Raw genomic sequence first — 57162 nt, forward strand, 5'->3', positions numbered from 1 at the left:
GCAGTACGGCGAGCAGCTCGCCGCCGCCGGCGTCTCGCCCAACGACGGGCTCGGCGCACTGCTCTCGGCCGTCGCCGACCTGCCCGACGGCGACGCGGTCAAGGCGGCCGTCGAGGCCGGCCTCGCCGACGGCCCGGAGCTGGCGATGGTCGACTCCGACCGCGGCATCACCAACCTGCACGTCCCGTCCGACGTGATCATCGACGCCTCGATGCCGGCGATGATCCGGGGCGGCGGCCACATGTGGGGCCCGGACGGCGAGGAGCACGACACCCTCGCGGTGATCCCCGACTCGTCGTACGCCGGCGTCTACCAGGCCGTCATCGACGACTGCCGGGAGCACGGCGCGCTCGACCCCGCGACCATGGGCACGGTCCCGAACGTGGGCCTGATGGCCAAGGCCGCCGAGGAGTACGGCTCCCACGACAAGACCTTCGAGGTGCCCGCTGCCGGCGCGGTCCGGGTCGTGTCCTCGGCCGGCGACGTGCTGCTGGAGCACGACGTCCAGCCGGGCGACCTGTGGCGGGCCTGCCAGACCAAGGACGCCTCGATCCGCGACTGGGTCAAGCTCGCGGTCACCCGCGCCCGCGCCACCGGCGCCCCCGCCGTCTTCTGGCTCGACGAGACCCGAGCCCACGACGCGCACCTGGTCGAGAAGGTGCACCAGTACCTGCGCGACCACGACACCGACGGGCTCGCGATCGAGATCATGGCGCCCGCCGACGCCACGGCGTACTCCCTGGAGCGGATCCGCCGGGGCGAGGACACGATCTCGGTCACCGGCAACGTCCTGCGCGACTACAACACCGACCTGTTCCCGATCCTGGAGGTCGGGACCTCGGCCAAGATGCTCTCGATCGTGCCCCTGATGAACGGCGGCGGCCTGTTCGAGACCGGGGCCGGCGGGTCGGCCCCCAAGCACGTCCAGCAGCTGGTGAAGGAGAACTACCTGCGCTGGGACAGCCTGGGCGAGTTCTTCGCGCTGGCGGCCTCCTTCGAGCACCTCGCCGGACGCGAGGACAACGCCCGGGCGCAGGTGCTCGCCGACACCCTCGACCGGGCGACCGAGACGTTCCTCGAGAACGACAAGTCGCCGACCCGGAAGATCGGCGGGATCGACAACCGCGGCTCCCACTTCTACCTCGCCCTCTACTGGGCCCAGGAGCTCGCCGGTCAGACCGACGACGCCGAGCTGGCGTCGGCGTTCCAGGGTCTCGCCGAGACGCTCTCGTCGCAGGAGGACGCGATCGTCGACGAGCTCGCCGCGGTGCAGGGGGAGCCGGCCGACATCGGCGGCTACTACCGGCCGGACGCCGACAAGGCGGCGGCCGTGATGCGCCCGTCGAAGACCCTCAACGAGGCGCTCGCGGCGCTGTAGCCGGGTGCGGGGCCGAGCGCGACCGCGCCAGGCCCGGCACCAGCGCCACACTGACCACGATCGAGGCGACGGCCATCACCGCCATCGCCCGGCCGGCCGCGTCCGGGCCGACGCCGAGCAGGTCCGCGGTGGTCCCGGCGAGCAGGGCGCCCACGGCCTGACCGACCCTGAGGCCGGCGCCGCGCAGGCCCATCATCTGGCCGAGCGTGTCGTCGGGGGTGTGGGCGACCATCCGCTCCTGCAGGGGGAGGCTGTCGGCGTAGCCGACGGCGGCGACCAGCCCGAGCGCCATCGCCACCCCGATCGAGGGCTCGAACCAGAACAGCAGGAACGGCGCGGCCAGCAGGAAGCGGAGCGGGTTGACCAGCCGGTCGCGCACGTCGTGGGGGACGAACCGGCCGACCACGACGTCGCCGGCCAGCATGCCCGCGGCGGTCGCGGCGAACAGGTAGCCCGCCTGCTGCCCGGCGAACGGGATGTAGAGCGCCTCGCAGCCCACGATCAGGCCGTTCGGCACCCACGACGACAGGTAGAGGGGCCGCAGCACCCGGGAGCCGAGCAGCCGTCGGTTCACCTCCCGGGTCCGGCGCACCACCGGGCCGCTGGCGCGGGCCGCGCGGTCGCCGAGCCGGGTGCGCAGCAGCAGGGCGGCGAGCAGCGAGCAGCCCGCCGCGACGAGGAACAGCTGCCCGGGGGACAGGGCCAGGAGCAGCAGGCCGCCCACGCCGTACGCGACCACCTGCATGGAGCCCACGGCGATGTTGAGCGTGGACCTTCCGAGCACGAAGGCCTCGCGGGGCAGGATGTCCGCCATCAGCGCCATGCCGGCGCCGGCGGCGGTCGAGAGCACCAGCCACATCACGGCCAGCAGCCCGAAGCGGGCCGGCCAGGGCAGGCCCGGCACCGCCTGGAGCAGGTCGGCGACGGCGACCACGCAGGCGGCCAGCACCAGCGCCTGCCGCGGCCGCATCGTGTCGGAGGCGGCCAGCACGAAGCCGGAGGCCAGCAGGGCCGCGAGCGGTCCGCCGAACATGCTGAGCCCGGTCAGCACCGCAGAACCGGTCTCCGCGTGCACGATCGTGCCGAGCGCGAGCCCGGACGTCGCCCCCGCGGCCATGGTGAGGCACTGGGTGACGAACAGGGTCCGGAACTCGGCGACCCCGAACAGCTCGCGGTACGTCTTCACCGGGTCATCGTGGGGGGCCGGGTGCGCCGTGCCCTAATGTTTCGTGAGGAGGCGAAACATGGGCTTGTGGCGGATCTCGGCGGACCTGCTCGCGCGGGCGCGGTTCGCGGTGTCGCCGTACGCCGACGTGGTGGCCGCGATGGCGGGCCTGGCCGCTCCGCGCACCCCCACCGAGCGCGCGCTGGCCGCGCTGCACGGTGCCGCGTTCGCCGCGATGCTCGATCGCCACCCGGCCCGGGCGGCCGTGCTGGCCCATGGCTTCCGCGCGGGCTGGACGGCCGACTTCCTGTGCCTCCCGCCGCGCGGCGGCTCGACGACCTTCCCTGACCAGCTCGCGGAGCTCGAGGAGCTGGGCGACCGGCGGCTCCGGGCGGACCTGCTCGAGACCACCGGTGGGCCGCTGCCGACGGCCCTGCGCCGTCCGGGCCTCGTCGGTCACGCCACCGGCCTGCTCGACTGGGTGTGGACCCACGTCGTGGCCAGCGACTGGCCGCGCCGGGAGCGGGTGCTGCGCGCCGACATCGTGGCGCGCACCTCACGCCTGGCCAGCCACGGCTGGGAGGCGGTGCTGAGCGACCTGGGCCGGGACCGGGCGTGGCTCGGCGACGGCCGGCTGCGGATCAACGTGCAGGACAACCCGACCCGCGACCTCGAGGCGGCGAGCGAGCTGTGGTTCGTCCCGGTGCACGGGCCGGCGAGCTCGGTCGGCTGGCGGCTCCCGAGCCGGTACGCCGTCTTCTACCCCGTCGCGGGGGTGCTGGCGGGCCTGGAGACCGGCCAGCCCGGGGCCGCCGGCCGCCTGATCGGGTCCAACCGCGCGCGGTTGCTGGCCGCGCTGGAGACCCCCTCCAGCACCACCGGGCTCGCGGCGCTCACCGGGCTGCCGCTCGGCTCGGTCGGCGGCCACCTGCGGGTGCTGCGCGAGAGCGGGCTGGCCGAGCGGCGCCGCTCCGGACGGGAGGTGCTCTACTGGCGGACCGCGCTGGGCGACGCGCTGGCCGCCGCCGGCCGGCTCCCGCGATGAGACCCACCTGACAGTCATGGGCCGGTCCGCGGCGGAATGCGCGGCGGACGGGCCGGGTTGCAGCCGGTCGTGACCCTCACCCAGACCCGCGCCGAGCAGACCCCTGCCCCGACCCGGCACGTCGCCGTCGCGCTGGCCGCCCTCGCCACGGGTGGCTTCGCCATCGGCACCACGGAGTTCGTGTCGATGGGCCTGCTGCCGCAGCTCGCGCGGGGCGTCGAGGTGTCGATCCCGATGGCCGGCCACGCGATCTCGGCGTACGCGCTCGGCGTGGTGGTGGGTGCCCCGACCATCGCCTTCCTGGCCGCCCGGCTGCCGCGCCGCGCGCTGCTGGTCGCCCTGATGACCGCGTTCGCGCTCGGGAACGCGGCGTCCGCCCTCGCGTCGTCGTACGACGCGCTGCTGGTCGCCCGGTTCGCGGCCGGCCTGCCGCACGGCGCGTACTTCGGCGTCGCGTCGCTCGTGGCGGCGAGCCTGGTCACCGCCGACCGCAAGGGGCGGGCGGTCGCCTCGGTCATGCTCGGACTGTCGGTCGCCAACGTGGTCGGTGTGCCCGCCGCGACCTGGCTGGGACAGAACCTCGGCTGGCGGGCGGCGTACTGGCTGGTGGCGCTGCTCGGCCTGCTCACGGTCGCGCTCGTCGCCGCGTTCGTGCCGTCGTCCCGTGGCGACAGCGACGCGACGTGGAAGCGTGAGCTCGCGGCGCTCCGGCGCCCGCAGGTGGTGCTGACCCTGGCCGCCGGGGCGGTCGGCTTCGGCGGCATGTTCGCCGTCTACACCTACATCGTGCCGACCGTGACCGAGGTGGGTGGGCTGCCGGAGTCGGTGGCGCCGTTCTTCCTGCTGGCCTTCGGGCTGGGCATGGTGGTCGGCACCTGGGTCGCCGGACGGATGGCCGACTGGTCGGTGATGCGGTCGATGTTCATCGGCGGCGCGGGCCAGGGGGTGCTGCTCCTCGTCTTCAGCCTGCTCGCGCCGGCGGGCTGGTGGACGCTGCCGGTGGTCTTCGGGATCACCGTCACCGGATCGGTCCTCGTCGTCGCGCTCCAGCTGCGGCTGATGGCCGTCGCCGCCGAGGCCCAGACCATGGGCGCCGCGATGAACCATGCCTCGCTCAACGTCGCCAACGCCCTCGGTGCCTGGCTGGGCGGCCTGGTCATCGCCGCCGGCTGGGGCTACCGCGCCCCGGCGCTGGTCGGCGCGCTGCTCGCGGCCCTCGGGCTGCTCGTGCTCGGCTGGTCGGCCGCCCTGCGCCAGCGCCAGGGCTGACCGAGCGTCGTCGCGGAGGGCCGGGCTGACAGAATCGCCCGCATGCCAGCCCTGACCGAGCCGCAGACCCAGCCCGTCGGTGCCGCGACGGGCGGCGCCCGCCCGCGGGTGCTGTCGGGCATCCAGCCGACCGCCGACTCCTTCCACTTCGGCAACTACCTCGGCGCGCTGCGGCAGTGGGTGGACCTGCAGGAGGAGCACCAGCCGTTCTTCTTCATCGCCGACCTGCACGCGATCACCGTCGAGCAGGACCCCCGGCTCCTCCACGACCGCACCCTGCGGGCCGCGGCCCAGCTGCTGGCCATGGGCATCGACCCGACCCGGTCGGCGATCTTCGTGCAGAGCCAGATCCCGGCCCACGCGCAGCTGGCCTGGGTGCTGCAGGGGCTCACGGGCTTCGGTGAGGCCCGCCGGATGACCCAGTTCAAGGACAAGTCCTCCCGGGGCGGCGAGGGCGCCGCCAGCGTCGGCCTCTTCACCTACCCGGTCCTCCAGGCCGCCGACATCCTGCTCTACCGACCCCACTACGTGCCCGTCGGCGAGGACCAGCGCCAGCACCTCGAGCTCACCCGCGACCTCGCCCAGCGGTTCAACCACCGCTACAAGAAGACCTTCCGGCTCCCCGAGCCCTACATCCTCAAGGCCACCGCGAAGATCACCGACCTCCAGGAGCCGACCGCGAAGATGTCGAAGTCGGCGTCCTCGCCCGCGGGCATCATCGAGATGCTCGACGAGCCCGGCGTCAGCGCCAAGAAGATCCGCTCGGCCGTCACCGACTCCGGCTCGGAGATCCGGTTCGACCCCGAGGGCAAGCCGGGCGTGAGCAACCTGCTCACCATCTACTCCGCGCTGACAGGGCGGCCCGTGGTCGAGCTCGAGGAGGCGTACGCCGGCCAGGGCTACGGCGCGCTCAAGTCCGACCTCGCCGACGTGGTGGTCGACGTCGTGACCCCGTTCCGCGACCGCACCCTCGAGCTGCTCGACGACCGCACCCACCTCACCGACGTGCTCCGCCGCGGCTGCGAGCAGGCCGGGGCGATCGCCGAGGCCACCCTGCGCGACGTCTACCGGCGGGTGGGTTTCGTGCCGGCGTCCGCACAGTAGGCTCGTCCGGTGCCCACGATCGGAGTAGCTCTGGCGATTCCCGAGCCCTGGGCCACCCAGCTCCAGGACTACCGGACCGCGCTCGGTGACGAGACGGCGACCCGGATCCCGACCCACATCACGCTGGTCCCGCCCACCGAGGTGGGTGACGACGACCTCGCGGCGATCGACCGGCACCTCGCGACGACGGCGCGGGGCTTCCCGCCGTTCACCGTCCACCTGCGCGGCACCGGCACGTTCCGGCCGGTCTCGCCGGTCGTCTTCGTGACCCTCGCCGAGGGCATCTCGGGTTGCGAGCAGCTCGCCCACGCCGTACGCCGCGGACCGCTCGACGTGCCCCTCCAGTTCCCCTACCACCCCCACGTGACGATCGCCCACCACCTGCCCGACGAGACCCTCGACCGTGCCTTCGCCGAGCTGGCCTCCTTCGAGTGCGTCTTCCCCGCCGACGAGTTCCACCTCTACCGTCACGAGGACGCCGCGGGCTGGCGCCCCACGCGGGAGTACCCGCTCGGGGGAGCCGCCTGATGGCCGGGCCCCAGGAGCGGCTCGAGGCGCTGCGGCAGCGGCGGCCGTTCGTCGACCACGTGTTCCGGATGGTGGAGCACTACGGGACGGTCAAGGGCAACCTGCAGGCCGGCGCCGTCACCTACTTCGCCTTCCTGTCGTTCTTCCCGGTCCTCGCGCTCGGTTTCCTCGTCGTCGGGCGGCTGGCGGTGGTCTTCCCGAACGCCGACGACGCGCTCTCCGACGCGCTGGAGTCGATGCTGCCGGGCATCTTCGGGACCGACGAGGGCGAGCTCTCCGCTGAGACCTTCCAGCAGGACGGCACCGGGCTGCTCGCGATCGTCAGCGTGCTGGGCCTCCTCTACGCCGGCCTCGGCTGGCTGTCGGCGATGCGCGAGGCGCTGATCGTGATGTTCGAGATGCCGGCTCCCGAGCAGCCCAACTTCGTCCTCGGCAAGCTGCGCGACCTGCTGAGCCTGGTGATCATCGGAGTCACCCTGATCCTCAGCGTCGCGGTCGCCGGGTTCGTGAGTGGCTTCGCCGCCGACATCCTCGGGTGGCTCGGCCTGGGCGAGGAGCTCGCGTGGGCTCTGCAGCTGCTGTCGGTCGCCCTCGGGTTCGGCGCCAACCTCCTGCTGTTCTTCATCCTGTTCAAGCTGCTCGCACGCCCGAGCACCCCCACCGGCAGCCTGTGGGCCGGGGCGCTGCTCGGCGGGATCGGCTTCGAGCTGCTCAAGCGGCTGTCGTTCCTGCTGCTCGAGGCGACGCAGAACTCGCCGGCGTTCCAGGTCTTCGGCATCGCGCTGATCCTCCTGGTCTGGATCTACTACTTCTCCCGCATCGTCATGTACGCCGCGGCCTGGGCCCACACCGCGGCCGCGGCCCGCGCGCAGCGCGAGCACGACGCGCTGCACGCCGACCGCTCGGAGCTGCAGATGCGGGAGCTGGCCGAGGTGCCGCTGCGCGAGACACCCGCGCCGAAGCGTTCCCGCGTCTCACCCGGCGCCGCCTTCGCCGCCGGCAGCGCCTCCACCCTCGGCCTGGTCGCGCTCGCCCGCCGCCGCAAGGGTTGAGTTGGGGAGGAATCGCGTCGAGCTGGGCGTGCCGTCACCAGATGAGCCGCGCCACGCCCAACTCAACGCGCGCGAGGCCCAACTCAACGCGTATGAAGCCCAACTCGACCTTCAGTGGCCGTGGCGCATGGCGGCGTGCAGGTCCCAGTTGAGGCGGGAGATCACGTCGAGCGGGATCTCCTTGGGGCAGGCGGCGGTGCACTGACCGATGTTGGTGCAGCCGCCGAAGCCCTCGGCGTCGTGCTGGGCGAGCATGTTCACCACGCGGGTGTCGCGCTCGGCCTGGCCCTGGGGGAGCTCGCCGAGGTGGGTGATCTTGGCGCCGAGGAACAGCGACGCCGACCCGTTGGGGCAGGCGGCCACGCAGGCGCCGCAGCCGATGCAGGTGGCCACGTCGAACGCGCGGTCGGCCTTGTCCTTGGGCACCGGGGTGGCGTGCGCGTCGGGGGCGGCGCCGGTGTTCACCGAGATGTAGCCGCCCTGCTGGATGATCCGGTCGAACGCCGTCCGGTCGACGACCAGGTCCTTGATGACCGGGAACGCGTCGGCGCGCCACGGCTCGATGGTGATGGTGTCGCCGTCGACGAAGGACCGCATGTGCAGCTGGCAGGTGGTCGTGACCTCGGGACCGTGTGCCTCGCCGTTGATCATCAGCGAGCACATGCCGCAGATCCCCTCGCGGCAGTCGGAGTCGAACGCGACGGGCTCCTCGCCCTTCTCGTTGAGCTCCTCGTTGAGGACGTCGAGCATCTCCAGGAACGACATGTCGGGCGAGACGTCGTCGACCTCGTAGGTGTGGATGCCGCCGGCGTCGGAGGCGTTGGTCTGCCGCCAGATCTTGAGAGTCAGCTTCACTTGTACGACCTCTGCTTCATCTCGACGAACTCGTAGGTCAGGTCCTCCTTGTGCAGGACAGGGTTCTCGCCCTCGCCGCCCCACTCCCAGGCCGCGACGTAGGAGTACTGGTCGTCGACGCGCAGCGCCTCGCCGTCCTCGGTCTGGGACTCGCCCCGGAAGTGGCCACCGCAGGACTCGCGACGGTTGAGGGCGTCGATGCACATCAGCTCGCCCAGCTCCAGGAAGTCGGCCACGCGGCCGGCCTTCTCCAGCGACTGGTTCATCGAGTCGGCGGTGCCGAGCACCTTCACGTTCCGCCAGAAGTCGTCACGCAGGGTGCGGATCAGGTCGATCGCCTTCCTGAGGCCGTCCTCGGTGCGCTCCATGCCGCAGAACTCCCACATGATGTTGCCGAGCTCGCGGTGGTAGGAGTCGACGCTGCGGCTGCCGTTGTTGCCCATGAAGTGGTCGATCCGGGCCTGCACCGACTGCTGCGCCTCGACCACCGCGGGGTGGTCCTCCGGCACCCGGTCGAACGGCCCGTCGGCGAGGTAGTCGCGGATCGTGTTCGACAGGACGAAGTAACCGTCGGCGAGGCCCTGCATCAGCGCCGAGGCGCCGAGCCGGTTGGCGCCGTGGTCGGAGAAGTTGGCCTCCCCGGTCACGAACAGCCCCGGGATCGTCGACTGCAGGTCGTAGTCGACCCACAGCCCGCCCATCACGTAGTGGACCGCGGGGTAGATCCGCATCGGGACCTCGTAGGGGTCCTCGCCCGTGATCTGGGCGTACATGTCGAAGAGGTTGCCGTACTTGGACTCGATGGCGTCGCGGCCGAGCCGGTCCATGGCCTCGGCGAAGTCGAGGTAGACCCCCCGGCGTACGCCGTCGACCTCCGGGCCGACCCCGCGACCGTCGTCGCACATGTTCTTGGCCTGCCGGGAGGCGATGTCGCGCGGCACCAGGTTGCCGAACGACGGGTAGATGCGCTCCAGGTAGTAGTCGCGGTCCTCCTCGGGGATCTCGCGCGGGTCCTTGTCGCAGTCCGCCTTGTTCTTCGGCACCCAGATCCGGCCGTCGTTGCGCAGCGACTCGCTCATCAGGGTCAGCTTGGACTGGTGGGCCCCCGAGACCGGGATGCACGTCGGGTGGATCTGGGTGTAGCAGGGGTTGGCCATGTAGGCGCCCTTGCGGTGCGCCCGCCAGGTGGCGGTGACGTTGCACCCCATCGCGTTGGTGGAGAGGAAGAAGACGTTGCCGTAGCCGCCCGAGGCGAGGACGACCACGTCGGCGAAGTAGGTCTCCAGCTCGCCGGTGACCATGTCGCGGACGATGATCCCGCGCGCCCGGCCGTCCACCACGATCAGCTCGACCATCTCGTGCCGGGTGTAGCAGCGGACGGTGCCTGCGGCCACCTGGCGCTCGAGCGCCTGGTAGGCGCCGATCAGCAGCTGCTGGCCGGTCTGGCCCCGCGCGTAGAAGGTGCGGGACACCTGGACCCCGCCGAACGAGCGGTTGTCGAGCAGGCCGCCGTACTCGCGCGCGAACGGGACGCCCTGGGCGACGCACTGGTCGATGATGTTGGCGGAGACCTCGGCCAGCCGGTAGACGTTGGACTCGCGCGAGCGGTAGTCGCCGCCCTTGATGGTGTCGTAGAAGAGCCGGTAGGTGGAGTCGCCGTCGCCCTTGTAGTTCTTGGCCGCGTTGATGCCGCCCTGGGCGGCGATCGAGTGCGCGCGACGGGGGGAGTCCTGGTAGCAGAAGGACTTCACGACGTACCCGGCCTCGCCGAGCGTGGCCGCGGCGGAGGCCCCCGCCAGGCCGGTGCCGACCACGATGATCGAGAGCCGGCGGCGGTTGGCCGGGTTGGCGATCCGGGCCTCGAACTTGCGGGTCTGCCAGCGGTCCTCCAGCGGTCCGCCGGGCGCCTTGGTGTCGGCGACCGGGTCGCCGAGCGTGTAGTAGCCCGCGGCGTCGTCGTACTCCTCGTGGGCGGAGGTGGTGTGGGAGGCGTCGAAGGTGTTGGTGGTGTCGGGCATGTCGGTCATGTCAGGGCACCTCTTCTAGTCGATGACGCCGGCGAGGACGAAGACCGGGACCAGCGAGAACCCGATCGTGATGATCAGCGCGAGCGACAGTCCCAGCACCTTGGCGTTGCGGCGGGCCCGCGCGTTGTTGGTCAGGCCCAGGGTCTGCGCGGCGCTCCAGATCCCGTGGTGGAGGTGGGCGCCCAGCATCGCCATCGCCACCAGGTAGATCAGCGTCATCCACCACAGGTCGAAGGTGTCGACCAGGAGGTCGTAGGGGTCGTCGGTCGGGCCACCCTGCGGGTTGACCTTTCCGATCGTGAAGTTCAGCAGGTGCCAGACGAGGAACACCAGGATCGTGACTCCGCCCCAGCGCATCATCCGGCTGGCGAAGGTGGCGCCCGTGCTCTTCTTCACGACGTACTTCACGGTGCGGGCCCGGCCGGCCCGGCGCCACAGGACGACCGCAGCGTAGACGTGCACGGCGAGGGCGACGATCAGGCCGACCCGGGTGATCCAGAGCAGCCCGCCGTGCGGCAGCAGCGGCTCGCCGATCTCCCGCAGGTGCTCGGCGTACTCGTTGAAGGCGTCGTGACCGGCGAAGGCCTTGAGGTTGCCGTACATGTGGAGCAGCACGAACCCGATGAAGACGATCCCGCTGACCGCCATCAGCATCTTCAGGGCGATCGTCGAGCGCGTCGAGCGTGCTCCCGTCACCAGGGGCCTGCTCGGAATCTGGGTGGCCACGAATGGCTAGGCTACCCGGCCGCAGCCCGCCGGGCGGCCCGGGGGAGTGTGAGAAATGACGCCCTGCAGGCCGGGTCAGCGACGGCGGCGGATCTCCTCGACGACCGCCGGGACCACCTCGTGCATGTCACCCACCACGGCGTACGTCGCACGTGTCATCATCGGCGCCTCCGGGTCGGTGTTGACCGCGAGGATCGCCTTGGACGACGCGCAGCCGGCCCAGTGCTGGATCGCGCCGCTGATGCCGCACGCGACGTAGAGGTCGGGCGAGATCCGGCTGCCGGTCTGGCCGACCTGCTCGTGGTGGGGCCGCCAGCCGAGGCTGGTGACCACCCGGGTCACCCCGACCGCGCCGCCCAGCAGCTCGGCGAGCTCGGTCACCGGCCCGAACCCGTCGGGTCCGCCGGCCCCGCGCCCGGCACCCACGACGACGTTGGCGGAGGTGAGCGACGCGGACTCGTCGGGGACCGGGTCGGTGGTGCGGACGACCCGCGCCACGAGGTCGGCAGGGGGGACCTCGGGCGTCGTCTCGACCCAGGCGGCGGCGTCGCCGCCGGACTCCTCGGCCTGCCAGGCGTGGCCGGCGACCGTGAACAGCGCCGGGCGGGTGGTCAGCCGCATCTCCTCGAACGCCGCTCCGCCGGCCACCTGCCGACGCACGGTGAGCGGCGAGAGCCCGTCGAACGAGACCACGTTGGCGGCCATCGGCACGCCGAGCCGGGCGGCGAGGTGGGCGGTCACCTCCATGCCCCGAGGAGTCCCTCCGGCGAGGAACGCGACCGAGCCGGTCGCGGTCAGCACCGCCTGGACGGCTGCGGCCCACGCCGCGCCGCCGAAGGCGGACACCCCGTCACCGGTGGCCTGCTGCACCTCGGACACCCCGTGCCGGCCGAGCGTCGCGGCCACGACGTCGCGGTCGGGGACCTCGCCCACGACCACGGCCCGGACCGCTACGCCGCCGCCGGCCCGCGACAGCGATCGGGCGAGCGCCAGGGACTCCAACGACACCTCGTCGACCTCACCGGTCGCCGGGTCGACCTCGCACAGCACCAGGATCACCGGAGCACCCCCAGCCGCTGGAAGAGGTCGACCACGGCAGGCGCGGCCTCGGGGCCCTCGCCGATCACCTCGCTCGAGGTCGGCGGCTCCTCGGGCAGGTGCCACGCCACGCGACCTCCGCCGGAGGCGGTCGCGGCGGGCGGGCGGACGTCGACCTCGACCTTCTTGGCCGCCATCCGCCCCTTGAGCGTCGGGTAGCGCGGCTCGGTGCCGCCCTCGAGCACCGACGCCACCGCCGGCAGCGGCACCTCGTAGGTCTCGTCGCCGTAGGCCCCGGTCACGCTGGCCACGAGCACGCCGTCGACCACCTCGGCGGTGCCGGCACCGGTGACGATCGGCCGGCCGACGGCGTACGCCAACCGGACCGGCACCTGGAAGTCGCCGGTGTCGGCGGCGTCGTTGCCGAGCAGGACCAGGTCGTAGGGGTCGCCGGCGGCGTCGGCCTCGGAAACGAGGGCGGCGAGCTCGGTGGCCACGTCGGCGGGGCCGAGCGCGACGGGATCGGTCTCGACGAGGACCCCGGCATGGGCGCCGAGGGCGAGGGCGCCGCGGATCTGCTCGACCGCCTCGGCGACGCCCACGCTGGCGACGGTCACCGAGCCACCGGTGGCCTCCGCGACCTGGATGGCCAGCTCGACGGCACAGGCGTCGTGGTCGCCGATGGTGTAGCCGGCGTACCGGCCGTCGAGGCCCTGCCGGTCCTCGGTGAGCGTCGCCTCGCCCGAGGAGTCGACGACCCGCTTGACCGCCACCAGGACCCGGGTCACGAACGGACCCGCTCGTTGCCGGGGTCGAAGGCGGCCGTCGCGTCGGCGCTGACCACGCTGACCGGGTAGAGCTCCTCCATGTAGGAGACGGTCAGCCGGGTGCCGACGCTGGCCTGGTCCGGCGGCAGGTACGCCATCAGCAGGTGCTTGCCGAGGCTGGGCGCCGAGCCCGCCGAGGTGACGTAGGGGTGGTGGCCGTGCCCGTCGGTGAGGGTCCCGCCGTCGGCGGCGAGGATCGGCTCGTCGCCGAGCATGTAGCGCTTGACCCCCGAGGCAGAGGTGTGGTCGTCGACGGCGAGAGTGCACATCACGCGCGCGGGGTCCTGGTCGCGCTGCTTGAGGTAGGCCTCCCGTCCGGTGAAGTCGGCGGACTTCACCTTGGGTCGCTGCATCCCGGCCTCGACGATCGTGCGCTCGCCGTCGAGCTCGAACCCGAACGCCCGGTAGCTCTTCTCCAGCCGCCCTGTCGTCGCGTAGACCCCGATCCCGACCGGCACCGCGCCGTGCGGGCCGCCCGCCTCGTGGAGCATCCGCCACAGGGCGGCGCCCTGCTCCATCGGGACGTAGATCTCCCAGCCGAGCTCGCCGACGTAGGAGATCCGGGACGCGAGCACGTCGAGGGTGCCGACCGTGAGGTCGCGGCACCGCGCGAACGGGAAGCCCTCGTGGCTGATGTCGTCCGTGGTCAGCTCGCCCAGGATGTCGCGGGCCCGCGGCCCCCACAGCCCGATGGTGGTGTACGCCGACGTCAGGTCGACCACCGCGGCGGCGTGCCCGCGGGCGTGGTCGGCGAACCACTTGAGGTCGGCCATGCCGTGTGCGCCGCCGGTGACGACCCGGAACCGGTCGTGCGCCAGCCGCATCACCGTGAGGTCGGACCGGAAGCCGCCGCGGGCGTCGAGGACCGGCGTGTAGACGACCCGGCCGGGCTCGACGTCGACCTGGGCCACGACCGTCCGCTGCACCACGTCGAGGGCCTGGGGCCCGGCGACGTCGAAGATCGCGAACGCCGACAGGTCGACGACGCCGGCACGCTCGCGCATGGCCAGGTGCTCGGCGTTGATGATCGGGCTCCACCAGCGGCTGTCCCACTCGTGCTCGCGCGGCATCACCGCGTCGCCGTAGTCGCCGAGGAGCGACTCGTTCCCGGCGTACCACTGCGGGCGCTCCCAGCCGACGGCCTCGAAGAACACCGCTCCCTGCTCGACCTCCTGGGCGTGCATCGGTGCCAGCCGCTTGCCGCGGTCGGACTCCCACTGCTCGCCGGGGTGGACGATCCCGTAGGTCTTGATGAACGACTCCGACGTCCGCGCCCGGACGTGCTCCCGGGTGCGCTGGTGGGCGTGGAACCGGGCGACGTCGCTGTGGTGGAGGTCGATCTCGGGGAACCCGTGGGTCATCCACTCTGCCAGAGCGCGCCCGACGCCGGGGCCCTCCTTGATCCAGACCGCGGCCGCCGACCAGAGGCCGCGCACCTCGGGCGTCTCGCCGAGGACGGGCGCGCCGTCGGGGGTCAGGGAGAGCAGGCCGTTGATGGCGTAGCGGATCTCGGCGCCGTCGGCGCCGAGCGCGTCGGGCATCAGCTCCAGGGCCGTCTCCAGCTGCGGGTCGAAGTCGTCGGCGGTGAACGGCATCTCGGTCGGGCTGAGCTTCGCCTGGTCGATCGAGGGGATCTCGTCGGGCTCGTGCAGGATCGCCCGGTGGGCGTAGGAGCCGACCTCCATGTCGGCGCCGTGCTGCCGCTCGTAGCAGAGCGAGTCCATGTCACGCACGATGGGGAACTGGATCTCGCCGGTGATCTCGCCATGTTGTCCGGCGAGCTGGGGGATGGGTCCGACGCTGATCATCTGGTGGACCGCCGGCGTCAGCGGGATCGCTGCGCCCGCCATCGCGGCGATCCTGGGGCTCCACACGCCGCAGGCCACGACCACCGTCTCGCAGGCGATGTCGCCGCGATCGGTGCGGACGCCGCGGATCGCGCCGTCCACCACGTCGATGCCGGTCACCTCGACGTTGGGTGCCACCGTGAGCGCCCCCGCGTCGATCGCGCTCTCGCGCATCAGCGTGCCGGCCCGGAGCGAGTCGACCACGCCGACCGACGGCGTCCAGAAGGCTCCGATCACGTCGTCGACGTCGACGAAGGGGATCCGCTCCTGCACCTGCTCGGGGGTCACCAGCTCGGCCTCGATGCCCCAGGCGCGGGCGCTGGACATCCGCCGCCGCAGCTCCTCCATCCGTTCCGGCGTCCGGGCCAGCTCGTAGCCACCGGACTGGGTGAAGACGCCGAGCTCCTGGTACTGGCGCACCGAGTCGAGGGTCAGGTCGGTGATCTCGCGGGAGTGGTCGACCGGGAAGATGAAGTTGGAGGCGTGGCCGGTCGAGCCCCCGGGGTTGGGCAGCGGGCCCTTGTCGATCTGCACGATGTCGCGCCAGCCGAGCCGGGCGAGGTGGTGCACCAGGCTGTTGCCGACGATCCCGGCACCGATGACGACGACCCGGGCTGACTCCGGCAGTGACATGGTGGCCTCCGAACCCCCTGGAGCGTGACCGCGTCGTTGCGCTGTGCGCATCACGACGCGTCATGCGAGACATGCCAACTCTCGGTCGCGAGGTGCGTCCGTGTCAATGGACGCGGCCGGGGTGCGACACGGCACCTGCTCAGTCCGGCTCCTCGCCCGACCACCCGAGGGCCAGCGAGACCTCGCGCGCGGCCTGGAGCAGCGGCCGGACCGTGGCCGCCCGGGTCTCCTCGTCCATGCGCCAGGTGGACCCGCTGACGCTGATCGAGGCGACCACGTCGCCGTGCGCGTCGTGGACGGGTGCCGCGAGCGCGGTCAGTCCCTCCTCGAGCTCGTCGACGGTGATGGCGTACCCCCGCTCCCGGGTCTCGGCGAGGTGGCGGTGCAGCGTGCGTCGGCGGGTCACCGTGCGTGGGGTGTGCGCCTCCATGTCGGGGATCAGCGCGTCGATCTCGCGGGGCTCGAGGTGGGCCACCAGCGCCTTGCCGCTGCTGGTGGCGTGGAGCGGTCGGCGCTGGCCCACCCAGTTGTGCGGCTGCAGGGACGACGCCCCGGCGATCTGGTCGAGGTAGAGCGCGGCGGAGTCGACGAGGACCGCGACGTTGACGGTCTCGCCGGTCTCGGCCGCCAGCTCCTTGCACAGGGGCCGGGCGACCTGCACCAGGTCGATGCGGGCGGCCGTCGACCCGGCCATCCGGACCAGCCCGAGGCCGAGCCGGTACTTGCCGCGGACGTCGGTCTGCTCGACCACGCCCCGCGCCTCCATCGTGCCGATCAGGCGGAACGCCGTGCTCTTGTGGACGCCGAGCTCGGACGCCACCTCGGTCACGCCCGCCTCGCCGGCGCGGGCCAGGAACTCCAGTATCGTGATCGCCCGGTCGACGGACTGCACGACCCCGACGTCACGGCCCTGCTCGACGGTGCTCATGCGGACACCCTAACCCCTGTTGCGCATCGCGGGCTGCAGTGCGCATGGCGCAACAGGGGACGGGTTACGACAGGCCCCGGATCCGGCCCTCCTCGTCGATGCTCATCCCGGCGCTCGCCGGCACCCGCGGCAGGCCCGGCATGGTCATCACGTCGCCCGCGATCAGCACGACGAACCCGGCGCCCGCGCTCAGCCGCACCTCCCGGACGTCGACGACGTGGCCCTCGGGTGCGCCCAACGCCTTGGGGTCGGTGGAGAAGGAGTACTGGGTCTTGGCGAAGCAGACCGGGAGGTGCCCGTAGCCGTCGGCCGCGACGCGGTCGAGCTGACGGCGCGCCCGGGCGCTCCACGACACGCCCTCGGCCCGGTAGATGCGGCGGGCGACCGCCTCGGCCTTCTCGACCATGCCCAGGTCGTCGGGGTAGCAGAAGCCGAAGTCGACCTCGTCCTTGTCGAGCAGCGTCTGCAGGCCGGCCGCCAGCTCCGCTGCACCCGGGCCGCCGTCGACGGCGTGCGTCGACGTGAACGCCGCGCACTCCTCGGCCCCGGCGAGCTGCCGGACGGCCTCCACCTCGGCGTCGGTGTCGTGCGGGAACCGGTTGATCGCGACCAGGGCGGGGACGCCGAACACGTCGCGCAGGTTCTGCAGGTGCCGGCGCAGGTTCTCCCCACCCGCCCGGACGGCGCCGACGTCCTCGCCCTTCAGGTCGGCGACGGCCACCCCACCGTGGTACTTCAGTGCCTTCACGGTCGCGACCACCACCACGGCGCTCGGCTCCAGCCCGGACAGCCGACACTTGAGGTCGAAGAACTTCTCGGCCCCGAGGTCGGCCCCGAAGCCGGCCTCGGTCACCACGACCTCGCTCAGGGCCAGCGCGGTGCGGGTCGCCAGCACCGAGTTGCAGCCGTGGGCGATGTTGGCGAACGGCCCGCCGTGGACGAACACCGGTGAGTGCTCGAGGGTCTGGACCAGGTTGGGCTGCAGCGCGCCGGCCAGCAGGATCGCCAGTGCCTCCGGGGCGTCGAGGTCGGCCGCGGTGACCGGCGCTCCGTCGCGGGTGTGGGCCACCACGATCCGCCCGATCCGCTCCTTGAGGTCGGTCAGCGAGGTGGCCAGGCAGAAGATCGCCATCAGCTCGCTGGCCACCACGATGTCCCAGCCGTCCTCACGGGGGATCCCGTTGCCGGTGCCGCCCAGCCCGATGACGACCTCGCGCAGCGCCCGGTCGTTCATGTCGACGACCCGCTTCCAGGTGACGGTGCGCGGGTCGATGTCGAGCGCGTTCCCCTGGTGCACGTGGTTGTCGAGGAGGGCGGCGAGCAGGTTGTTGGCCGCCGCGATCGCCGCGAAGTCGCCGGTGAAGTGCAGGTTGATGTCGGTCATCGGCACCACCTGGGCGTAGCCGCCGCCGGCCGCGCCGCCCTTCATCCCGAACACCGGACCCATGCTCGGCTCGCGGAGCGCTGCCGTCGCCCGGACGCCGATGTGGCGCAGCCCGTCGGTGAGCCCGACCACCGTGGTGGTCTTGCCCTCACCGGCCGGCGTCGGCGAGATGCCGGTGACCAGCACCAGCTTGCCCGGTGGGGCGCCGTCCAGCGTGCTGAGCCAGGCCCGGTCCAGCTTGGCCATGTGGCGGCCGTACGGGACCAGCGCCTCGTCGGGCACCCCGAGCTTCTCCTCGGCGACCCGGGCGATCGGCCACAGGTCCGCTGCTTCGGCGATCTCGACGTCGCTGGGGAGCCCTGTGGGGGTCCCCGCGGGTCGTCCGCCCGTGTTGATCGGCATCGGTGCTCCGTCCCCCCTCGCGCCCCGGCTCAGACGGCCGCGTCGAGGCCGCGGGCCCGGAGCAGCTCGCGCTGGTTGGGGTTGACCGAGGGCCGGAACGGCATCTCGACCACCTCGGCCCGGACCGGCCGGCCGGGTACGTCGGCGTAGTGGTCGGGCAGGTGCACCCACAGCTCGGTGCCGAGCCCGGTCGCGGCGATCGGCACGTGGCCCATGGCGATGTTGAAGCCGAGCTCCGGGGAGAACCACGGGGAGGTCACGTAGCCCACCGGCTCGCCGTCCTCGGAGTCGGAGATCAGCCAGAAGTCGGGCGCGTAGTCGTCGATCGGCTTCCCCTCCAGGCGCATCCCCACCAGCTGGTGGGTGTACGGCGGGGAGCCGGCCTCGATCGCGGCGCGGGCCTCCTCCAGCTTCGCCTTGCCGATGTAGTCGGCCTCCTTGGAGCGCGGGACCTGGTAGCCGAGGTTGATCTGGAACGGCAGCGTCTCGGCGTCCATGTCCTGTCCCCACGACAGGATCCCGGCGGCGATCCGCCGGTGGTGGGCCGGGGCGATCACGGCGAGCTGGTGCTTCTCGCCGGCGGCGAGCACGGCGTTCCACATCCGCTCGGCGTGGAGGGTCGCGTCCTTGAGGTAGATCTCGTAGCCCTTCTCGCCGGAGAAGCCGGTCTGGGAGACGATCACCTCGCAGCCGTCGATGGTGCCGGCGTGCAGCCCGTACGACGGCAGCTCCTCGATCACCGGGCCGAACAGGTCGACCATCAGCGCGACCGACTTGGGCCCCTGGATCTGCACCGGGGAGACGTCGATCTCGTTGATGTCGACGTCGAAGCGGCGCCCGACGTTGACGCCCTGCAGCCAGAACATCAGGTCGGAGTCGGACAGGCTGAACCAGTACTCGTCCTCGGCGACCCGCAGCAGCACCGGGTCGTTGAGCACCCCGCCGCTCTCGTTGCACAGGATCACGTAGCGGGCCCGCATCGGCGGGATCTTGGTGGCGTCGCGGGTGATGACGTAGTTGACGAAGTCGGCGGCGTCGGGGCCCTTGACCTGGATCTGCCGCTCGACGGCGACGTTCCAGAGCGTGACGTGGTTGACGATGGAGTCGTACTCCACCATCGCGCCGCCGTCCTCCGGGCGGACGTAGCCGCGGGGGTGGTACATCCGGTTGTAGACCGAGGCGCGCCAGCAGCCGGCGGCCATCGAGAGGTGCCAGTACGGCGACTTGCGGACGCGGGTGTCGATCAGCATCTGGACCGGCGTCGGTCCGGACTGCCGCAGGTTGATCGGGACGAGACGGTCCGACTGGTCGACGGACGGGACGTTGTGGCTCATGTGTGGAACTCCTGGGTGGACGAGGGCCCGCTGGCGGGTCCCGGATCTAGCTGGTGGTCGCCGGTCCCGTGGGGGACGAGCTCGGGTCGGCACCTCCCTCCCGCAGCTGCGCGAGCAGTCGTGCCCGCCAGGCCTCGGTCGCGGCGAACTGGTTGAAGGTGAAGAAGTGGAGCCCGGCGACCACCGCCTCGTCGCGGGCGAGCGTGGGGGCGAGCCGCCGCAGGAACCGCTCGGGGTCGAAGCCGCCGGGGGAGACCAGGCGGGCGACGGTGCGGGGCTGCTTGAGCAGGAACCGGGTGGAGTCGCCGACGCCGATCCGGGTGGCGACCGCCAGCATCCGGGCGCTGTCGACCTGGCCGGGGACGCCGATCCAGACGGGGAGCGTGACGCCGCGCTTCCGGACCCGGGCGAGCCAGGTCTCGACGACCTGGGGGTCGAAGGCGAGGTTGCTCACCATCTCGGTGGCGTAGCGCCGCTTGTCCCACATCGCCTGCACCGTCAGGTCGTCGGGGATCGTGGGGTGCGACTCCGGGTAGCCGGTGATGCCGACCTGCGGGAAAGGGGAGCCCATCGCGTCGAGCGCCTCGAGCAGCGCCACCGCGTCGGGGTAGGCCCCGGCCTCGGTCGCGTCGCCGCTGGGCACGAACACCCGGTGGATGCCGGCCTCCTGGAGCCGGTCGACGATCTCGGTCAGGTGGGCGGCGTCGGCCACCATCCGGGCGGCGAGGTGCGGGACGACCTCGTAGCCGAGCCCCGCCAGCTCCACCGCGCAGTCGAGGGTCGCCTGCAGTCCGCGGCCGGGCGACGCGGTCACGGTGAGCAGCCGACCGGTGGGGACGTGCGCCACCACCGCCTCGGTCGCGGAGGCGGTCGGCAGCAGCTCGTAGCGCGGCTGCTCGAGCAGGTCGGCGAGCGCCCCGGCCGCCGCCTGGCGCGCGGGAGCGGGCCGTCGGCCCCAGCGGAGCCGCGGCGGGACGCGATGTGACTCTGTGTTGCGCATGGCGCATTCCGTTTCATGATGCGCACCCTGATGTCGCGAGGGTAGACACAGCGGACGAGATTTCGGTAGAGCCTCGCCGCCACAACTTTCCGCGTCGGTCCCGGCGGCCCGGAGGGTCACCCCAGCGGCAACGAGACCCGCAGCGTCGTCCCCCCCTCCGAGGTGTCGATCCCGATCTCCCCGTGGTGCCGGTCGGCGACCACGCGCCGGGCGATGTCGAGACCGAGGCCGGTGCCGCGACCGACGTCCTTGGTGGTGAAGAACGTGTCGTACGCGCGGGCGGCGACCTCCGGCGACATCCCGTGCCCGGTGTCGCGGACCTCGACGACGAGCGCGTCGCCCCGCGTGCAGGCGGCCACGGTGAGGGTCCCGCCGCCGGGCATCGCGTCGATGGCGTTGTCGACCAGGTTGGTCCAGACCTGGTTGAGCTCGCCGGCGTACCCGTCGACCCGGGGGAGCCCCTCGGCGTACTCACGGACCACGACGACGCCCCCCTGACGCAGCTTGTGGCCCAGCATCACCAGGGTGCTCTCGAGACCCTCGCGGACGTCGACCGGCTGGAGCGTCGCCCGGTCCACCTGGGTGTAGGAGCGGACGGCGGACACCAGCTGCGACACCCGGTCCGTCGCCTCCCGCACCTCCGTGAGCAGTCGTTCGGCCGTGAGGGCGCTCGCCACCCACGCCAGCGCCGACGCGAGCACGGTGGGCGGCACCAGGTCCGCGACCTGGCGGCACCAGCCGGCGTCGACCCCGACCGCGGCCAGCGCCCCGGCGAGCCGCCAGGGGTCGGGCAGGTCACGCTGCTCGAGCCAGGCGGCCACCTCCTCCTCGCGGTCCGCGGCGTCGAGCGGGTCCTCGGGGCCGGAGGGCGGCATCACCGAGCGGCGCAGCTCGTCGAGGGCGGTGAACTGCACGGCCGTGAGCTCGCCCCGGGCCAGCTCGCCCAGCGCGGTGAGCTGGGTCGCGCTGGTCTCGTCGAGGGCGTCCACCGCCCGGCCCGCGGCGGCGACCGGGTTGTTGAGCTCGTGGGCGAGCCCGGCCGCGAGGGTGCCGAGGCTGACCAGGGCGTCGCGCTGCCGCGCGGTCGACTCGATCGAGCGCGCGGTGTGGAAGAGCCCGCTGATCAGGTGCACCGCCAGGGGGAACCACTCCTGCACCTGGCGGCGCAGCTCGTGGGCCGGCACCTTCAGCATCCGTCCGGGGTCGGCGCCGCGACCGGTGGCCAAGTAGGTGCCGTGCTCGTCCCAGGCGGTGAAGCCGCCGGCCCAGCGGCCGGGGACGTCCATCCGGCCCACGACGGTCTCGTCCCGACCGGCGTGCCGGGCCAGCTCCACCGCGCCGTCGACCAGGACCCACCAGTACGCCGCGAGGTCGCCCTCGCGGAACAGGTCCTCGCCCGGGACGATCGCGACCTCCTCCCCGCCGTCCAGCAGCGCCTGGACCTGGGCGTCGGTGAGGCCGTCGAACAGCGGGAAGCCGCGGACGTCGTCGAGGCCGATCATCGCGGCCTCACGTCGTCGCCAGGTAGCGGTGGACGAGGTGGACCGCCATCGCGCCCTCCCCGACGGCGGAGGCGACCCGCTTCATCGAGTCCTGCCGGACGTCGCCCGCGACGAACACGCCCGGCACGCTCGACTCCAGGCCGTACGGGGGCCGCTCCAGCGACCACCGGGCGCCCGCGTGCCGCAGCAGCTCGGGCCCGGTCACCACGAACCCGTGCTCGTTCCTCGCGACGTCGTCGCCGAGCCAGCCGGTGCGCGGCGCGGCGCCGATGAACACGTAGAGCCAGCCCGCGGTCACGGTCTCCTGCCCGGCACCGTCGGTCTGCAGGGTGAGGCACTCGAGGTGGTCGCTGCCCTGTGCGCCCACCACCCGGGTGCCGCACCGTACCTCGACGTTGGCGGCCGCCTCGATCCGCTCGACCAGGTAGCGCGACATGCCGGCCTCGAGCGAGCCGGCGCGGACCAGCATCACGACCCGCTTCGCATGACGGGAGAAGTTGAGCACCGCCTGGCCGGCGGAGTTGGCGGCCCCCACGACGTACACCTCCTCGCCCTCGAGCTGGGCGGCGTCGCCCGCGCTGGCGCCGTAGAAGACGCCGCGGCCGGCGAGGTCGTCGACGCCGGGGGCCGGGAGCCTCCGGTACGAGACGCCGGACGCGACGACCACCGCCCGCGCCTCGAACTCCGTGCCGCCGGCGAGGCGGACCGCGTGCACCGGTCCGCGGGACTCCAGCCCGACCACCTCGCGGGCCAGCACCATCTCGGCGCCGAAGCGCCCCACCTGGGCGATCGCCCGCTGCGCGAGGTCGGAGCCGCTGAGCCCGCGCGGGAACCCGAGGTAGTTCTCGATCGCCGCGCTCTGGCCGGCCTGGCCGCCGGGCGCCTCGCGCTCGACCACGACGGTGCGCAGCCCCTCGGAGGCGGCGTACACCGCGGCCGCGAGGCCGGCGGGGCCCGCACCGACGATGCAGACGTCGTAGAGCGGCTGCTCGGCGCGCGTGCGCAGCCCGAGGGTCTCGGCGACCTCGAGCGTGGTGGGGGAGCGCAGCGTCGCGGCGCCGGGTGCCAGCACCAGCGGCAGGTCGTCGGGACCGGCGTCCGCGACCTCCGCCAGCCGGCCGCCCTCCTCGAGCTCCACGTCGAGCCACAGGTACGGCACGTGGTTGCGGGCCAGGAACGTCTTGACCTCGTGGGTGCGGTCGGACCAGCGGTGGCCGACGACGCGCACCGTCGGCGCGTGCTGCGGGTGCTCGCGCTGCCAGTCGTCGAGCAGGTCCTCGACCACCGGGTATAGCCGCTCCTCGGGTGGGTCCCACGGCTTGAGCAGGTAGTGGTCGAGGCCGATGTCGTTGATCGCCGTGATCGCGGCGTCGGTGTCGGCGTACGCCGTCAGCAGCAGGAGCTTGGCGTCCGGGGCCGAGGTGCGTGCCCGGCCCAGCATCTCGACGCCCGTCATCTGCGGCATCCGCTGGTCGGTCACGATCAGCGCGACCGGCTGGTCCCGGAGGGCGAGCCGGGACAGCACGTCCAGCGCCTCGGGCCCCGAGGTGGTCCGGACGATCCGGTAGTCGGCGTTGAACCGCTCCCGCAGGTCGCGCGCGATCGCCTCCGCCACCAGCGGCTCGTCGTCGGTGACGACGATCGTCGGTCTCGGCATGCCCGGGCCCCCTCGTACCCCGCCGCCCGAGCCGGCACCACGTCTCAGGGGACGGTACCCCCGCAGGGGTGGGGGCGGGAACCGGGCGACGGGCACGGGCCTGCCCGGTGCGTGGACTCTCCGGTGTGGGGCCTTTCACAACGGGCGATCTCGGGACAGACTGACGACCCGTTGTCACGGGGACGAGCGAGAGGCGCACATGAGCACAGGGGTGACGGGCCCGGGCCGGGCCGCCATCAGCGAGAGGACGCTCCGCGAGGACCGATGGTGGCTCTCCCCACTGGTCACCTTCGTCGTGTTCAGCGCCTTCGTGGTGTACGCGACGTGGCGGGCGTTCTCGGGGGAGCACTACTACGCCTCGCCGTACCTCTCGCCCTTCTACTCCCCGTGCCTCGCCGACTGCGTCGAGGGCGCCTCGGACTTCGGTCAGCCGTTCGCGGGGTGGCCGCTGTCGGCGGCCCTGATCATCCTGATCTTCCCGCTCGGGTTCCGGATGACCTGCTACTACTACCGCAAGGCCTACTACAGGGCGTTCTGGCTGAGCCCGCCCGCGTGCGGGGTGGCCGAGCCGCACGGCGGCTACTCCGGTGAGACCCGGCTGCCGCTGATCCTCAACAACCTGCACCGCTGGTTCTGGTACGCCGCGGTGCTGGTCGCGCTGGTGCTCAGCTACGACACCCTGCTCGCGTTCCGCAACGCGGACCACGAGTGGGGGCACATGGGACTCGGCACCGTGCTGATGCTGGTCAACGTCGTCTACATCTGGCTCTACACGCTCTCCTGCCACTCCTGCCGCCACATCGTCGGTGGCCGGATGCGCCACTTCAGCAAGCACCCCGTCCGCTACCGGGCCTGGACCCTGGTGTCGCGGCTCAACACGCGGCACGCGCAGTACGCCTGGGTGTCGCTGTTCTCGGTGGCGCTGGTCGACCTCTACGTCTACCTGCTCGCCACGGGCACGATCACCGACGTGAGGTTCTTCTGATGCGCCACGAGATGACCGGCAACGAGATGGACTACTACTCCGAGGGCGGGATCGAGCGGCACCGCTACGACGTGGTCGTCGTCGGCGCCGGCGGCGCCGGGCTCCGCGCGGCGATCGCGGCCCACGAGGCGGGCGCCGAGACCGCGATCGTCTGCAAGTCGCTGCTCGGCAAGGCGCACACCGTGATGGCCGAGGGCGGCATCGCGGCGGCGATGGGCAACCGATGGCCCGAGGACAACTGGGAGGTCCACTTCCGCGACACCATGCGCGGCGGGAAGATGCTCAACCACTGGCGGATGGCCCAGCTGCACGCCCAGGAGGCGCCCGAGCGGGTGATGGAGCTCGAGGACTGGGGTGCGCTGTTCGACCGGACCGAGGACGGCCTGATCAGCCAGCGCGACTTCGGTGGCCACCGCTACGCGCGGCTCGCCCACGTCGGCGACCGCACCGGCCTGGAGATGATCCGGACGCTCCAGCAACGAGCGGTCCAGGTCGGCATCGACGTGTTCATGGAGTGCACCGTCACCGAGCTGCTGAAGGACGGCCAGCGGGTGAGCGGGGTCTTCGGCTACTGGCGCGAGACCGGCCGGTTCGTCGCGATCGAGGCGCCGTCCGTGGTGCTCGCCACCGGCGGGATCGGCAAGTCGTTCAAGGTGACGTCGAACTCCTGGGAGTACACCGGCGACGGCCACGCGCTGGCGCTGCGGGCGGGCGCGTCCCTGATCAACATGGAGTTCGTGCAGTTCCACCCGACCGGCATGGTCTGGCCCCCCTCGGTCAAGGGACTGCTGGTCACCGAGTCGGTGCGCGGGGACGGCGGGATCCTGCGCAACTCCGAGGGCAAGCGGTTCATGTTCGACTACATCCCGGAGTTCTTCAAGGCGGAGACGGCCGACACCGAGGAGGAGGCCGACCGCTGGTACGACGACAAGAAGAACAACCGCCGACCACCCGAGCTGCTCCCGCGTGACGAGGTCGCCCGGGCCATCAACTCCGAGATCAAGGCCGGCCGAGGGTCACCGCACGGCGGCGTGTTCCTCGACATCGCGTCGAGGCGCGACGCCGACTACATCCGCAAGCGGCTGCCGTCGATGTACCACCAGTTCAAGGAGCTGGCCGACGTCGACATCACCGCCGAGCCGATGGAGATCGGACCCACCTGCCACTACGTGATGGGCGGTGTCGAGGTCGACCCCGACACCCAGCAGAGCGCCGTCACCGGGCTGTACGCCGCGGGGGAGGTGTCCGGCGGGATGCACGGCTCCAACCGGCTGGGCGGCAACAGCCTGTCCGACCTGCTGGTGTTCGGCCGCCGGGCGGGCGAGGCCGCGGCGGCGTACGCCGCGGGGCTGGCCGAGCGCCCGGTCGTCAGCGACGAGGACGTCCGGGCGGGGGAGTGGAGCGCGGTGGCGCCGTTCAACGTGGAGGGCGGCGACAACCCCTACACGATCCAGCAGGACCTCCAGGAGGCGATGAACGACCTGGTCGGCATCATCCGGACCGCCGAGGAGCTGGAGCAGGCGCTGAAGACGATCCAGGGCCTCAAGGAGCGGGCGGCGACGATGGGCGTCACCGGCCACCGGCAGTACAACCCCGGCTGGCACCTCGCGCTCGACCTGCGCAACATGCTGGTCGTCTCCGAGGCGATCGCGAAGGCCGCGCTGGCGCGCCGCGAGTCCCGCGGCGGCCACACCCGCGACGACTTCCCGATGACCGACCACGAGTACTGGGGCACCCGCAACCTCGTGGTGCGCCTCGACGAGGCCGGCACGGGCGTCACGCTCACCGAGCAGTCGCTGCCGCAGATGCCCGACGAGCTCAAGACGTACTTCGAGGAGTGAGCGTGGGATACGACCTGAAGCTGCGTGTCTGGCGCGGCAACGAGAGCGGCGGCGAGCTCCGCGACTACACCGTCGAGGTGTCCGAGGGCGAGGTCGTCCTCGACGCGCTGCACCGGCTGCAGGCGACCCAGTCGGGCGACCTGGCGATCCGGTGGAACTGCAAGGCCGGCAAGTGCGGCTCGTGCAGTGCCGAGATCAACGGCCGGCCCCGGCTGCTCTGCATGACGCGCTTGTCGGACTTCGCCGAGGACGAGGTCATCACCGTGACCCCCGTGCGTGCCTTCCCGGTGATCCGCGACCTGGTGACCGACGTGTCCTACAACTACAAGAAGGCGCGCCAGCTCCCCGGCGTCGAGCTCGGCCCCCGGGACGCCGACGGCAAGCGGCGGATGATGCAGGTCGACGTCGAGCGCGGCCAGGAGTTCCGCAAGTGCATCGAGTGCTTCCTGTGCCAGAACGTGTGCCACGTGGTCCGCGACCACGAGGACAACAAGGAGGCGTTCGCGGGACCGCGGTTCTTCCTGCGCTACGCCGAGCTCGACATGCACCCGCTGGACACCCACGACCGCCGCAAGCTGGCCCAGGAGGCGGCCGGGATCGGGATGTGCAACATCACCAAGTGCTGCACCGAGGTCTGCCCCGAGGGCATCCGGATCACCGACAACGCGATCATCCCGATGAAGGAGCGCGTGGTCGACCGGAAGTACGACCCCCTCGTCTGGCTCGGCAGCAAGATCGGGATCCGCAACAAGGACGACGACGGCCGGACCGAGGTCTAGCGGACCATGACCGCGTTCCGGGACGACTTCGACGGACCGGGGCTGGACACCGCGGTGTGGCTGCCGCACTACCTGCCCGCGTGGAGCTCCCGGGACGCGACGGCCGCGAGCTACCGGCTGGTGGACTCGTGCCTGGTGCTCGACGTGCCCGTCGACCACCCGGTGTGGTGCCCGGGCGACCACGTCCCGCCGCTGCGCTGCTCCGCGGTGCAGTCGGGAAGCTTCTCGGGCCCGGTGGGCAGCACCCGGGGCCAGCAGCGGTTCCGCGAGGGGCAGGCGGTGCGTGAGGAGCAGCCGCGCTTCGAGGGCTGGCTGCCCTCCTCGGGCCACGTCGAGATCCGGTGCCGGATGACGCTGTCGCCGCGGTCGATGGCCGCGCTGTGGCTCTCCGGGTTCGAGGACGACGACGAGCAGCTGCGGTGCGGCGAGCTGTGCGTCGTCGAGATCTTCGGCAGCTCGGTCCGCGACGGCTCGTGCGAGGTCGGGATGGGCATCAAGGCGTTCCGGGACCCGGCGCTGACCCAGGACTTCGCGGCGCCGCGGCTGCCCGTGGACCCCGCCGACGTCCACACCTACGCCGTCGACTGGGACCCCGGGCTCGCGGTGTTCTCCGTGAACGGCGAGGAGGTGCGCCGCTGCCCGAGCCCCCCGACCTACCCGCTGCAGGCGATGGTCGCCGTCTACGACTTCCCGGAGTGGTCGGTCGGCGACGACGACCACCTGGTGCCCGAGCTGGTGGTGGACCACGTCGCGGGCTGGTGAGCGGGCCCGATTGCGGCCACCCGGTGGCCGGATCGGCGTCTAGCGTGGGCCCATGGACATGAAGCTGGAGCTGGTGACCGTGCCCGTGACCGACGTCGACCGGGCCAGGGACTTCTACGTGCAGGCGGGTTTCGTCTGCGACCACGACCACGCCGTCAGCGACGAGATCCGGTTCGTGCAGCTGACCCCGCCCGGGTCGGCCTGCTCGATCGCACTCGGTCGGGGCCTGACGGGCATGGCGCCCGGCTCGCTCGACAACCTGCAGGTGGTCGTCGCCGACGCCGACGAGGCCCTCGCCGACCTGCGCGGTCGCGGGATCGAGTGCGAGGGGGTCGAGGAGATGCAGTGGGGCCGGTTCGTGTTCTTCGCCGACCCCGACGGCAACCGCTGGGCCCTCCAGCAGCTGCCCGACTGGTCAGCGGGCACCTGAGCCGCCGGGGCGGGGTCACTCGCTGGCGGCCATGGTGGCGCCGAGGCCGATCATCATCACGCCGCCCGCGGTGCTCATGGTGTCCAGCCGCCCCGGACGACGGGCGAACCAGAGGCGGGCGCGGCCGGCGACCAGCGCCCAGATGCTGTCGGAGGCCACGGCCAGCACGCCGAACACGACGCCGAGCAGCGCGATCTGGGGCCCGGCCGGTGAGCCCGCGGCCGTGAACTGCGGCAGGAAGGCCACGAAGAACACGATCGTCTTCGGGTTGGTCACCCCGACGACGAAGCCGGTGCGCAGCGCCGCGGCCGCCCGCTCAGGGGGCCGCTCGCCGGACAGCAGCGCCCGCCGGGCGTCGCCGCGGTGACGGATCGCCTGGACGCCGAGCCACACGACGTACGCCGCCCCGACGACCTTGAGCGCGGTGTAGGCGGTCGCGCTGACCGCGACCACGGCGCCCAGCCCGACGGCGACCAGCAGCACCTGCACGACCAGGCCGAGCGCGTTGCCGGCGACCGACACCAGCGCGTCGCGCAGGCTGACCGTCAGCGCCCGGCCGAGCATGAACAGCAGGCTCGGGCCCGGGACCTGGATGAACAGCAGCGAGGCGACGACGAACGCGACCCACTGGCTGGAGCTGGGCATGCTGCAGTATGCGCCGGTCGACGGGTCCGCAGCGAGCCGTTTCGGCGTCCGGTCAGGGCGGCGGTGTCACGGTGCCGTGCAGGCACACGTCGTGCCGCCGTACGGAGCCGTCGGGGTCGCGCAGCGGCAGGTAGCCGCGCCGGATCCCCTCCCGCTCGAAGCCGGCGGCGAGGGCGACCCGGCAGGACGCGGGGTTCTCGGTGCTGTGGTCGAGCTGCACCCGGGCCAGGCCGCGGCCGTCGGGGGCGAGCAGCCACCGGGTGAGCGCGACGAGCGCGCGCCGCGCCAGCCCCCGGCCGCGGGCGTCGGGATGCACGCCGTAGCCCAGGTCGGCCGCGGCGAGCCGCTCCCCGGTCGACCACCGCCAGCCGATGTCGCCGAGGAACACCTCCGGGGTCTCCGGGGCGACGACGACCAGCGTGCCCGGCGCGCTCTCGGACCAGGCGGCGGCCGACCCGGCCAGCCGCTCCGCGAGCGCGTCGACGTCGGCCGGGACCTCCACGAACGCCGGCGAGGCGTACCGCCGGTGGTCCGGGTCGTGGAGCAGCTCCAGCCAGCGCACGGCGTCACCGGCGACGGCCGGCCGCAGGAGGACGCCGTTCCCGCCGTCGATCCCCTCCGCCGTCGCCACGGGACGAAACTAGCCCGTGGGCACGTCGGAAAGGTCACACCCGGTGGCCCCGCGGTGCCCGCGCTCCTATCGTTCGCAGCATGACCCGACCGCAGTCCGTCGAGGGCGGGCTGGACGAGCCCGAGGAGCTCGAGCCCGACCAGGGGACCCTGGCGCTGGCCGACCCCCGTGACGACCACGCCCGCGCAGACTGGGAGCGTGCCGCCGCCGCTGTGCTGCGCAAGGCCGGCCGGCTGGGCGACGCCGACCCCGACGACGCGGTCTGGGACGCGCTGACCCGGACCACCCTCGACGGCCTGGCGGTGCCGCCGCTCGGCACCCCCGACCTGCTCGACGACCTCTCGACGGCCGGCCGACCGGCGCGCTCCGGCGGCTGGGACGTCCGGACCACGCCGACCGACCGCGAGCAGGCCCTGGTCGACCTCGACAACGGCGCCACGTCGCTGCTCGTCGACCCCGCTGCGGACCTCCCGGCCCTGCTCGACGGGGTGCTGCTCGACCTCGCGCCGGTCGTCCTCGACGGCGCGACCGCGGAGCAGGCCCGTGCGTTCCTGGCGGTCCTCGGCGACACCGCGCCGGCCGACGGCACCAACCTGGGCGCCGACGCCACCGGCGACCACGTCGTCGAGGTCGCCGGCCTGGCCCGCGAGGCCGGCGTCCTGGCGGCGGTCGTCGACGCGACCACCGTCCACGAGCGGGGCGCCTCCGACGTCCAGGAGCTGGGCTGGGCCCTCGCGGCCGTGGCGGCGTACCTCCGGACGCTCACCGCGGCCGGGGTCCCGGCCGGCGAGGCTGCCCGGCTCATGGAGATCAGGCTGGTCGCGACCGACGAGCAGCTCGTCACCGTCGCCAAGCTCCGGGCCGTGCGGCGGCTGTGGGCCCGGATGCTGGAGCTGTGCGACGTGGAGCCGGTCGAGGCCCGCATCCATGCGGTGACCAGCCGGCCGATGATGAGCCGCTACGACCCCTGGGTCAACATGCTGCGGACGACGGTGGCCGCGTTCGCGGCCGGGGTCGGCGGGGCCGACGCGGTGACCGTGGTGCCGTTCGACAGCCCCCTCGGCGACCCCGACGAGTTCGGCCGCCGGATCGCCCGCAACACCTCCAGCCTGCTGCTCTCCGAGTCCCACCTCGGCCGGGTCGCCGACCCTGCGGGTGGGGCGTGGGCCGTCGAGAAGCTCACCGACGACCTGGCCCTGGCGGCGTGGGAGGAGCTGGGCCGGATCGAGGCCGAGGGCCTCGGCGCCTTCGACGAGCGGGTGGCCACGACGGTCGCCCGCCGCGACGACGACGTCGCCCACCGGCGTCGCCCGCTGACCGGGCTGACCGAGTTCCCCCACCTCGGCGAGACGCTGCCCGAGCGCACCGGTGACGGCGACGGCGTACGCCGGTGGGGGGCGGCGTTCGAGGAGCTGCGCGACCGGCCGGCCACCACTCCCGCCTTCCTGGCGACCATGGGCAGCGTCTCCGCCCACACCGCCCGGGCGACCTGGGCGACCAACCTGCTGGCCGCCGGCGGGGTCGCGGTCGAGCCGGCCGGGGCCACCGACGACGTGGCGTCCGTGGTGGCGGCCTACGGCGACTCCGGACGATCCCCGGTCGCCGTGCTCTGCGGCACCGACGCGGCGTACGAGGAGTGGGGCAGCGACCTGGTCGCCGCCCTGCGCGATGCCGGGGCCCGCCGGGTCGTCGTGGCGGGGAAGGCCGACGTCGGTGCCGACGACCGGGCCTACGCCGGGATCGACGCGCTCGACTTCCTGACCCGGACCCGGGAGGTGCTCGCATGAGCGTGCCCGAGACCTTCGCCGGTCTGCCGCTGGCCGGTGGTGCCGCCCCGAGGGGCGACGCGGTGGGGGAGCCCTGGCACAGCCCCGAGGGCATCGAGGTCAAGCAGCGCTACGACGAGGCCGACCTCGAGGGTCTCGACGCGCTCGACACCTGGCCGGGACTGAGCCCCTTCCTGCGCGGGCCCTACCCGACGATGTACACCACCCAGCCGTGGACGATCCGGCAGTACGCCGGCTTCTCGACCGCCGAGGAGTCCAACGCGTTCTACCGGCGCAACCTCGCGGCCGGGCAGAAGGGACTCAGCGTCGCGTTCGACCTGGCGACCCACCGCGGCTACGACTCCGACCACCCGCGGGTGCGGGGCGACGTGGGCATGGCCGGCGTGGCGATCGACTCGATCTACGACGCCCGCACCCTCTTCGACGGCATCCCCCTGGACCAGATGTCGGTCTCGATGACGATGAACGGCGCGGTGCTGCCGGTGATGGCGCTCTACATCGCGGCGGCCGAGGAGCAGGGGGTGGATCCGGAACGGCTGACCGGGACCATCCAGAACGACATCCTCAAGGAGTTCATGGTCCGCAACACCTACATCTACCCGCCGGCGCCGAGCATGCGGATCATCTCCGACATCTTCGCCTTCACCGCCGAGCGGATGCCGCGGTTCAACTCGATCTCGATCTCCGGCTACCACATGCAGGAGGCCGGGGCGACCGCCGACCTCGAGCTCGCCTACACCCTCGCCGACGGCGTGGAGTACCTGCGCGCCGGGATCGACGCCGGGCTCGACGTCGACCGGTTCGCGCCGCGGCTGTCGTTCTTCTGGGCGATCGGCATGAACTTCTTCATGGAGGTCGCCAAGATGCGCGCCGCCCGGGCGTTGTGGGCGCGGCTGGTGCGCCAGTTCGAGCCGCAGAACGCCAGGTCGCTGAGCCTGCGCACCCACTGCCAGACCAGCGGCTGGTCGCTCACCGCCCAGGACGTCTTCAACAACGTCGCTCGCACCTGCCTCGAGGCGATGGCGGCCACCCAGGGCCACACCCAGAGCCTGCACACCAACGCGCTCGACGAGGCGATCGCGCTGCCGAGCGACTTCTCGGCGCGGATCGCCCGCAACACCCAGCTGCTGCTCCAGGAGGAGAGCGGCACCACCTGGACCATCGACCCCTGGGCGGGCTCCTACTACGTGGAGCGGCTCACCCACGACCTCGCCGAGCGCGCCTGGGGCCACATCCAGGAGGCCGAGCGAGCGGGCGGCATGGCCGCCGCGATCGAGCAGGGCATCCCGAAGATGCGGATCGAGGAGGCCGCCGCGCGCACCCAGGCCCGGATCGACTCCGGTGCCCAGCAGGTGATCGGTGTCAACGTCTTCCGGCCCCCGCAGGAGGACCGGTTGGACGTGCTGCGCGTGGACAACGACGACGTCTACCGCCAGCAGGTCGCCAAGCTGGAGCGGCTGCGCGCCGAGCGCGACGACCGCGAGGTCGAGCGGGCCCTGGAGGCGCTCACCCGCGCCGGCGAGGGCGACCCCGGCCCGGGCCTCGAGGGCAACCTCCTCGCCCTCGCGGTCGACGCCGCCCGGGCCAAGGCGACGGTCGGCGAGATCTCCGGCGCCCTGGAGAAGGTGTACGGCCGCCACCAGGCGGTGATCCGTACCATCAGCGGCGTGTACCGCGACGAGTCCGGCGACACCGGCGACGGTCCCGTCCAGCGGGTCGTGGCGGCCGCCGAGGAGTTCGAGCAGCACGAGGGCCGCCGGCCCCGGATCCTGGTCGCCAAGATGGGCCAGGACGGCCACGACCGCGGGCAGAAGGTGGTCGTCACGGCGTTCGCGGACATGGGCTTCGACGTCGACGTGGGACCGCTGTTCTCCACGCCGGACGAGGTCGCCCAGCAGGCGGTCGACGCCGACGTGCACATCGTGGGGGTGTCCTCTCTCGCGGCGGGCCACCTCGCACTCCTGCCCCAGCTGCGACAGGCGCTGGCCGACCAGGGCCGCGACGACATCATGGTCGTGGTCGGCGGCGTGATCCCGCCCGACGACGTCCCCCGGCTGCTGGAGATGGGGGCGGCCGCGGTGTTCCTGCCGGGCACGGTCATCGCCGAGTCGGCCCTCGACCTGCTGCACAAGCTGTCGGAGCAGCTGCACCACGGTGACTGAGCCGCGAGCCGCGCGACCCGCGCTCGACCTCGACGACCTGGCCGACGGCGTCCGCCACGGCCGGCGCGCCGCCGTCTCCCGGGCGATCACGCTGGTCGAGTCGACCCGCACCGACCACCGGGTCGCCGCCCGCGAGTTGCTCGGACGCCTCTCGGGTTTCGAGGCTCGCTCCGCTCGCACCTCAACCACCACCGGCAACGCCGTACGGGTCGGCGTCTCGGGGGTTCCCGGCGTCGGCAAGTCCACGTTCATCGAGCGGCTCGGGACCCAGCTCACCGCGGACGGCCACCGGGTCGGCGTCCTCGCCGTCGACCCCTCCAGCGTCCGCACGGGGGGTTCGGTACTCGGCGACAAGACCCGGATGGGCGCGCTCGCGCACGACCCGGACGCCTACGTCCGCCCCTCGCCGGCCGCCGGCACCCTCGGCGGTGTCGCGCGGGCCACGGTCCAGGCGATGGCGGTCCTGGAGGCGGCCGGCTACGACGTCGTCCTCGTCGAGACCGTCGGCGTCGGCCAGTCGGAGGTGACGGTGGCGGGCATGGTCGACACCTTCCTGTTCCTCACCCTCGCCCGCACCGGGGACCAGCTGCAGGGCATCAAGAAGGGCATCCTCGAGATCGCCGACGTGATCGCGGTCAACAAGGCGGACCAGGACCACGAGGGTGAGGCCCGGGAGGCTGCGCGCGACCTGGCCGGCGCGCTCCGCATGGTCGGCGGGCACGACGAGTGGTCGGCCCCCGTGGTGACCTGCTCGGGCCTCACCGGTGACGGCGTGCGCGAGGTCTGGGACCGGGTGCTCGCCCACCGTGACCACCTCGGCGCCGAGGGCCTCGCTCGCAAGCGGGCCGCCCAGCAGCTCGACTTCGCCTGGGCGCTGGTGCGCGACGAGCTGGCCGACCGGCTGCGGCGGTCGCCCGGTGTGGCGGCGGTCCGCGACGACGTACGCCGGCGGGTGCTGGACGGCGAGCTCACCGCGCCGGTCGCCGCCGACCTGGTCCTCGAGGCCTACGACGCCGACCGCGGCGTCACTCCCTGACACTGGTGGGGGACCGGCGCCGGCGGTGAACTAACCTCTAGGTGCGATGCCCAGCCCCTCCAGCGAGACCTCCGCCATCATCGACGACGTCGTCGACAAGCACTCCGACGACCTGCTCGAGCTGCGCCGGGACCTCCACGCGCACCCCGAGCTCTCCTGGAACGAGCACCGCACCACCGAGCAGGTCGCCGCCCACCTGGGCGAGGCCGGCATCCCGGTCACCCGGATCCCCGGCACCGGCCTGCTCGCCGACATCGGTGACTCCGGGCCGCTCGTCGGCCTGCGCGCCGACCTCGACGCGCTGCCGGTCGAGGACACCTCGGGCGTCCCGTGGGCCAGCACCAACCCCGGCGTCGCCCACGCGTGCGGCCACGACGTCCACACCGCGGGCCTCGTGGGTGCCGGCCTCGCGCTGGCCGAGCTGCACGCGCGCGGCCAGCTGCCCGGACGGGTGCGGCTGCTGTTCCAGCCCGCCGAGGAGGTCATGCCGGGCGGCGCGCTGTTCCTCATGGACCAGGGCGCGCTCGACGACATGGGCCGGATCTTCATGCTCCACTGCGACCCGACCCTCGACGTCGGCCAGGTCGGCGTCCGGAGCGGTGCGCTCACCGGCGCCGCCGACGCCCTGTCGGTCCGGTTGTCCGGCCGCGGCGGCCACACCTCGCGGCCCCACCTGACCGAGGACCTCACCTATGCCCTCGGCAAGCTCGTGACCGAGCTGCCGTCCGTGGTCTCCCGCCGGCTCGACCCCCGCGCCGGTGTCAGCGTCGTGTGGGGCATGGTCCGCGCCGGTGCCGCCCACAACGTGATCCCCGAGAGCGGGCACGCGGCCGGCACGATCCGGATGCTCGACCCGCTCGCGTGGGCGGAGGCCGAGGGCCTGGTGCGGGTGCTGATCGACGAGATCGTCGCCCCCTACGGCGTCACCGCCGACGTCGACTACCGCCGGGGCGTCCCGCCCGTGGTCAACGAGCACCGTTCCTCCGAGCTGCTCGCCTCCGCCGTGCGCCGGGTGGTCGGCGCGGAGGGCCAGGTCGCGACCACCCAGAGCCTCGGCGGCGAGGACTTCGGCTGGTACCTCGAGCGGGTTCCCGGCGCGATGGGCCGGCTCGGGACCCGCACTCCCGGGGGAGCGCGCTACGACCTCCACCAGGGCAACATCGTGGTCGACGAGGCCGCCACCCCGGTGGCCGCCCGCGTCCTCGCCGAAGTGGCGGTCACGTCCCTGTCGGCGTGACCTCGGGCGGCCGTCCTCCACAGACGTGTAACAACCTCATATCGTCCGGCGATGAGGGTTCGCGCCGGGACGGTGTGGGTTTAGGGTGACGCCCGAACGTGCGCCCGACGTGGGCCACGCCGAGGCAACACTGCAGGAGAGCACTGTGAAGAAAACCGTAGGGATGACGGCGGTGGCCGCGCTGGCGCTGTCGCTGGCGGCGTGTGGCGAGCGGTCCGAGAACGAGCCCCAGGCCGAGGAGATCGACTTCAAGGCCTGCATGGTGTCCGACTCCGGTGGTTTCGACGACAAGTCGTTCAACCAGACCTCCCTGGCGGGCCTGACCGCTGCCGAGGAGGACCTCGGCGTGCAGACGGCGACCATCGAGTCCGCCAGCGACGCCGAGTACGCCGACAACCTGCAGAGCCTCGCCGACGAGGGCTGCAACCAGATCACCACCGTGGGCTTCCTGCTCGGTGACGCGACCCGCGAGGCCGCCGACGCCAACCCCGACATCGACTACGCGATCGTCGACTTCGAGTTCACCGACCCGAAGACCTTCGAGCCCAACCCGCCCGACAACGCGAAGGGCCTCACCTTCGACACCGGCCAGCCGTCGTTCCTCGCCGGCTACGCCGCTGCCGCCACCTCCGAGTCCGGCAAGGTCGGCACGTTCGGTGGCCTCAACATCCCGACGGTCACCATCTTCATGACCGGCTTCCTGCAGGGTGTCGAGTACTACAACGAGGAGAACGGCGAGAACGTCGAGGTCATCGGCTGGGACGGCAAGGACGGCTCGTTCACCGAGGACTTCGAGGACCAGGCCAAGGGCCAGCAGGTCGCCGAGCAGATGATCCAGCAGGGCGCCGACGTGATCTTCCCGGTCGCCGGCCCAGCGGGTCTCGGTGGCCTCAAGGCCGCCCAGGACAACGACGCCTGGGGGATCTGGGTCGACACCGACGGCTGCGAGTCGGCCGCCGAGTACTGCGACATCCTGCTGACCTCGGTGGTCAAGGGCATGGACGTCGCGGTCGAGCAGGCCATCGAGGACTCCGTCAACGACGAGTTCACCAACGAGGTCTACCGCGGCACCCTCGAGAACGACGGGGTCGGCCTGGCCGACTTCGGTGACGCCGTCTCCGACGAGACCGCGTCCAAGGTCGACGAGCTCCGCCAGATGATCATCGACGGCGAGATCGAGGTCGGCTGACCGACCGTCGCTGGGTCGACTGGACCAGAAGGACGGCCGCGGGCCGGAGCGGGAGCCCCCGCTCCGGCCCGCGCCGCGTCTGGGATAGTGAGACCGGTTTCGACGCGTCCGGGGTGGCGCGGGAGGGAGTGGGATGAAGCTCGAGATCACGGGTCTCACCAAGCGGTTCGGGTCGTTCACCGCCAACGACCAGATCGACCTCACGGTCGAGCCGGGTGAGATCCACTGCCTCCTCGGGGAGAACGGCGCCGGCAAGTCCACGCTGATGAACATGCTGTACGGCCTGCTCGACCCCACCGAGGGAGAGATCCGGCTCGACGGGGAGCCCGTCACGTTCGCCTCTCCCGGCGACGCGATGGCCGCCGGCATCGGCATGGTCCACCAGCACTTCATGCTCATCCCCGTCTTCACCGTCGCCGAGAACGTGATGCTCGGGCGTGAGCAGACCCGGGGCGCCGGCGTCCTCAACCGGCACGCCGCCTCGAGCATGGTCCGCGAGCTGTCCGACCGCTACAAGCTGGCCGTCGACCCCGACGCGATGGTCGAGGACATCCCGGTCGGCGTCCAGCAGCGCGTCGAGATCATCAAGGCCCTCGCGAACGACGCCCAGGTGCTGATCCTCGACGAGCCCACGGCCGTGCTGACGCCGCAGGAGATCGACGAGCTGATGGAGATCATGCGTGCGCTCAAGGAGCGCGGCACCTCCATCATCTTCATCACCCACAAGCTGCGCGAGGTCAAGGCGATCGGCGACCGGATCAGCGTGATCCGGCGCGGCAAGGTCGTCGGCACCGCCCCGCCCACGGCCAGCGAGGCCGAGCTGGCCGAGATGATGGTCGGCCGCTCGGTGAAGCTGCGCGTCGACAAGTCCCCGGCCGACCCCGGCGAGCCGGTGCTCGAGGCCCGGGGCGTCAGCGTCGTCGACGCCCGCGGCGTCCCCGTCGTCCGCGACGTCAGCTTCGAGGCCCGCGCCGGCGAGGTGCTCGCCGTGGCCGGCGTCCAGGGCAACGGCCAGACCGAGCTGATCAAGGCGCTGCTCGGGCTGATCAGGCCCTCGGCGGGCGAGATCTGGCTGGACGGTGCGAACATCAGCAAGCACGGCCCCCGGGAGAGCCTCGAGGACGGCATCGGCTACATCCCCGAGGACCGCTCCCACGACGGCTTCGTCGGCGCGTTCAGCGTCCGCGAGAACCTCGTCCTCGACCTCTACCGGCACGACGAGTTCTCCCGCGGCCTCGCCCTGAACCGTGAGGCGATCGCCGAGAACGCCGACGCCCGGATCCAGGAGTTCGACATCCGCACCGAGACCCGCGAGTCGCCCGTGAGCGCGCTGTCGGGCGGCAACCAGCAGAAGGTGGTCGTCGCCCGGGAGTTCTCGCGCCCGCTGAAGGTGCTGATCGCCTCCCAGCCCACCCGCGGTGTCGACGTGGGGTCGATCGAGTTCATCCACAAGCGGATCATCGAGGAGCGCGACCGCGGCACCGCGGTCGTCATCGTCTCCACCGAGCTCGACGAGGTCTTCGCCCTCGCCGACCGGATCGCCGTCATGTACGACGGGCGCATCGTCGGCACGGTCAGCCCCGACATCGCCCGCGAGGACATCGGCCTGATGATGGCCGGCGCCCACGAGCCCGAGGAGGCGAACGCATGAGCGACGACAAGGAGTCGGTCGTCGAGCCGGCGCCGGGGTCGGTCGACAAGCCGCCGCTCGACGCTCCCGAGCCCGAGCGCACCGAGCCGCCGGGCGCCGCCTGGCTGCCCGACGTCATCACCACGCTGCTGGCCATCGCGCTGGCGATGGTCGTGGGCGCCGTCCTGATCGCGCTGAGCGACGAGGACGCCGTGCAGTCGCTCAGCTACGTGTTCAGCTACCCGGCCGACTTCTTCAGCTACGCCGGCGAGGCGATCTGGGAGTCCTACTCCTCGCTGGTCGCCGGATCGGTCGGCAGCCTCGGCGCGATCGGCACCACGCTGGTCCGCGCCGCACCGCTGATCTGCGCCGGCCTCGGTGTCACGCTGGCCTTCCGGGCCGGGCTGTTCAACATCGGTGCCCAGGGCCAGCTGGTCGTCGGGTCCCTGTTCGCCGGCTACGTCGGCTTCACCTGGGACCTGCCGCCCGGCATCCACCTGATCGCGGCGATCCTCGCCGGCATGCTCGGTGGCGCGATCTGGGGCGGCATCGCCGGCGTCCTCAAGGCCCGCACCGGCGCCCACGAGGTGATCACGACGATCATGCTCAACTACCTCGCCACCAGCTTCCTGCTCAACTACCTGCTCTCCAAGGACGCCTTCCAGCGGACCGGCAGCGACAACGCGCAGTCGCCGCCGCCGGCCGACTCGGCCCGCTACCTCGAGATCGGCAACATCCACCTCGGCGTGTTCGTCGCCGTGGCCGCGGCGATCGTCGTCTGGTGGCTGATCGAGCGCAGCACGTTCGGCTTCGAGCTGCGCGCGGTCGGCGCCAACCCGGCCGCGTCGCGCACCGCCGGCATGAGCGTGGAGCGCGTCTACACCCTGGCGATGGTCGGCGCCGGCCTGCTGGCCGGCCTGGCCGCCACCATGAACCTGCTCGGCAAGGGCGACTCCCTGAGCTCCGGCGTCGCGGGCACCATCGGCTTCGACGCGATCACGGTCGCACTGCTCGGGCGGGCGACCCCGCTCGGCACCGTGCTCGCCGGCCTGCTCTTCGGCGCGCTGAGCGTCGGTGGCACGGCGATGCAGGCCTCGGCCGGCACCCCGAAGGAGCTCGGTGACGTGCTGCAGGCCCTGATCGTCCTGTTCGTCGCCGCCCCGGCGCTGGTCCGCGGCATCGTCCGGATGCGGACCGTGGGCGGCGGGAGCACCGTGATGGCCAAGGGATGGGGGTCCTGAGATGAGCGTCCTGATCGAGACCGAGGGCCACGAGCAGGTCAAGGTCCGCTCCGCCGCCGACGTACGCCGCCAGTGGAAGATGGTGGGCCTGTTCGCGCTGGTCGCCCTCGCGCTGGTCTGGTTCTACTTCCAGATCGACGACCCGACGGTGACCTACCTGCTCGACAACGCGCGTGGGGAGGAGCCCCGCGAGCTCAACGCCCACGTCGTCGTCATCGCCGGGCTGGTGGTCACGCTGGTGGCGCTCGCCCTGGCGGTTCTCAACCTGATCCCCAACGGGTGGCCCACCATCCTCGCGGCTGCCCTGGTCGGCCTGGCCTTCCTGCTCGGCTTCCTGGTGTGGAACTACGCCGACCAGACCGGCTCGTCGTTCGCGATGGTCAACCCGCTGCCCGGCACCGTGAAGTACGCCGTCCCCCTGGTGTTCGGCGCCCTCGCCGGCTGCCTGTGCGAGCGGGCCGGCGTGATCAACATCGCCATCGAGGGCCAGTTCCTGATGGCGGCGTTCTGGGCGTCGGTGGTCGCCAGCTTCGCCGGCGCCGCCGAGTGGGGCCTGGTCGGCGGGATCGCCGCCGGCGTCGCCATGGGCGCGCTGCTGGCGGTCTTCGCGATGCGCTACCTGGTCAACCAGGTCGTGCTCGGTGTCGTGCTGATCGCGCTCGCAACGGGCCTCACCGACTTCCTGCTCAGCCAGATCCCGACCGACCCCGAGATCCGGTCGCGGCTCAACAACCCCGAGACCCTCGCCCCGGTGCCCGATGCCGGGATCCCGTTCCTGTCCTCGGTCGCCGACGCGCTGTCGGGCCTGCCGGTGATCGGTCCGACGATCTTCGACCAGACGCTGCTGGCCTACCTGATGTACGTGTCGATCTTCGTGGTGGCGTTCCTGATCTTCCAGACCCGGTGGGGGCTGCGGGTCCGCTCGGTCGGCGAGCACCCCAAGGCGGCCGACACGGTGGGCCTCAAGGTCAACCGGCTGCGCTGGCAGGCGGTGCTGCTCGGCGGTGCGTTCGCCGGCCTCGGCGGCGCCTACTTCACCGTCGGCTCCAACGGCGCGTTCGCCTCCAACATGTCCGCCGGCAACGGCTTCATCGCGCTGGCGGCGGTCATCATGGGGCGCTGGCACCCGATCTACGCCAGCCTCGCCGCGCTGTTCTTCGGGCTGATGACGACCCTGTCCAGCCAGCTGGAGTTCCTCGGCAAGGTGCCGTCGTCGTTCCTGACCGCGCTGCCCTACCTCGCGACGATCATCGCGGTGGCCGGGCTGGTCGGCCGGGTGCGTCCGCCGGCCGCCGACGGCGAGCCCTACGTCAAGAGCTGACGGTCGGACCGACGATGCCAGAGGTCGACTGGGAGGCGCTGCGTGCCGCGGCGACCGAGGTGGCGGCGCGGGCCTACGCGCCGTACAGCCGCTTCCGGGTGGGTGCCGCGGCTCTGGTCGACGACGGCCGCACCGTGGTCGGCTGCAACGTCGAGAACGCGGCGTACGGCGTGACGCTGTGTGCGGAGTGCGGAGTGGTGTCGTCGCTCCACGCGGGCGGCGGGGGACGGCTGACGCACTTCGTGTGCGTCAACGGCGACGGCGAGGTGATCATGCCGTGCGGCCGGTGCCGCCAGCTGTTGTGGGAGAACGGCGGCCCGGAGCTGCAGGTGTGGACCGTCTCGGGCGGGCGGCCGATGACCGAGGTGCTGCCCGACGCGTTCGGGCCCGACGACCTGGAGGGGACGACGTGAGCGCACACGACGCGGTCGAGGTGATCATCGCCAAGCGCGACGGTCACGACCTGTCCGACAGCCAGATCGACTGGGTGGTCGACGCCTACACCCGGGGCGACGTCGCCGACGAGCAGATGTCGGCGCTGGCGATGGCGATCCTGCTCAACGGCATGGACCGTCGCGAGATCTCCCGCTGGACCGCCGCCATGATCGCGTCGGGGGAGCGGATGGACTTCTCCCGGCTGTCCCGGCCGACCGCCGACAAGCACTCGACCGGTGGCGTCGGTGACAAGATCACGCTGCCGCTGGCCCCGCTGGTCGCGGCGTGCGGCGTCGCCGTGCCCCAGCTGTCGGGCCGCGGCCTCGGCCACACCGGCGGCACCCTCGACAAGCTGGAGGCGATCCCCGGGTGGCGGGCGTCCCTCTCCAACGACGAGATGCTCGACCAGCTGGAGTCGGTCGGCGCGGTGATCTGCGCCGCCGGCGACGGGCTCGCCCCCGCCGACAAGAAGCTCTACGCGCTGCGCGACGTCACCGGCACCGTGGAGGCGATCCCGCTGATCGCCTCCTCGATCATGTCGAAGAAGATCGCCGAGGGCACCAGTGCGCTCGTGCTCGACGTCAAGGTCGGCAGCGGCGCCTTCATGAAGGACGCCGCCCGCGCCCGCGAGCTGGCCGAGACCATGGTCGCGCTCGGCACCGACGCCGGGGTCCGCACCGTCGCGCTGCTCACCGACATGGAGACCCCGTTGGGCCGGACGGCGGGCAACGGCGTCGAGGTCGCCGAGTCGGTCGACGTGCTGGCCGACGGCGGGCCGTCCGACGTCGTCGAGCTGACCCTCGCGCTCGCCCGGGAGATGCTCGCGGGCGCCGGCCGGGACGACGTCGACCCCGCCGACCGGTTGGCCGACGGCTCGGCCATGGACGCGTGGCGGCGGATGGTCTCCGCCCAGGGTGGCGACCCGGACGCCGACCTCCCGCGGGCCCGGCACACCCACGACGTGGCGGCGCCGTCGTCCGGCGTGCTGACCCGGCTCGACGCGATGGCCGTCGGCCTCGCCGCGTGGCGGCTGGGCGCCGGTCGGGCACGCAAGGAGGATCCCGTCCAGGCCGGCGCCGGCGTGGTGTGGCACGCCCGGCCGGGTGACCGGGTCACGGAGGGCCGGCCGTTGCTGACGCTCCACACCGACGACGAGTCGCGCTTCGAGCGCGCGCTGGAGTCGCTCGAGGGCGGGTTCGAGGTCACCGACGGTGCCGGCTTCGAGCCGCGTCCGCTGGTGATCGACCGTGTCGACTGACCTCGACGTCGACCGGGTCCGGGCCGCGGCAGGGCGCTGGGTCTTCGTCCCGGTCGACGCCACCGAGGTGCGGACCGAGGAGTACCGGCTGATCCACCTCGCCGACGTGTCCGCGGTGCACGGCTCCGTGACCGCCCGGCCGGTGGCCGACGTGCTGCAGGAGGTCCTCGGGCAGGCCAGGGAGGCGTGCCGGCCCACGCTCCAGTGGTGGGTCGACACGCGCACCGTCCCCGCGGACACCGAGGAGCAGCTGGCGGCGGCGGGGCTGCGGATGACCCAGCGGCTGGAGGTGCTGGCGCTCCCCGTGTCGACCCGGCTGCCGGTGCCCGAGGACGTAGAGGTGGTCGAGGTCCGGGACCGCCCGGGGCTGGAGCTGGCCGGTCGCCTCCAGTCCGAGGTCTTCGGGATCCCGCGGCCGAGTGACGCCGTCCTGGACGACCAGCTGCGCTCCGTGACGGTGCCCGACGCCGAGCAGCTGGTCCGCTGCTACGTCGCCCACGTCGACGGTGAGCCGGCAGGCTCCGGCGGCGGTACCGTCGACGGCGACGCACTCCGGTTCTGGGACGGGTCGGTGCTGCCGGCGTATCGGGGCCGAGGCGTCTACCGGGCGCTGGTCGCCCGCCGCCTCGCCGACGCCCGCGCCACCACCGCCGACTTCGCCCTCGTCAAGGCCGTCGACGACACCTCCGCCCCGATCCTCAGGCGCCTCGGCTTCCGCCCGTACGGCGAGCAGCGCTGCTGGTCCACCCCCGTCCCACGTTGAGTTGGGCTTCGCTCGACGTCGAGTTGGGCTTCGCTCCGGGTTGAGTTGGGCGTGCCTCGCGAGGCGTGCCCCACTCAACCCCGAGGGGCGCCCAGCTCAACCTTCGGCGGTCAGGGGAGGAGCAGCACGACGTGGGCGGCGACGCAGGCCGGCTTGTCCTGGACCTGGCCGTCCGGCCCCTCGATCTCGACGGTGTGGTGGACCACCAGCTGCTTGCCGCTGGGGAGGTCGGTGACCTCGCCGAAGCGTACGTGGGAGCGGAGCCGGGCGCCGACCGGCACCGGGGCAGGGAACCGCACCTTGTCGAGGCCGTAGTTGAGGCGCGCCCCCGGCGTCTCGAGGCGGAACACCTCGGCCGCGAAGTGGGGGAGCAGGCTGAGGGTGAGGAAGCCGTGGGCGATGGTGCCGCCGAAGGGTCCCTGCGCGGCCCGCTCCTGGTCGACGTGGATCCACTGGTGGTCGTCGGTCGCGTCGGCGAACCGGTCGACCCGCTCCTGGTCGACGGCCAGCCACTCGCTGGTGCCGACCTCCTGGCCGGCGGCCTCGGCGACCTCGTCGAGGGTGGTGAAGGTGCGCATGGCCCCAGAATAGGGATGGAAGGATAGGGGGGTGACGACGCTGACCCGTGACGTGGTGCGGCGGGCCCCGAAGGTCCTCCTCCACGACCACCTCGACGGCGGCCTGCGGCCGCAGACCATCCTCGACCTCGCCGCCGACTGCGGCCACCAGCTCCCCGCGGACGACGCCGAGTCGCTGGCCCGCTGGTTCGCCGAGTCGGCCGACTCCGGTTCGTTGGTGCGTTACCTGGAGACTTTCGACCACACGGTCGCCGTGATGCAGACCGAGGCCGCGCTGGCGCGGGTGGCCGAGGAGTGCGTGCTCGACCTGGCGGACGACCGGGTGGTCTACGCCGAGGTGCGCTACGCCCCCGAGCAGCACGTCGAGGCCGGGCTCTCCCTCGACGAGGTGGTGGCGGCGGTGCAGGCCGGGTTCGACGCCGGGATGCAGGCGACCGGGGGGCGGATCGTGGTCCGCCAGCTGCTCACCGCGATGCGCCACCAGGCGCGCAGTCGGGAGGTCGCCGAGCTGGCCGTCGCGTGGCGCGAGCGCGGGGTCGCCGGGTTCGACATCGCGGGCGCCGAGGCGGGGTTCCCGCCCACCCGCCACCTCGACGCGTTCGAGTACCTGCAGCGCGAGAACTCCCACTTCACCATCCACGCCGGCGAGGCGTTCGGGCTGCCGTCGATCTGGGAGGCGATCCAGTGGTGCGGGGCCGACCGGCTCGGGCACGGCGTCCGGATCATCGACGACATCACGGTGCACGACGACGGGTCGGTCGAGCTGGGCCGGCTGGCGGCGTACGTCCGCGACAAGCGGATCCCGCTCGAGATGTGCCCCGCCTCCAACGTGCAGACCGGTGCGGCCGCGTCGATCGCGGAGCACCCGATCGGGCTGCTCACCGACCTGCGGTTCCGGGTCACCGTCAACACCGACAACCGGCTGATGAGCCAGACCACGATGACCGACGAGATGTGGGCGCTGGTGCAGGCGTTCGGGCTCCGGCTGGAGGACCTGCGCTGGTTCACCATCAACGCGATGAAGTCGGCGTTCCTGCCGTTCGACGAGCGGCTGCGGATCATCGACGGCGTCGTGAAGCCCGGGTACGCCGCGCTCGGCGCCCGCTGACCGGCTCCCGTCAGCGCTCGGGGACCACCGCGAACCAGCGGGAGTCCCAGCCGGCCAACCGCAGCCGGTGCTCGACGAACGCGTCGCGGGCGACCGTCGCCACGTCGCCGCGGGCCGGCTCGTAGACCCGCAACCGCGTGCTGTTGCCCTCGAGCACGAGCACGACGTGCCGCGGCAGGAAGGCGCTGCCGACGTAGAGTGCCGCCGGGCTGGGGAGGTCGACCAGCTGGGCGTAGCAGTCGTCGCCGTCACGCCAGCGCATCGGCACCGAGCGGTGGTCGACGTGGGTCGTTCCCGAGAGCTGGTTGGCCACCGCCCACGGCGGGGTGCCGAGGTCGCGGGGCCACGGCGGCTGGATCCGCCCGGCGACGTCGACCGTGGAGGTCACCCGGCCGTGCATCGCCAGCACCTCGACCCGGAACGTGGCCGGGTCGGCCACCCGCTCCCGGTAGGCGGCGTCGCGCAGCCCCTGGGCCACCACCAGGCAGGCAGCCCCGCAGGACTTCTGGTCCGGCTGCTCCAGGCCCTCGGGGAACTCAGCCACGGACCACCGGCTCCCGGGCGCGGATCGCGGCGTACGCCTCGTCGGGACGGACCGCTCGGCAGCCCAGCTCGACCGCGTGGCGGACCACCTCGCGCTGCCCCCGCATCAGCGCCCAGCCCCGGCGGACCAGGACCAGCGGCGGCTTGCGGCGCTCGCGGAGGTCCCGCGACAGTCGCCGCCAGAACGTCACGAGCGGCTGCTGGGTGAGGCAGTACGCCGCCTCCAGCAGTCCCTCCTGCTCGCAGGCCGGCACCACCTCCTCCGCGAAGATGCCCTCCGCCAGGAAGATCCGGTGGTCACCCAGGTCGAGCAGCTGCTCACCGCAGCGGCCGTCGCGGGCGAGCTCGTAGACCGGCACCTGGGCCCGGCCGTCGGCGCAGAGGGTGCGGATCGCGTCGAGCGCCTCGTCGAGGAGCCAGGAGTCGCGGTGGTCCCAGTCGACCAGTCCGGCGTTCGCGCCGTCGGTGATGAAGGGGAGCCCGGGGTCGCCGGCGGACTTGTAGAAGTCGTCGAGACGGAGCACCGGGAGACCGAGCCGTTCGGCGAGCCGTGACTTCCCGGCCCCTGACGGGCCGGCCAGGACGATGACACGGGCGGGCACCGGCCCATTCTGCCCCAGCCGACCCGGCCGCTGTCCACGGCCGCCCGGTGTCTCAGCCAGCCACGACGAGCCGGCGGGGCGCCGTCGCAACGGCGGCCGCACGGGGCAGGCCGGAGGCTCCCGGGGCGACCGTGCCCAGCACCCGCGCACCGGCGGCGCCGGTGCACGAGGGCACCGTGCCGGGCAGGCCGTGAGCGGTGAGGAAGCCCATCAGCGCGAAGGCGTAGGCCTCCTTGGCGTCCGACGGGACGCCGAGCTCGTCGATGGTGCGCACCCGGCCCTCGGCGAGCTCTGCGAGCCGCGCCATCAGGGTAGGGTTGCCGGTTCCGCCGCCGGACACGAACACCTCGTCCAGCCCGTGGACGGCCAGCTCACGGGCGGTGACCACCGCGGTCAGCTCGGTGACCGTGGCGATGACATCGTCGCCGGACAGGGACGGGTCGAGCCGTCTGGCGAGGTAGTCCCAGGAGTACAGCTCCTTGCCGGTCGACTTCGGCGCCGGGAGCGCGTAGTACGGCTCGTCCAGCAGCGCCTCGAGCAGGCCCGGGACGACGGTGCCGGCGGCGGCCCGACGGCCCTCGGCGTCGTACGGCTCGCCGTGGAAGTGGTCGGCGGCGGCGTCGATGAGCGCGTTGGCGGGCCCCAGGTCGTAGGCGAGCGGTGCGTCGCCGACGACGGTGAGGTTGGCGATCCCGCCGAGGTTGAGCGCGCCGGTCGCGGGCCGGCCGGAGAGGAGCAGCACGTCGAAGAGGCTGACCAGCGGGGCACCGTGCCCGCCCGCGGCGATGTCGCGGCTGCGCAGGTCGGACACCACTGGCAGGCCGGTGCGCTCGGCGATCCAGGCGGGCTGGCCGAGCTGCAGGGTGCCGCGCGCGGTGCCGCCCTCCACCCAGTGGAAGACCGTCTGCCCGTGGGAGACCACCAGGTCGGCGCTGCCGGTGCACAGCTCGGCCATGCCCCGCGCCGCGGCGTCGGCGAAGGCGTGGCCCAGCTCGGTGTCCAGCCGGCAGACCTCCTCCATCGTGGTCCCGGACGGCGGCAGCACGTCGGCCACCCGCCGCCGCAGCGGCTCCGGGTAGGGGACGCTCAGCGCTCCGAGGGGCCGGAGCCGCACCTCGTCGTCGGCGAGCTCGAGGTCGGCGGCAGCGACGTCGATGGCGTCGAACGACGTGCCCGAGATCATGCCGATGACCCTCATCGGGCCTCCTTCTCCACGGTGTCCACGAGTCGTCTCCACGGTTCGGTCAGGTCGGGCGGGTCGCCGGCGCCGAACAACCGGTTCGACAGCAGCACCACCACCCGGTCGGCCCGCGGCAGCACCGCGAAGCGGGCGCCGGGAAAGCCCGGGTGCTCGAGCCGCCCCGGGGTCGGCCAGTAGCCGATCGGGTCGCCCCCGGAGCGTACGTGGTCGAGCAGCTCGCGCCCGAAGGCGACCAGGTCGGCCGCGGTGGTGAACAGCCCGGCGTGCCCGGCCACGCCTCCGAACGCGTGCCAGCAGTTGCCGTCGTTGACCTCGCCCGCCAACCGGTGGGTCCGCCAGGGGAACGTCGTCGCCGCCGCCCGCACGGCGTCGTCCACCGGGTGGGGGACACCGGTCTGGACCATCCGTCGCTCGATCCGGTCGCCCAGCGACGTCGGCACGCAGAGCGAGTCCGGGCGGTAGCCCGAGTCCGCCATGCCCAGCGGGCCGAACACGTGGTCTCGCGCCAGCCGGTCCAGCGGGGCGTCGTGCACCAGCTCGGCCACCGCGCCGGCGAGCACGTAGCCCAGGTCGGAGTAGACGCGTGCGCCGCCCGCGGCGTGCCGGAGCGGGAGTCCGGCGGCCACGGCCAGCGACGACTCCCGGTCGCGCCCGCCGGTGAGGTAGAGGGGCCACCACGCGCGCAGCCCGGCGCGATGGGTGAGCAGGTCCCCGACCCGGACCTCGTGGGGCAGTCCCGGGAACCAGCGGCGCACCGGCGCGTCCGGGTCGATGCCCAGTCGGCGGTGGAGCGCCGCGGTCACCACCACCTTCGTCACCGAGCCGACGTCGAGGACCGGGCGCGCCGACCCGGACCCCCGGACCAGGTCGACCAGCGGGTGCCGGGGGTCGGCGACGGCGATCGCGACGGTCGTGGCGCCACCGGCGAGGACGTCGTCCGCGACCGAGGCGGCCGTGGCCGCGACCGGACCGTCGTTCCCGTTCGTCAAAAAGTCACCTCTTCACAATCAGATGCGAAAAAAGATAACGTCCCGGGTGGCGGGGACTCGGCTCGGGAGAGGACTGGTTCGAACATGCGGATCCGACAGCCGCGCGCTGCCGTCGTGGCGCTGACCGTGGCGGTGGCGGCAGGAACGGCGGCCTGCAACCCCGATCCCACTGCCTCCGGCGGGGGTGGCGAGGGGCCGGAGACCGCACCCTTCGTGGTCGCGCGGACCGCCGACATCGACGGTCGCGACCCCGCCACCGCCACCGCGTTCCAGACCGTGCAGACCCTCGGCCTGGTCTACGACACCCTGCTCGACACCGGCTCCGACGGCGAGCTGGAGCCCGGCCTGGCCACCGAGTGGGAGGTCAGCGACGACGGCACGGAGGTCACCCTCCAGCTGCGCGACGGCGTGACCTTCCACGACGGCGCCGAGTTCACCGCCGAGGACGCCAAGGCGACCCTCGAACGGGTCCTCGACCCCGACACCGGCTCGGTCGTCGCCTCCAACCTCGGCAACGTCAAGAGCATCGAGGCGCCCGACGACACCACCCTGGTCATCTCGCTCAGCAACCCCGACGCGTCCCTGCTCAACGTGCTCTCCCAGACCGGGACGTCGATCCTGGACTCCGGCGACATCGAGGACAAGACGGTGGGCCGGGAGGTCAACGGCACCGGCCCGTTCGCGTGGGAGGGCTGGAAGCAGGGCCAGCAGGTGACGCTCACCGCCTCCGACGACTACTGGGGCGACGCGCCGACGCTGGAGACCGTCGAGCTGCGCGTGATCCCCGACGAGTCGTCGATCCTCTCGGGCATGCGCGCCGGGAGCTTCGACCTCGGGATCGTCACCGACCCGTCGGTCGCCCAGCAGGTCGGCGAGGAGGAGGCCCAGGTGATCTCCCAGCCGACGCTCAGCTACCACGTGCTCCAGCTCAACGCGCAGCGCGGCCCGCTCACCGACGTCCGGGTCCGGCAGGCGATCGCCTGCGCGATCGACCGCGAGCAGGTCGTCGAGCAGGCCTACTTCGGCGAGGGCGAGGTCACCGGCCCGATCACCAGCCCGGCGTTCGACTACGACGCCACGGAGGGGCTGCCGTGCGACCCGCCCGACCTCGACACCGCGCGGTCGCTGCTCGAGGAAGCCGGCGAGGGCGACGGCTTCTCCCTCGACACGATCGTGATGACGGGCGAGTACGCCACCGCGAGCAACATCGCCCAGTCGGTGCAGGGCCAGCTGCAGGAGATCGGGGTCGACCTCCAGCTCCAGCAGCAGGAGACCAGCGTGTACGTCGACAACTGGCTCAACGCCAGCTACGACGCGGCCGTGGCCCTCAACGGCGGCTCGACGGACCCCTACGTCATGTACGGCCGCTACTTCGGCCCGGACGCCTCGCTCGCCAAGCCCGCGGGCCTCGCCGACGAGGGCCTGGCCCGGCTCCTCACGGAGGGCAACTCGACCACCGACGAGGACGAGCGGCAGCAGGTCTTCGGCGAGCTGCAGAGCGAGATGCTCGACCTGTCGCCGTGGGTGTGGCTGCAGCACAACCAGTCCTACTACCTGCTCGGCAGCGACGTGCAGGGCTTCGAGGCCATGACGACCGAGTCCCTCGACTACCTGGCGGAGACCACCCGCGAGGGCTCTGGATGAGGCCCGGCGGCCTCGGCCGCTACCTGGCGACCCGCGCGGCGGGCACGGTCGGCACGCTGGCCGGGGTGGCCGTGCTGGTGTTCCTCGTCCTCCGGGCGCTCCCCGGGGACGCGGTCACCGCCCGGCTCGGCACGCAGGCCGGCGTGCTGACCGGCGAGCAGCGCGCGGCGCTCGAGCGGTACTACGGCCTGGACGAGTCGCTGTGGGGCCAGTTCACCAGCTGGCTGGGCAGCGTGCTGAGCGGCAACTTCGGGGTCTCCGTCGACTCCGGCGAGCCGGTCCTCGGGCTGATGCTCGGCGCACTGCCGGTCACGGTCGAGCTCGCGGTGCTCTCGATGCTGATCGCGACCCCGGTCGGGGTGGCGCTCGGCGTGCTGGCCGCGTCGCGGCCCGGGGCGGCACGGGACGTCGGGGTGCAGTCGCTCGGCCTGGTCGGCCTGGCCCTCCCGGAGTTCGTGACGGCCTCGGTGGTGGTGGCCCTGCTCGCGTCGGCGTTCGCCTACTTCCCGGACCCGGGCACGTTCGTCCCGATCACCGAGTCGGTGAGCGGCAACCTCGCCCAGATGCTCTACCCGTCGCTTGTCCTGTCGATCGGGCTGGTCGCGACCATCATGCGCACCACCCGCGCGGCCTACCTCGAGGCCGCCGGCACCGACTTCGTCCGCACCGCGGAGGGCAAGGGGCTCTCTCCGCGACGGATCCGGTGGCGGCACGTGCTCCACAACGCGTCGATCCCGATCCTCACCATCGTCGGCATCCAGTTCGGCTACCTGCTGGGCGGCACGGTGATCATCGAGCAGGTGTTCGCACTGCCGGGGCTGGGGCGGCTGCTGCTGACCGGCATCCTCAACCAGGACTACGCCGTGGTGCAGAGCACGGTGCTGCTGGTCGCGGTGGCCTTCGTGCTGGTCAACCTCGCCGTCGACCTCACCTACCGGCTGATCGACCCCCGGGCGAGGCTCCAGTGAGCGCCGAGCTCCCCGCCGTCGGCGCCCCGCAGGTCGGCGACCTCGAGCCGACGGCGCCCCCGGGCGGCGTACGCGCGGTCGTGCGGGGCGTGTGGCGCGACCGCAACGGACGGATCGGGCTGGTCGTCACCTCGGTGCTGGTGCTGCTGGCGGTCACCGCGGTGCTCGGGCTGACGCCGCAGGACCCCTTGGCCCAGCACCCGGACGCCCAGCTCCAGGCGCCGTCGACGACGTACTGGTTCGGCACCGACCAGTTCGGGCGGGACGTCGCGGCCCGCACCTTCGCCGGGATCGCGGCCTCGCTGCGGGTGGCGGTGCTCGCCGTCGCCATCGCGGCCCTGGTGGGCAGCATCGCGGGGGTGGTCGCCGGGTACCTCGGCGGCACCTGGGACCAGGTGATCGGCCGGGTCGCGGACGTGCTGTTCGCGTTCCCCGCCGTGCTGCTGGCGATGGCGGTGATCGCCGGCCTCGGGCGCGGGTGGCTGAACACCTCGATCGCGATCGCAATCGTCTACATCCCGATCTTCGTCCGGGTGGCCCGCGGGCCGACCCTGTCGGTGGTCTCGCTGGACCACATCGCCGCCTGCCGGGTGCTCGGCTTCTCGGGTCGCCGCACGGTGCTGCGGCACGTACTGCCCAACGTGAGCGCGCCGATCGTGGTGCAGGTGGCGCTGGCCCTGTCGTGGGCCATCCTCACCGAGGCCGGTCTGTCCTTCCTCGGGCTGGGGACCCAGCCCCCGGACCCCTCGCTCGGCCTGATGGTGAGCGAGACGAGGACCCTGGTGACGACCGCGTGGTGGGCGATGACCTTCCCGGCCCTCGCCGTGATCCTCGCCGTGATCGCGCTGAACCTCCTCGGGGACGGGCTCACCAGTGCGCTGGACCCGAAGCGCGAGGGGCGCCGATGACGGGGGAGCGACCGGTGCTGTCGGTGCAGGGTCTCCGGGCAGTCGCCGGCAGCGGGAGGACCGCGGTGCCGCTCATCCGCGGCGTCTCCTTCGACCTGGCCGCCGGTGAGGCGGTCGCCCTGGTGGGGGAGTCCGGCAGCGGGAAGTCGATGACCGCACTCTCGGTCATGGGCCTGCTGCCCCCGGGGGTCCGCACCACCGAGGGCTCCGTCGTCGTGGGCGGACGCGACCTCGCCACCCTGGACGCGCGGGAGCGGCGTACCGTCCGTGGCGCCGAGGTCGCGATGATCTACCAGGACCCGATGACCTCCCTGAACCCGTTGATGCGGGTCGGGGCGCAGGTCGTCGAGGGCCTGGTGGCGCACGGCGTCAGCGGCGACGAGGCGCGGCAGCGGGCGGTGGCGGCCCTCGGCGAGGTGGGCCTTCCGCGACCCGAGCGCACCGGCCGGGCGTACCCGCACGAGCTGTCCGGGGGACAGCGGCAGCGGGTGATGATCGCGATGGCGATGGCGCTGCGGCCGAAGGTCCTGATCGCCGACGAGCCGACCACGGCGCTCGACGTGACGATCCAGCAGCAGGTGCTGGCGCTGGCCGACGAGCTGCGGCGCAGCACCGGCATGGCGCTGCTCTGGATCACCCACGACGTGGGCGTGGTCGCCCGACTGGCCGAGCGGGTCCTGGTCATGTACGCCGGCCGCGTCGTCGAGGCGGGACCCACCCGAGGACTGTTCGAGACCCCGCAGCACCCCTACACCGCCGGGCTGCTGGGCTCGTTGCCGCCGATGCTCGGCGACGAGCGGCCCGACCTCCCGCAGATCGGCGGACGGCCGCCGGAGCTGTCCGCGCTGCCCGAGGGGTGTGCGTTCCACCCGCGCTGCCGGCAGCGGGAGGACCGGTGCCTCTCCGACGACCCGGGGCTCGAGGCCAGGGGCCCGGCCGGAGCCGCGGCTGCGTGCTGGGTCCCACGGGAGAGGTGGGTGCCGTGACCCTCGTGGTGGAGGACCTGGTCAAGACCTTCCACGGCCCCGCCGGGACCGTGCACGCGGTCGACGGCGTGTCGTTCCGGCTGGAGCCCGGCGAGACCCTCGGCCTCGTGGGGGAGTCGGGCTGCGGCAAGTCGACGACCGCGCGGATGCTGGTGCGCCTGGTCCGCCCCACGTCCGGACGGGTCCTCCTCGACGGCACGGACGTGACCCGGGCCCGCGGCGCCGAGCTGGCCCGCCTGCGCCGGCGGATGCAGATGGTCTTCCAGGACCCGTCGTCCTCGCTCGACCCTCGACGTACCGTCGCGCAGACGCTCGGCGAGGTGCTGGCCGTGCACCGGCTCGGACGGGGCGCCGACGACCGGCGCTCCCGGGTGGGGGAGCTGCTGGAGATGGTCGGCCTCGGAGCCTCCGCCCGTCACCGCTACCCCCACCAGCTCTCCGGCGGCCAACGGCAGCGGGTCGGCATCGCCAGGGCGCTCGCGGTCGAGCCCGAGGTGCTGGTGCTCGACGAGCCGGTCTCGGCGCTGGACGTCTCGGTGCGGGCCGAGGTGATGAACCTGCTGGTCCGGCTGCGCCGTGAGCTGGGGCTCTCCTACGTCTTCATCTCCCACGACCTCGGCATGGTCCGGCACCTCAGCGACCGGGTCGCGGTGATGTACCTCGGCCGGATCGCCGAGCTCGGGCCCTGGCGCCCGGTGTCGGACGAGCCGAGGCACCCCTACACGCGCGCGCTGCGGGACGCCGTACCCGTGCCCGACCCGGTGGTGGAGGCGGAGCGTGAGGTCAGCGCCCTGCGCGGCGAGGTCCCCGACGCGGTGCACCCGCCGGCGGGCTGTCCGTTCCACCCGCGGTGCCCGCACGCCGCGGAGCGCTGCGGGTCCGACGTTCCGGCGCTACGGACGACGGTCGAGGCGCACCTGGCCGCCTGCCACTACAGCGAGCAGCTGTACGGCGACGACGTGCCCTAGACCCCGATCGGGTGCCAGACGGTCTTGGTCTCCAGGAACGTCGTCATCGGCTCGAGGCCGGGGTCGAGCGACCAGTCGGGCTCGCTGGCCGGGGCGCGACGGACCCGCTTGAGGTTCTCGGCCGCGGCCTCCTCGAGCGCGGTCGTCAGCGCGTCGCGGTCGGCGTGGCCGGCGAGCCCGGTCAGGTCGATCGCGTTGACGTCCATGTGGGCGGCCAGCCACGGGGCGGTCGTCGCCGGGTCACCGGTGAGGATGTTCACCACGCCGCCGGGGACGTCGCTGGTCGCGAGCACCTCGGCGAAGGTCACCGCCGGGAGCGGCCGGGAGTACGACGACATCACGACCGCCGTGTTGCCCGGGACGACCACCGGCGCCACCACGCTGACCAGCCCGAGCAGCGACGACTCCTCGGGCGCGACGACGGCGACGACGCCGGTCGGCTCCGGGGTCGACAGGTTGAAGAACGGCCCCGCCACCGGGTTGGCGTTGCCGACCACCTGGGTCAGCTTGTCGGCCCATCCGGCGTACCAGACCAGGCGGTCGATCGCCTCGTCGACGACCCCGTTGGCCTTGGCCGCGGTCAGTCCCTCGGACTGCTTCACCGCCTCGACGAACTGCGGCCGGCGGTCCTCCACGATCTCGGCGACCCGGTAGAGGATCTGGCCGCGGTTGTAGGCGGTCTTGCCCGCCCAGCCCTTGAAGGCGCCCCGGGCGGCGAGCACGGCGTCGCGGGCGTCCTTGCGCGAGGCGTGGGCGGCGTTGGCCACGAACTTCCCCTTGCTGTCCTCGACCACGTAGGAGTGGCCCGACTCCGAGCGGGGGAAGGCCCCGCCGATGAAGAGCTTGTAGGTCTTGCGCACGTCCACGCGCGTCATGAAACAGATCCCTTCGTGGGCTCGGGGTCCCCGCGGAAGCGTGCGCGCACCGCGCGTAGCGCGCTCACTGCGCGGTTCCGTGGGGTGAGAGGTACGAGGCGAGGCCGTGCCGGCCGCCCTCGCGGCCGTAGCCGGACTCCTTGAAGCCGCCGAACGGAGAGGTCGGGTCGAACTTGTTGAAGGTGTTGGCCCAGACCACGCCGGCGCGCAGCGAGCTCGCCATCTTGAGGATCAGCGAGCCCTTCTCGGTCCACACCCCGGCCGAGAGGCCGTACGGGGTGTTGTTGGCCTTCTCGACCGCCTCGCTCGGCGTCCGGAAGGTGAGCACGGAGAGCACCGGCCCGAAGATCTCCTCGCGGGCGATCCGGTGGGCCTGGGAGACCCCGGTGAACAGCGTCGGCGGGAACCAGTAGCCGTTGCTCGGGAGCTCGCACTCGGGCGACCAGCGCTCGGCGCCCTCGGCGTCACCGATGTCGGAGAGCTCCTTGATCCGCGCCAGCTGCTCGGCGGAGTTGATGGCGCCGATGTCGGTGTTCTTGTCGAGCGGGTCGCCGACGCGCAGGGTGGACATCCGTCGCTTGAGCCGGTCGAGCACCTCCTCGGCCACCGACTCCTGCACCAGCAGCCGGGAGCCCGCGCAGCACACGTGGCCCTGGTTGAAGAAGATGCCGTTGACGATCCCCTCGACGGCCTGGTCGATCGGGGCGTCGTCGAAGACGACGTTGGCCGCCTTGCCGCCCAGCTCGAGGGTGACCTTCTTGTCGGAGCCCGCGACCGACTTCGCGATCGCCCGGCCGACGGCGGTCGAGCCGGTGAAAGCGACCTTGTCGACGCCGGGATGGTTGACCAGGGCCGCGCCGGTGTCGCCGGCGCCGGTGAGGATGTTGACGACGCCCGGCGGCAGGTCGGCCTGCTGGCAGATCTCCGCGAAGAGCAGCGCGGTCAGCGGCGTGGTCTCGGCCGGCTTCAGCACCACGGTGTTGCCGCAGGCCAGTGCCGGCGCGATCTTCCACGACAGCATCAGCAGCGGGAAGTTCCAGGGGATCACCTGGCCGGCCACGCCCAGCGGCGTACTGCCGTAGCCGGAGTGCTCCAGCTTGTCGGCCCAGCCGGCGTAGTAGAAGAAGTTGGCCGCGACCTGCGGGACGTCGACGTCGCGCGACTCCTTGATCGGCTTGCCGTTGTCGATCGACTCCAGGACGGCGAACTCGCGACCGCGCTCCTGGATGATCCGGGCGATCCGGTAGAGGTACTTGGCGCGCCCGCGGCCCGACATCCGGCCCCAGGTGCGGGTGTACGCGCGGCGGGCGGCCTTCACGGCAGCGTCGACGTCGGCCTGGTCGGCCTCGGCGACCTCCGCGAGCACCTCTTCGGTGGCGGGGCTGATCGTCTTGAAGCTGGTCCCGTGCCCGTCGACGAACTCGCCGTCGACGAACAGGCCGTAGGACGGCTTGATGTCGACGATGCTGCGCGACTCGGGCGCCGGGGCGTACTCGAAGGTCATCGTCATCAGTCCAGCGTGAAGTAGTCGGGACCGGAGTAGCGGCCGGTCCTCATCTTGGTGCGCTGCATCAGCAGGTCGTTGAGCAGCGTGGACGCGCCGAAGCGGAACCAGTCCGGGTCGAGCCAGTCGGGCCCCGCCACCTCGTTGACCATCACGAGGTACTTGATCGCGTCCTTGGAGGTACGGATGCCGCCGGCCGGCTTGACGCCGACCATCTGGCCGGTGGCCGCGCGCCAGTCGCGGACCGCCTCCAGCATGACGAGCGTCACCGGCAGCGTCGCGGCGGGCTGCACCTTGCCGGTCGAGGTCTTGATGAAGTGACCGCCGGCCATCATCGCCAGCCACGAGGCGCGACGGACATTGTCGTAGGTCTGCAGCTCGCCGGTCTCGAAGATCACCTTCAGGTGCGCGCCGCCGCACGCCTCGCGGACCTGCACGATCTCCTCGAAGACCTG

At 72.6% G+C, this 57162-nt stretch carries 51 protein-coding genes (2 of these 51 running past the window's edge); 28 read left to right on the top strand and 23 right to left on the bottom strand.

Annotated features, from left to right (window positions below; genetic code table 11):
• Positions 1–1378 carry the 3' portion of an NADP-dependent isocitrate dehydrogenase gene (locus tag ACQ1X7_RS04015; RefSeq protein WP_432476863.1) on the top strand. Its footprint begins 863 nt before the window's first position, so only the last 1378 of its 2241 coding nucleotides appear in the window; the start codon falls outside the window, past its left edge; the stop codon is at positions 1376–1378.
• On the opposite strand, the gene ACQ1X7_RS04020 is transcribed toward ACQ1X7_RS04015, so the two are convergent.
• Positions 1353–2564, bottom strand: coding sequence for a hypothetical protein (locus ACQ1X7_RS04020; RefSeq protein ID WP_432476864.1), 1212 nt, complete (start codon positions 2562–2564; stop codon positions 1353–1355). The two genes, ACQ1X7_RS04015 and ACQ1X7_RS04020, sit on opposite strands and share 26 nt — an antisense overlap.
• 58 nt (positions 2565–2622) lie before the next feature.
• Here ACQ1X7_RS04020 and ACQ1X7_RS04025 point away from each other — a divergent pair, with 58 nt between their 5' ends.
• From ACQ1X7_RS04025 to ACQ1X7_RS04045, 5 genes are all read left to right on the top strand, one after another.
• Positions 2623–3588: an ArsR/SmtB family transcription factor gene (locus tag ACQ1X7_RS04025; RefSeq protein WP_432476865.1), complete on the top strand. Its 966-nt coding sequence runs from the start codon at positions 2623–2625 to the stop codon at positions 3586–3588.
• A 69-nt stretch (positions 3589–3657) separates the two neighbouring features.
• Complete coding sequence (locus tag ACQ1X7_RS04030) at positions 3658–4857, top strand: MFS transporter (RefSeq protein WP_432476866.1); 1200 nt, start codon at positions 3658–3660, stop codon at positions 4855–4857.
• Positions 4858–4899: 42 nt separating this feature from the next.
• A complete protein-coding gene (trpS, locus tag ACQ1X7_RS04035) occupies positions 4900–5961 on the top strand; it encodes a tryptophan--tRNA ligase (protein ID WP_432476867.1) in 1062 nt (353 codons plus the stop codon).
• A 9-nt stretch (positions 5962–5970) separates the two neighbouring features.
• Complete coding sequence (locus ACQ1X7_RS04040; protein WP_432476868.1) at positions 5971–6489, top strand: 2'-5' RNA ligase family protein; 519 nt, start codon at positions 5971–5973, stop codon at positions 6487–6489.
• The gene (locus tag ACQ1X7_RS04045; RefSeq protein WP_432476869.1) at positions 6489–7541 is read left to right on the top strand and encodes a YihY/virulence factor BrkB family protein; all 1053 of its coding nucleotides are present in this window, start codon (positions 6489–6491) and stop codon (positions 7539–7541) included. The genes ACQ1X7_RS04040 and ACQ1X7_RS04045 overlap by 1 nt, the downstream gene beginning before the upstream one ends.
• A gap of 111 nt (positions 7542–7652) precedes the next feature.
• Here the strand turns inward: ACQ1X7_RS04045 and ACQ1X7_RS04050 are convergent, their stop codons facing one another.
• From ACQ1X7_RS04050 to ACQ1X7_RS04105, 12 genes are all read right to left on the bottom strand, one after another.
• Entirely contained in the window at positions 7653–8396 is a 744-nt protein-coding gene (locus ACQ1X7_RS04050) for a succinate dehydrogenase/fumarate reductase iron-sulfur subunit (protein WP_432476870.1), read from the bottom strand.
• On the bottom strand, positions 8393–10414 hold the full coding sequence (locus ACQ1X7_RS04055) for a fumarate reductase/succinate dehydrogenase flavoprotein subunit (RefSeq protein ID WP_432477018.1): 2022 nt from the start codon (positions 10412–10414) through the stop codon (positions 8393–8395). Before ACQ1X7_RS04055 ends, ACQ1X7_RS04050 begins: the two co-directional genes overlap by 4 nt.
• Before the next feature lie 24 nt (positions 10415–10438).
• The gene (locus tag ACQ1X7_RS04060) at positions 10439–11149 is read right to left on the bottom strand and encodes a succinate dehydrogenase cytochrome b subunit (protein ID WP_432476871.1); all 711 of its coding nucleotides are present in this window, start codon (positions 11147–11149) and stop codon (positions 10439–10441) included.
• Between the two features lie 75 nt (positions 11150–11224).
• Positions 11225–12208, bottom strand: a complete 984-nt coding sequence (locus tag ACQ1X7_RS04065; RefSeq protein WP_432476872.1) for an electron transfer flavoprotein subunit alpha/FixB family protein — start codon at positions 12206–12208, stop codon at positions 11225–11227.
• Complete coding sequence (locus tag ACQ1X7_RS04070; protein WP_432476873.1) at positions 12205–12975, bottom strand: electron transfer flavoprotein subunit beta/FixA family protein; 771 nt, start codon at positions 12973–12975, stop codon at positions 12205–12207. Before ACQ1X7_RS04070 ends, ACQ1X7_RS04065 begins: the two co-directional genes overlap by 4 nt.
• Positions 12972–15494 carry a GcvT family protein gene (locus ACQ1X7_RS04075; RefSeq protein WP_432476874.1) on the bottom strand — a complete coding sequence of 841 codons (2523 nt, stop codon included), beginning with the start codon at positions 15492–15494 and terminating at the stop codon, positions 12972–12974. The genes ACQ1X7_RS04070 and ACQ1X7_RS04075 overlap by 4 nt, the downstream gene beginning before the upstream one ends.
• A gap of 139 nt (positions 15495–15633) precedes the next feature.
• Positions 15634–16422 carry an IclR family transcriptional regulator gene (locus tag ACQ1X7_RS04080; protein WP_432476875.1) on the bottom strand — a complete coding sequence of 263 codons (789 nt, stop codon included), beginning with the start codon at positions 16420–16422 and terminating at the stop codon, positions 15634–15636.
• Positions 16423–16486: 64 nt separating this feature from the next.
• Complete coding sequence (locus tag ACQ1X7_RS04085; RefSeq protein WP_432476876.1) at positions 16487–18208, bottom strand: formate--tetrahydrofolate ligase; 1722 nt, start codon at positions 18206–18208, stop codon at positions 16487–16489.
• 29 nt (positions 18209–18237) lie between these two features.
• Positions 18238–19542, bottom strand: coding sequence for a glycine cleavage T C-terminal barrel domain-containing protein (locus ACQ1X7_RS04090; protein WP_432476877.1), 1305 nt, complete (start codon positions 19540–19542; stop codon positions 18238–18240).
• Positions 19543–19588: 46 nt separating this feature from the next.
• Complete coding sequence (locus tag ACQ1X7_RS04095; protein ID WP_432476878.1) at positions 19589–20542, bottom strand: methylenetetrahydrofolate reductase; 954 nt, start codon at positions 20540–20542, stop codon at positions 19589–19591.
• Positions 20543–20658: 116 nt separating this feature from the next.
• Positions 20659–22044, bottom strand: a complete 1386-nt coding sequence (locus ACQ1X7_RS04100; RefSeq protein ID WP_432476879.1) for a sensor histidine kinase — start codon at positions 22042–22044, stop codon at positions 20659–20661.
• A 7-nt stretch (positions 22045–22051) separates the two neighbouring features.
• Complete coding sequence (locus ACQ1X7_RS04105; RefSeq protein WP_432476880.1) at positions 22052–23701, bottom strand: FAD-dependent oxidoreductase; 1650 nt, start codon at positions 23699–23701, stop codon at positions 22052–22054.
• Positions 23702–23900: 199 nt separating this feature from the next.
• On the opposite strand from ACQ1X7_RS04105, the gene ACQ1X7_RS04110 reads away from it, so the two are divergent.
• From ACQ1X7_RS04110 to ACQ1X7_RS04130, 5 genes are read left to right on the top strand one after another with little or no spacing between them, the layout of a single operon-like run.
• Entirely contained in the window at positions 23901–24686 is a 786-nt protein-coding gene (locus ACQ1X7_RS04110) for a hypothetical protein (RefSeq protein ID WP_432476881.1), read from the top strand.
• Positions 24686–26527 carry a fumarate reductase/succinate dehydrogenase flavoprotein subunit gene (locus tag ACQ1X7_RS04115; protein WP_432476882.1) on the top strand — a complete coding sequence of 614 codons (1842 nt, stop codon included), beginning with the start codon at positions 24686–24688 and terminating at the stop codon, positions 26525–26527. Before ACQ1X7_RS04110 ends, ACQ1X7_RS04115 begins: the two co-directional genes overlap by 1 nt.
• Before the next feature lie 2 nt (positions 26528–26529).
• Positions 26530–27306: a succinate dehydrogenase/fumarate reductase iron-sulfur subunit gene (locus ACQ1X7_RS04120; protein WP_432476883.1), complete on the top strand. Its 777-nt coding sequence runs from the start codon at positions 26530–26532 to the stop codon at positions 27304–27306.
• A gap of 6 nt (positions 27307–27312) precedes the next feature.
• Positions 27313–28068 (top strand): glycoside hydrolase family 16 protein, encoded by a 756-nt coding sequence (locus ACQ1X7_RS04125; protein WP_432476884.1) that lies wholly within the window; start codon positions 27313–27315, stop codon positions 28066–28068.
• A gap of 52 nt (positions 28069–28120) precedes the next feature.
• Positions 28121–28498 (top strand): VOC family protein, encoded by a 378-nt coding sequence (locus tag ACQ1X7_RS04130; protein WP_432476885.1) that lies wholly within the window; start codon positions 28121–28123, stop codon positions 28496–28498.
• A 15-nt stretch (positions 28499–28513) separates the two neighbouring features.
• On the opposite strand, the gene ACQ1X7_RS04135 is transcribed toward ACQ1X7_RS04130, so the two are convergent.
• Both ACQ1X7_RS04135 and ACQ1X7_RS04140 read right to left on the bottom strand, forming a co-directional pair.
• On the bottom strand, positions 28514–29143 hold the full coding sequence (locus ACQ1X7_RS04135; RefSeq protein WP_432476886.1) for a LysE family translocator: 630 nt from the start codon (positions 29141–29143) through the stop codon (positions 28514–28516).
• Between the two features lie 52 nt (positions 29144–29195).
• The gene (locus ACQ1X7_RS04140; protein WP_432476887.1) at positions 29196–29774 is read right to left on the bottom strand and encodes a GNAT family N-acetyltransferase; all 579 of its coding nucleotides are present in this window, start codon (positions 29772–29774) and stop codon (positions 29196–29198) included.
• A gap of 80 nt (positions 29775–29854) precedes the next feature.
• Between ACQ1X7_RS04140 and ACQ1X7_RS04145 the strand changes: the two genes are divergently transcribed.
• From ACQ1X7_RS04145 to ACQ1X7_RS04195, 11 genes are all read left to right on the top strand, one after another.
• Positions 29855–31561, top strand: a complete 1707-nt coding sequence (locus ACQ1X7_RS04145; RefSeq protein ID WP_432476888.1) for a methylmalonyl-CoA mutase family protein — start codon at positions 29855–29857, stop codon at positions 31559–31561.
• Positions 31558–33723 (top strand): methylmalonyl-CoA mutase, encoded by a 2166-nt coding sequence (gene scpA / locus ACQ1X7_RS04150; RefSeq protein WP_432476889.1) that lies wholly within the window; start codon positions 31558–31560, stop codon positions 33721–33723. Before ACQ1X7_RS04145 ends, scpA begins: the two co-directional genes overlap by 4 nt.
• Complete coding sequence (meaB, locus tag ACQ1X7_RS04155; RefSeq protein ID WP_432476890.1) at positions 33716–34759, top strand: methylmalonyl Co-A mutase-associated GTPase MeaB; 1044 nt, start codon at positions 33716–33718, stop codon at positions 34757–34759. Before scpA ends, meaB begins: the two co-directional genes overlap by 8 nt.
• 46 nt (positions 34760–34805) lie before the next feature.
• On the top strand, positions 34806–35996 hold the full coding sequence (locus ACQ1X7_RS04160) for an amidohydrolase (RefSeq protein ID WP_432476891.1): 1191 nt from the start codon (positions 34806–34808) through the stop codon (positions 35994–35996).
• Positions 35997–36141: 145 nt separating this feature from the next.
• Complete coding sequence (locus ACQ1X7_RS04165) at positions 36142–37185, top strand: BMP family lipoprotein (protein ID WP_432476892.1); 1044 nt, start codon at positions 36142–36144, stop codon at positions 37183–37185.
• Between the two features lie 133 nt (positions 37186–37318).
• Positions 37319–38836: an ABC transporter ATP-binding protein gene (locus ACQ1X7_RS04170; protein WP_432476893.1), complete on the top strand. Its 1518-nt coding sequence runs from the start codon at positions 37319–37321 to the stop codon at positions 38834–38836.
• Complete coding sequence (locus ACQ1X7_RS04175) at positions 38833–40056, top strand: ABC transporter permease (protein WP_432476894.1); 1224 nt, start codon at positions 38833–38835, stop codon at positions 40054–40056. The genes ACQ1X7_RS04170 and ACQ1X7_RS04175 overlap by 4 nt, the downstream gene beginning before the upstream one ends.
• 1 nt (position 40057) lies before the next feature.
• Positions 40058–41377, top strand: coding sequence for an ABC transporter permease (locus ACQ1X7_RS04180; protein WP_432476895.1), 1320 nt, complete (start codon positions 40058–40060; stop codon positions 41375–41377).
• Positions 41378–41391: 14 nt separating this feature from the next.
• Entirely contained in the window at positions 41392–41790 is a 399-nt protein-coding gene (locus tag ACQ1X7_RS04185) for a cytidine deaminase (protein WP_432476896.1), read from the top strand.
• On the top strand, positions 41787–43070 hold the full coding sequence (locus ACQ1X7_RS04190; protein ID WP_432476897.1) for a thymidine phosphorylase: 1284 nt from the start codon (positions 41787–41789) through the stop codon (positions 43068–43070). The genes ACQ1X7_RS04185 and ACQ1X7_RS04190 overlap by 4 nt, the downstream gene beginning before the upstream one ends.
• Positions 43060–43833, top strand: coding sequence for a GNAT family N-acetyltransferase (locus ACQ1X7_RS04195; RefSeq protein WP_432476898.1), 774 nt, complete (start codon positions 43060–43062; stop codon positions 43831–43833). The genes ACQ1X7_RS04190 and ACQ1X7_RS04195 overlap by 11 nt, the downstream gene beginning before the upstream one ends.
• Before the next feature lie 110 nt (positions 43834–43943).
• Here the strand turns inward: ACQ1X7_RS04195 and ACQ1X7_RS04200 are convergent, their stop codons facing one another.
• Positions 43944–44411 (bottom strand): MaoC family dehydratase, encoded by a 468-nt coding sequence (locus tag ACQ1X7_RS04200; protein ID WP_432476899.1) that lies wholly within the window; start codon positions 44409–44411, stop codon positions 43944–43946.
• 31 nt (positions 44412–44442) lie between these two features.
• On the opposite strand from ACQ1X7_RS04200, the gene ACQ1X7_RS04205 reads away from it, so the two are divergent.
• Positions 44443–45519 carry an adenosine deaminase gene (locus tag ACQ1X7_RS04205; RefSeq protein WP_432476900.1) on the top strand — a complete coding sequence of 359 codons (1077 nt, stop codon included), beginning with the start codon at positions 44443–44445 and terminating at the stop codon, positions 45517–45519.
• A gap of 10 nt (positions 45520–45529) precedes the next feature.
• On the opposite strand, the gene ACQ1X7_RS04210 is transcribed toward ACQ1X7_RS04205, so the two are convergent.
• Genes ACQ1X7_RS04210 through ACQ1X7_RS04225 form a run of 4 tightly spaced genes read right to left on the bottom strand, consistent with a single transcriptional unit; the run spans position 45530 to position 48854 of the window.
• Complete coding sequence (locus tag ACQ1X7_RS04210; protein WP_432476901.1) at positions 45530–46063, bottom strand: hypothetical protein; 534 nt, start codon at positions 46061–46063, stop codon at positions 45530–45532.
• The gene (locus tag ACQ1X7_RS04215) at positions 46056–46664 is read right to left on the bottom strand and encodes an ATP-binding protein (protein ID WP_432476902.1); all 609 of its coding nucleotides are present in this window, start codon (positions 46662–46664) and stop codon (positions 46056–46058) included. The genes ACQ1X7_RS04210 and ACQ1X7_RS04215 overlap by 8 nt, the downstream gene beginning before the upstream one ends.
• 52 nt (positions 46665–46716) lie before the next feature.
• Positions 46717–47862: an anhydro-N-acetylmuramic acid kinase gene (locus ACQ1X7_RS04220; protein WP_432476903.1), complete on the bottom strand. Its 1146-nt coding sequence runs from the start codon at positions 47860–47862 to the stop codon at positions 46717–46719.
• The gene (locus ACQ1X7_RS04225) at positions 47859–48854 is read right to left on the bottom strand and encodes a serine hydrolase domain-containing protein (RefSeq protein WP_432476904.1); all 996 of its coding nucleotides are present in this window, start codon (positions 48852–48854) and stop codon (positions 47859–47861) included. The genes ACQ1X7_RS04220 and ACQ1X7_RS04225 overlap by 4 nt, the downstream gene beginning before the upstream one ends.
• 84 nt (positions 48855–48938) lie before the next feature.
• On the opposite strand from ACQ1X7_RS04225, the gene ACQ1X7_RS04230 reads away from it, so the two are divergent.
• The 5 genes from ACQ1X7_RS04230 to ACQ1X7_RS04250 are packed head-to-tail and all read left to right on the top strand — an operon-like array spanning position 48939 to position 54328.
• Positions 48939–50498, top strand: a complete 1560-nt coding sequence (locus ACQ1X7_RS04230; protein ID WP_432476905.1) for an ABC transporter substrate-binding protein — start codon at positions 48939–48941, stop codon at positions 50496–50498.
• Positions 50495–51466: an ABC transporter permease gene (locus ACQ1X7_RS04235; RefSeq protein ID WP_432476906.1), complete on the top strand. Its 972-nt coding sequence runs from the start codon at positions 50495–50497 to the stop codon at positions 51464–51466. The genes ACQ1X7_RS04230 and ACQ1X7_RS04235 overlap by 4 nt, the downstream gene beginning before the upstream one ends.
• Entirely contained in the window at positions 51463–52374 is a 912-nt protein-coding gene (locus ACQ1X7_RS04240) for an ABC transporter permease (protein ID WP_432476907.1), read from the top strand. The genes ACQ1X7_RS04235 and ACQ1X7_RS04240 overlap by 4 nt, the downstream gene beginning before the upstream one ends.
• Complete coding sequence (locus tag ACQ1X7_RS04245) at positions 52371–53360, top strand: ABC transporter ATP-binding protein (protein WP_432476908.1); 990 nt, start codon at positions 52371–52373, stop codon at positions 53358–53360. The genes ACQ1X7_RS04240 and ACQ1X7_RS04245 overlap by 4 nt, the downstream gene beginning before the upstream one ends.
• Entirely contained in the window at positions 53348–54328 is a 981-nt protein-coding gene (locus ACQ1X7_RS04250; RefSeq protein ID WP_432477019.1) for an ABC transporter ATP-binding protein, read from the top strand. Before ACQ1X7_RS04245 ends, ACQ1X7_RS04250 begins: the two co-directional genes overlap by 13 nt.
• Here ACQ1X7_RS04250 and ACQ1X7_RS04255 read toward each other — a convergent pair.
• The 3 genes from ACQ1X7_RS04255 to deoC form a co-directional block, all read right to left on the bottom strand.
• Complete coding sequence (locus tag ACQ1X7_RS04255; protein ID WP_432476909.1) at positions 54325–55203, bottom strand: aldehyde dehydrogenase family protein; 879 nt, start codon at positions 55201–55203, stop codon at positions 54325–54327. The genes ACQ1X7_RS04250 and ACQ1X7_RS04255 overlap by 4 nt on opposite strands.
• A gap of 64 nt (positions 55204–55267) precedes the next feature.
• Positions 55268–56713 carry an aldehyde dehydrogenase family protein gene (locus ACQ1X7_RS04260; protein ID WP_432476910.1) on the bottom strand — a complete coding sequence of 482 codons (1446 nt, stop codon included), beginning with the start codon at positions 56711–56713 and terminating at the stop codon, positions 55268–55270.
• Positions 56713–57162, bottom strand: partial view of a deoxyribose-phosphate aldolase gene (gene deoC / locus ACQ1X7_RS04265; protein ID WP_432476911.1) — the 3' portion only. Its footprint extends 519 nt past the window's final position; the window shows 450 of its 969 coding nt (coding positions 520–969); its start codon lies beyond the right edge, outside the window — the gene reads right to left on this strand; its stop codon occupies positions 56713–56715. The genes ACQ1X7_RS04260 and deoC overlap by 1 nt, the downstream gene beginning before the upstream one ends.

The sequence above is a fragment of the Nocardioides sp. GXQ0305 genome (assembly GCF_050880345.1).
Classification (GTDB): Bacteria; Actinomycetota; Actinomycetes; order Propionibacteriales; family Nocardioidaceae; genus Nocardioides.

Bases quoted from the DNA above. Each gene is read 5' to 3' on its own strand.
- ACQ1X7_RS04025 (WP_432476865.1), top strand. From the start codon at position 2,623: ATGGGCTTGTGGCGGATCTCGGCGGACCTGCTCGCGCGGGCGCGGTTC.
- trpS (WP_432476867.1), top strand. From the start codon at position 4,900: ATGCCAGCCCTGACCGAGCCGCAGACCCAGCCCGTCGGTGCCGCGACG.
- ACQ1X7_RS04045 (WP_432476869.1), top strand. From the start codon at position 6,489: ATGGCCGGGCCCCAGGAGCGGCTCGAGGCGCTGCGGCAGCGGCGGCCG.
- ACQ1X7_RS04055 (WP_432477018.1), bottom strand. From the start codon at position 10,414: ATGCCCGACACCACCAACACCTTCGACGCCTCCCACACCACCTCCGCC.
- ACQ1X7_RS04075 (WP_432476874.1), bottom strand. From the start codon at position 15,494: ATGTCACTGCCGGAGTCAGCCCGGGTCGTCGTCATCGGTGCCGGGATC.
- ACQ1X7_RS04080 (WP_432476875.1), bottom strand. From the start codon at position 16,422: ATGAGCACCGTCGAGCAGGGCCGTGACGTCGGGGTCGTGCAGTCCGTC.
- ACQ1X7_RS04085 (WP_432476876.1), bottom strand. From the start codon at position 18,208: ATGCCGATCAACACGGGCGGACGACCCGCGGGGACCCCCACAGGGCTC.
- ACQ1X7_RS04090 (WP_432476877.1), bottom strand. From the start codon at position 19,542: ATGAGCCACAACGTCCCGTCCGTCGACCAGTCGGACCGTCTCGTCCCG.
- ACQ1X7_RS04095 (WP_432476878.1), bottom strand. From the start codon at position 20,542: ATGCGCAACACAGAGTCACATCGCGTCCCGCCGCGGCTCCGCTGGGGC.
- ACQ1X7_RS04100 (WP_432476879.1), bottom strand. From the start codon at position 22,044: ATGATCGGCCTCGACGACGTCCGCGGCTTCCCGCTGTTCGACGGCCTC.
- ACQ1X7_RS04105 (WP_432476880.1), bottom strand. From the start codon at position 23,701: ATGCCGAGACCGACGATCGTCGTCACCGACGACGAGCCGCTGGTGGCG.
- ACQ1X7_RS04110 (WP_432476881.1), top strand. From the start codon at position 23,901: ATGAGCACAGGGGTGACGGGCCCGGGCCGGGCCGCCATCAGCGAGAGG.
- ACQ1X7_RS04115 (WP_432476882.1), top strand. From the start codon at position 24,686: ATGCGCCACGAGATGACCGGCAACGAGATGGACTACTACTCCGAGGGC.
- ACQ1X7_RS04125 (WP_432476884.1), top strand. From the start codon at position 27,313: ATGACCGCGTTCCGGGACGACTTCGACGGACCGGGGCTGGACACCGCG.
- ACQ1X7_RS04130 (WP_432476885.1), top strand. From the start codon at position 28,121: ATGGACATGAAGCTGGAGCTGGTGACCGTGCCCGTGACCGACGTCGAC.
- ACQ1X7_RS04135 (WP_432476886.1), bottom strand. From the start codon at position 29,143: ATGCCCAGCTCCAGCCAGTGGGTCGCGTTCGTCGTCGCCTCGCTGCTG.
- ACQ1X7_RS04145 (WP_432476888.1), top strand. From the start codon at position 29,855: ATGACCCGACCGCAGTCCGTCGAGGGCGGGCTGGACGAGCCCGAGGAG.
- scpA (WP_432476889.1), top strand. From the start codon at position 31,558: ATGAGCGTGCCCGAGACCTTCGCCGGTCTGCCGCTGGCCGGTGGTGCC.
- ACQ1X7_RS04160 (WP_432476891.1), top strand. From the start codon at position 34,806: ATGCCCAGCCCCTCCAGCGAGACCTCCGCCATCATCGACGACGTCGTC.
- ACQ1X7_RS04170 (WP_432476893.1), top strand. From the start codon at position 37,319: ATGAAGCTCGAGATCACGGGTCTCACCAAGCGGTTCGGGTCGTTCACC.
- ACQ1X7_RS04175 (WP_432476894.1), top strand. From the start codon at position 38,833: ATGAGCGACGACAAGGAGTCGGTCGTCGAGCCGGCGCCGGGGTCGGTC.
- ACQ1X7_RS04180 (WP_432476895.1), top strand. From the start codon at position 40,058: ATGAGCGTCCTGATCGAGACCGAGGGCCACGAGCAGGTCAAGGTCCGC.
- ACQ1X7_RS04185 (WP_432476896.1), top strand. From the start codon at position 41,392: ATGCCAGAGGTCGACTGGGAGGCGCTGCGTGCCGCGGCGACCGAGGTG.
- ACQ1X7_RS04200 (WP_432476899.1), bottom strand. From the start codon at position 44,411: ATGCGCACCTTCACCACCCTCGACGAGGTCGCCGAGGCCGCCGGCCAG.
- ACQ1X7_RS04220 (WP_432476903.1), bottom strand. From the start codon at position 47,862: ATGAGGGTCATCGGCATGATCTCGGGCACGTCGTTCGACGCCATCGAC.
- ACQ1X7_RS04230 (WP_432476905.1), top strand. From the start codon at position 48,939: ATGCGGATCCGACAGCCGCGCGCTGCCGTCGTGGCGCTGACCGTGGCG.
- ACQ1X7_RS04235 (WP_432476906.1), top strand. From the start codon at position 50,495: ATGAGGCCCGGCGGCCTCGGCCGCTACCTGGCGACCCGCGCGGCGGGC.
- ACQ1X7_RS04245 (WP_432476908.1), top strand. From the start codon at position 52,371: ATGACGGGGGAGCGACCGGTGCTGTCGGTGCAGGGTCTCCGGGCAGTC.
- ACQ1X7_RS04255 (WP_432476909.1), bottom strand. From the start codon at position 55,203: ATGACGCGCGTGGACGTGCGCAAGACCTACAAGCTCTTCATCGGCGGG.
- ACQ1X7_RS04260 (WP_432476910.1), bottom strand. From the start codon at position 56,713: ATGACGATGACCTTCGAGTACGCCCCGGCGCCCGAGTCGCGCAGCATC.